This is a genomic window from Oceanospirillum multiglobuliferum, assembly GCF_900167095.1.
Lineage (GTDB): Bacteria > Pseudomonadota > Gammaproteobacteria > Pseudomonadales > Halomonadaceae > Oceanospirillum > Oceanospirillum multiglobuliferum.
The window spans coordinates 148466-206136 of the sequence record NZ_FUXG01000004.1 but is presented as its reverse complement, the minus strand read 5'-3'; the positions used below and the strand labels follow the sequence as shown (position 1 = coordinate 206136).

Below are 57671 nucleotides of genomic sequence, written 5' to 3'. Positions count from 1 at the left end.
ATTTGCCCTACATAGAGAAAACGAAGTTCGATAACCTTTGGTTAAATACAGGGCACGGTACTTTGGGTTGGACAACAAGCTGCGGCTCTAGCAAGTATCTGGCCGACTTGATCTGTAACGGTAATGTCACTGAGTTTGATCGGTTTAGCTTGGTCTAGTCTAAAGTCGCCACTCTTCTGGGGACAAATCACGGCTATCACCTGCTGCCAAGCCTGAGTCAAGCTGGATCGAACCGATTGCGACCCGATGAAGGGCCAACACTGGATTGCGGAAACGGCCAAACATTCGCTTAATCTGGTGATAGCGCCCTTCAGTGAGCACCACTTCCACTTGGTAATCGTTAATCAGTGTGAGTTGTGCGGGCCGAGTGGTGATCTCTTCAAATGGAAAATACATGCCTTCAGCAAAAGCAGAAATATAGTCTTCGGTGACAGGGTTTTCTAGGGTCACTTGATAACGCTTTTCAACCTTGTGTTCAGGGTCTGTTAAGCGACTTGACCAGCGGCCATCATTGGTGAGCAACAGTAAACCAGAAGAGTTCAGATCCAAACGCCCGACGATGTGTAATGAGTGTTTATCTGGATGGTCGAGCAGGTCAATCACGGTGCGATGCTCTGGATCTTGTGTCGCGCTCACCACCCCTTTAGGTTTATGCAGCATCACATAATGGGCTTGATTGGCTTGGAGTATTTCGCCATCTAGGCTGATCTGGCTAAAGAAATCGACAGACTGATGAATTTCGCGGGCGATCTGTCCGTCTACGGTCACTCGCCCCTGAGCCAATAATAAACGCACCGCTTTTCGGTTGAGGCCTGAAACGGTTTGGCTTAAAAATCGATCTAAACGATTGGATTGAGCCGACATAATGCGAGTGTTTCCTTCAACCAATTTCAGCGGTATCACTTTTTTTCAGTGGTATAGCGTTTTCAACGGTACAACGCAAAGAGGGCAAACAGATCGCTTGCCCTCTTTTGTTTTAAAGCCCTAAGGCGTTAACTTCCGCTACCGAGTTTACTTAACCCCTTGGGTTTTTAAGTAATCTTCATAAGTGCCGTGGAAGTCAACAATGCCAGTTGGGGTCAGCTCGATAATACGGGTTGCCAATGAGGACACAAACTCACGGTCGTGACTGACAAAGATCAACGTGCCTTCGTAGTTTTCCAGTGCCAAGTTCAAAGACTCAATCGACTCCATGTCCAAGTGGTTGGTTGGCTCATCCATCACGAGAATGTTAGGGCGTTGTAGCATCATCTTGCCAAACAACATGCGGCCCTGCTCACCGCCCGAGATCACCTTAACGGATTTATCAATCTCTTTTTGCGAGAACAGCAAGCGGCCTAAAGTGCCTCGAATGACCTGCTCATCATCGCCTTCTTTACCCCACTGTCCCATCCAGTCGAGCAGGGTCAGGGGTTGTTCAAAGTCAGCGGCGTGATCCTGCGCATAGTAACCAATGCTGGCATTTTCAGACCACTTAATGTTGCCTTTGGTGGGTGCTAAATCACCGACCAAACATTTAAGCAGAGTTGATTTACCGATACCGTTCGGGCCGATTACCGCGATGCGCTCACCTACTTCAATCATCATGTTCAAGCCTGAGAACAGTGTTTCATCAAAGCTTTTGCCCAGCTCGGTTACTTCCAGTGCTAGACGGTGTAGTTTCTTCTCTTGCTCAAAACGGATGAAAGGGTTTTGACGGCTAGACGGCTTGATATCGTCTAACTGTATTTTATCAATCTGTTTAGCTCGAGAAGTTGCTTGTTTTGACTTTGAAGCATTTGCTGAGAAGCGACTTACGAACGCTTTCAAGTCTGCAATTTGAGCTTTTTTCTTCGCGTTGTCGGCCAGTTGACGCTCGCGTGCTTGAGTCGCGGCCGTCATGTACTCGTCATAGTTGCCGTGATAGGTGCGTAACTCACCGTAGTCCAAGTCCGCCATGTGAGTGCACACGCTGTTTAAGAAGTGACGGTCGTGAGAGATGATGATCATGGTGCAGTTACGGGCGTTTAACACCTCTTCCAACCAACGAATGGTATTGATATCCAAGTTGTTGGTGGGTTCGTCCAGTAACATGATATCAGGCTCTGAGAACAGCACCTGTGCCAGCAACACACGTAATTTCCAACCCGGCGCAATTTCACTCATTGGGCCGTAATGCTGTTCGATAGGAATACCAACACCTAGCAACAGTTCGCCTGCGCGAGACTCAGCGGTATAGCCGTCCATCTCAGCAAATTCACCTTCTAGCTCACCCGCCCGAATACCATCTTCTTCGGTCATGTCAGGGTTGCTATAGATCGCATCACGTTCGGCCTTGATCTTCCAGAGCTCATCATGACCCATAATCACCGTATCAATTACGCTGTATTGCTCGTAAGCAAATTGATCCTGCTTCAATTTACCAATACGCTCATTAGGATCTTTGGAAACATTGCCAGCGGTTGGCTCTAAATCACCCCCTAAAATCTTCATAAAGGTTGATTTGCCGCAGCCGTTTGCACCGATTAAACCATAGCGGTTGCCGTCGCCAAATTTAACAGAAACGTTTTCAAACAATGGCTTAGCGCCAAATTGCATGGTGATATTTGCAGTAGTAAGCAATGTTTTTTACCGAATTGAGAGCAGATAGAAAAAGGCGTAACCCAGTGCAAATGGCTATGCCAGTTGCACTGGGTCTAAAAATAGGTGCGTATTATGCCAACATAGCCGCAGAGGCGAAAGAGTAAGAGCGGGGAAATCAATAAGACTACCCTATCTTATCCATATTGAAGTTTACTGAACAACCTAAACTTGACGCTTTAGTTTTACCAAACTGTGGTTGCTTAAAGCGAAGCCTGCTGCGCCTTAGTTCGCCAGCACAATAGGTAATAATTTGTTACTCTCTGCGGCTTGTTGCAAGCGACCATCCTTTTTAATGGCTGCAACAAACTGATCTACTCGCGCCAGCCATTCGGGTTGACCTTTTTTCACCGCGTATGCGTACTGAAACTGAGCGGTGGCTATTTTGGGTGTAAGTAACTTGGCCCAATCATAGTTGGTAATCATTTTCTGGCCATACGGATAATCGGTAATAAATAGATCAGCTCGACCAGAGCGCACCTCAATTTCGCGTTGACTAGGTTTAACTACCGTTAGCAATTTGGCTTTCTTCAGAGAGGCTTTCATGGCATTTTCCATATAAGTGCCTTTTTGTACACAAACTACAATACCCTCTTGATCCATCTCTTCCCAGCTTGATAACAGCGGATGTGCTTTACTGGTAATACCATACATACCACTACTTAAATAAGGCTGGCTAAAGTCAATTCGCTCCATACGACTTTCTGTACGCCCAACTCCAAACATGGCGACATCACATTTATCTTGCTCTAAGTCGTTCATGAAAATGCCAAAATGGGTTTGCACATACTCCACTTCTACGCCTAAGTCTTTGGCAAACTCTTTAGAAAGATCTATATCAATCCCCTCCAGTAAGCCTGATTTGGCATTACGATACGAAATAGAAAAATACTCAGGCCAGATGCAGACCTTTAACTTACCAGCCCGAGCAATATTTTGTTCTCGCTCAGATAAAGAGTCTGCGTTAGCAAAACTGCTTACAACAACCGATAACAGAAGAAAAACACTTAAAAATGAAGTAACCTTCAGTTTCATAAAGAAAACCCTCGATAATATGTGGTTTGTAACAGTTTGTATATCATGTCCCTTTCTGCCTTGGTGATAATTGATCTGTGTTAAGACTCTGGCTAATTTTTATTAAGAATGCACTTTTACATCAAAAGGCCGTTGTTTTGACAGCTCTTTTGATAGTTTTAAGTTTTTGGTTGGTCTTGGAGCATTCGCTTCAAAAAGGTTTGGCCCGGAGTCTACAAAACCAAGAAACCAGTGATGCAGTATTGCTTCATGCTCTTGAGGATACTGTTGTACGTTCTTTTCAAGCCATTAATGCCTCTTTGGCAACAATTTCAGAAAGCTTGCCTCTGCTTGGTGATGAACAAAATATCACTCGCATTTTATCCGATCAGTTGCGTACAGCTCCTCAGCTACGTGCCGTTGATTTAATCCGTCTAGATCAAACGGTTATTGCATCAGCAACAGGCTATCAATACGAAGATGGTAGCAAGGGAATACTTTGTGTTCAGCCTTTATTAGAGAACAATCTTATAGAGTTTGTGATAGGTGACCCCCAAGAGGGACGTTATCCAGGAGACCTTTTTGGTGCACGAACAGGACTACACTATGTGCCATTTTGTTTTCCTGTCCGCTCAGAGAGCGGTGAGCTTGTATCGGTGCTAGTGGCATCAATTAACCCTCAATACTTTACCAATCTTTTTCAGTCAGTGATTGATGCTAACCAGTCAAAAATTCGTTTACATCGATATGATGGTTTGACCCTGATGGGGTCAGATGCAGTCGCTGCCAGCGAAACATTGTTAGCAAGAGTTAAACAGAGGAGCTGGGGAGCCTACCGTGTTGCAGAAGGTAGCGATGATGCCGCACTATTGAGCTATCGCTCAACCTCTTTGTTGCCGCTGATTATCAGTATGGAGTCCAGTGAGGCCTTTTCATTAGACGCTTGGCGTAAAGATGAGCGCATGTTGTCTATGGTTATGATGGTGTTAATCGCGCTGGTTACAGCCATTGCACTGGTATTTGTGATTTTGTTTGAGAAGCGCGACCTAGCCCAAGGCGATATTCACCTTCTTAGTACAGCCATTAGAAGTGCAGCCAATGCCATTTTTATCACGAATAAGGCAGGTAAGATTCATTGGGTTAACGATGCTTTTTGTCGTTTAACAGGCTATGAATTTTCAGAAATCAAAGATAAAACACCAAAGTTCTTAAACTCTGGCCAGCATAGCCCTCAGTTTTTTAAAGAACTTTGGCAAACTATTCTAAATGGTGAAAGCTGGCGCGGAGAGCTACATAACCGACATAAATCAGGTGAGCGGTTAACCGTTGAACAAACCATTACGCCAATCTTGAATATAAAAGGCGATGTTGAGCACTTCGTTGCTGTACATGAAGATGTAACCGCTCGCAAACATGCCGAAGAAAAAGCGCTCTATTTAGCAGGACATGATCCTTTAACGGGACTGCCTAATCGACGACATTTCGAACAGCGGATTCATCATGTTTTTGAAGCACCTGCTCCAGAAGTGGCAGGCATTCTATTTATTGATTTAGATCGCTTTAAAGAGATCAATGACACGATGGGGCATGAGGCAGGTGATAGCTTGCTGTCACGTACCACAGAGCGACTGGTGCAGTTGCTAGGTGACCAATATTTGCTAGCTCGCTTAGGGGGAGATGAGTTTGCAATCTTAGCTTATCCCGTATTAAACGATATTGAACTGTCAAACTTAGCATCACAAGTTATTGAGACAGTTGCCACGCCTTTTGAATATGGTGAAGCGGTGTTCACCGTGACCTGTAGCGTTGGTATCGCCCAAAGCTTTGTTAATAGTGGCTGTGATGCCTCAAGCTTGTTACGTCAGGCTGATATGGCGATGTACCGTGCCAAGCATGAGGGTAAAAATACCTATCGCTTTTTCGATGAAGCGATGGATGCCTTGATGAAGCGGCGGGTGTATTTACAACAGCAACTTGATATTGCTGTTAAATCAGATCATGAGCTGAGTTTGCGCTTTCAACCACAAGTTGACAGCTTCACCGGACAGGTGTGTGGTGCAGAAAGCCTATTACGTTGGGAAACAGAAGAGGGCGAATGGATCTCTCCTGCGGAGTTTATCGGCATTGCAGAAGAAACCGGACAGATCTTAGAAGTTGGTAATTGGCTGATGGAAAGTCTATTTCGCCAGATGGCCGACTGGAACGCACGCCATGTTCCATTTGGTAAAATTGCCATGAATGTTTCTGCGGTTCAACTGGCTAGGGATACTTTAGCTGATAGGCTTTTGTCTTTAATGCGAGCTTTTGAAATCCCCCCTGAACAGCTATCAATAGAGATCACTGAAACCACGCTAATGGCGACTTCGGATCTTGTTGAATTGAACTTAAAGCAACTGAAACAGGCGGGTGTAACCTTAGCAATTGACGACTTTGGTACGGGCTACTCCTCTTTAAGTTATTTAAAATCTCTTAATGCAGACTATCTGAAAATTGATCGTAGCTTTGTAATTGGCATAGGTAAAAATCGTTCCGATGAAAGCATTATTGAGGCCACAATCGCACTAGCAAAAAGCTTAGAGTTAGCAACAGTTGCAGAAGGCGTTGATAGTGAGGAACAGTTAGTATTCTTGCAACAACGTCACTGTAATTTTATTCAAGGTTATTTATTTGCCAAACCGCTGCTGGCTGAAGAGTTTGAGGTCTTTATGAGTTCAGGTGCAAGCTTACGTACAGGGCTAGATACAACAATGGAAACAACTAAATGAAACAATTAGTTCGCTTTATCAGCATTGCAGGGGCTGCGCTTATAACCTCATTTGTACAGGCTGAAGAGATTGGCTCCGTTAGCACCGTATTTAAGATGATTGGCCCAAACCACAAAATTGTCGTTGAAGCCTTCGATGATCCTGCTGTAGAAGGTGTTAGTTGCTGGCTATCACGTCCTAAAACAGGTGGCATTTCAGGCGGTTTAGGTTTAGCTGAAGACCCATCAAATGGCAGTATTGCTTGCCGGCAAGTGGGGCCAATTAAAATCACTCAAAAGCTTAAAGAAGGTGATGAGGTTTTTAATAAACGTACCAGCTTGGTTTTTAAATCGATGCAAGTGGTTCGATTCTTTGATGAGAAGCGTAACACTTTGATATACTTAGTTTATTCTGATCGTTTGGTAGAAGGATCACCTAAAAGCTCTATTTCCGTTGTGCCTATTCAGCCGTGGAATACCAACTAATCTCATCAAAACTCGCGTGCATTTCAAGCCCTGACAAGGGCTAGTCCAATATTTCCTGATTAATCTAGCTTTAAAATGAGAGTCTTAATGTTAAGCCGTTTAACTTCATGCTCCCCCATTGTACTGGGTGCAGGTTTGATTCTACTGTCAGAACTGTTTTTGGTGCTATCAGGCATGGTGGTTAAGCAGATATCAGGCGATGTACCTACAGAGATTATTGTTTTCTTTCGTAACGCATTAGGCTTGTTGTTATTAGTCCCTTGGCTACTGCGTAACGGTTTGTCTGCGATAAAAACCCAACAATTGCGCTACCATTTCATGCGAGCTGCGGTTGGAGTCACTGCCATGACTTGTTTGTATTATTCTTGGGGGCATCTACCTTTAGCACAAGCAGCACTACTCAAACAAACAGCTCCTTTTTTTATACCCCTGATTGCTTTTTTCTGGCTAGGTGAACGCGTCGCCATAACGGCTAAAATAGCTATTTTGATTGGCTTTATCGGCACTGTATTCGTACTAAATCCTCAAACAGGCACCTTAAACATTGCGGTACTGGTCGCTTTAGTTGGCGCAATGCTAGGAGGTTTAGCGAAAGTCACCATTCGTAAGATGCGTGAAACTGAGTCAGCTCAACGTATTGTGTTCTATTTCGCTTTCTTCAGCGCGCTGCTATCAGCATTGCCAGCCTTATGGGTATGGCAAACACCCACTTTTGAGCAGTACCTATGGCTGTTATTAATGGCAGGTATGTCGACCTTAGCGCAGCTTTTTCTCAGTAAAGCCTATGGTTTAGCACCTGCAGGGCAGTTAGGCCCTTTTACCTATGGTTCTGTCGCTTTTGCAGCGCTGATGGGCTGGTGGCTATGGGCAGAAACCCTTATGTTAAATGTTTGGCTGGGCATTGCATTTATCACGATTGGTGGTGTGTTGGCGATGCGCTCCAAGCAAGTAAAAGTGCCCGTTTAGCTTGTATGGAAAAAGGGATTAGGCATGTTTGATTTTATTATCATAGGTGGCGGCATTATCGGATTATCAACGGCAATGCAGCTGTTACAGCACTTTCCTGATAGAAAAGTAATAGTCTTAGAGAAAGAATCTGCCTTAGCCCAACATCAAACCGGACACAATAGTGGTGTGATTCATGCCGGAGTTTATTACACGCCAGGCAGCTTAAAAGCTCGCTTCTGCCTAGAAGGCAATCAAGCAACTAAGGCATTTTGCCAAGCAAATAACATTCGCTTCGATCAATGTGGCAAGCTAATTGTTGCCACTAATGAACTAGAAATGTCTCGGATGCAAGCGCTCTGGCAGCGCACTGAGGCCAATGGTTTAGAGCGGGAATGGCTTAATGCTGAGCAACTTCATCAGCGTGAGCCCAATATCACAGGTTTAGGTGCCATACTTGTGCCTTCTACAGGCATTGTCAGTTACACAGAAGTGACTAACGCTATGGCAAAAGTCTTTCAAAGTTTAGGTGGTGAAATAGGCTATCAGCACGAGGTTTTGGGCATTAAAGAAACGTCTCAGTCCATCAGAGTGCAGACCTCTCAAGGAGATTTCAGTGGTCGTTATATGATCTCTTGCTCGGGATTAATGGCTGATCGTATTGTTGCAATGCTCGGTTTAAAAGCTGGCTTTAAAATTTGCCCATTCAGAGGCGAATATTACCTACTAAAGCCTCAGTATAACCAAATCGTAAACCATCTTATTTATCCTGTACCTAATCCTGAGATGCCATTTCTTGGCGTGCATCTTACCCGCATGATTGACGGTACGGTGACGGTTGGCCCTAATGCCGTATTGGCATGGAAACGTGAAGGTTACCGGAAAAACGATTTTTCCATTAGCGATACGCTGAATATGTTGGGTCATAAAGGCACTTTGAAAGTACTAAAACAGCACTTAAAGCCCGGTTTGTACGAGCTGAAGAACTCATTATTCAAAAGTAGTTACCTCAAAGAAGTACAGAAGTATTGCCCAAGCCTGAAGGAAGCTGACCTGCAATATTACCCAGCAGGAGTACGAACCCAAGCGGTATCAGATGAAGGGCATTTAGTAGATGACTTCTTGTTTGTTTCGTCCGCACGTACTTTCAATGTGTGTAATGCACCATCACCTGCGGCGACGTCAGCATTACCTATTGGTCGTCATATTGTGGAACAAGTTAGCAAACAGTGGGTGCTTTAACTGAAATTCATATTGTCACTATTTTAAAACAGAGGTTGTGATGACTATAAAAGTAGGTATCAACGGCTTTGGCCGTATGGGACGTTTAACATTTCGCGCTGCATTTGATTGGGATGAGATTGAGTTTGTACAAATTAATGATCCCGCCGGCGACGCTGGAACCCTAGCTCACTTGATCAACTTTGACTCAGTACATGGCCGTTGGCAGCATGAGGCTAATGCCAACGGTAGCAATATGGTGATCAACGGCAAATCTATTGCGGTAACACAGAATAAAGTTATTGCTGATACGGATTGGTCTGCTTGCGATATCGTGATTGAAGCCAGTGGCAAAATGAAGACCAAGGCGCTGTTACAGGCTTATCTTGATCAAGGGGTAAAACGTGTTGTCGTGACTGCGCCAGTGAAAGAAGACGGTGTACTTAACGTCGTAATGGGCGTTAACCATCAAGATTATAATAAAGCTGAGCACAGTATCATCACTGCGGCATCCTGCACTACTAACTGCTTAGCACCAGTGGTTAAAGTGATTCATGAGCATCTGGGAATTGTGCATGGCGCAATGACCACTATTCACGATATTACCAATACGCAAACTATCTTGGATGCGCCTCACAAAGACCTACGCCGCGCCCGTGCTTGTGGTATGAGTTTGATTCCAACCACAACGGGGTCTGCTACCGCCATCACCCATATATTCCCTGAGTTAAAAGGTAAGCTAAACGGTCATGCAGTGCGCGTACCTTTGGCAAATGCCTCATTGACAGATTGTGTGTTTGAAGTAAGTCGCGCCACTAATATTGAAGAGGTGAATCAGCTTCTTGAGAACGCTGCAAACAATGAACTAAAAGGTATTCTAGGTTATGAGCCACGGCCTTTAGTCTCTATTGATTATAAGACTGATCCACGCTCAGGTATTATTGATGCGCTGTCTACCATGGTGATTAATGGTACTCAGGTTAAGCTCTATGTTTGGTATGACAACGAATGGGGCTACGCCAATCGCACTGCTGAGTTAATGCGTTTGGTTGGACAGCTTGATAAGGAATAACACACCATGCCCGCCTTATCTCATAAACTGGAGCAACTATCACCGGCATTACGCCAATACCTATTGGTAACGGGTAACTATTGGGTTTTTACCTTAACCGATGGCGCACTGCGAATGCTGGTTGTATTGCATTTCCACAGTATTGGCTATCAACCCCTTGATATCGCATTACTGTTTTTGTTTTATGAAATTTTTGGCGTGGTTACTAACCTAATTGGCGGCTGGCTAGGGGCGAGGATTGGCTTAAATAAGACCATGAATATTGGTCTATTACTTCAAGTCATCGCCTTGGTCATGCTATTAGTACCGACAACGCTACTCACAGTTGCTTGGGTGATGGCTGCTCAAGCTTTGTCAGGTATCGCCAAAGATCTTAATAAGATGAGCGCGAAAAGCTCGATTAAAGCGTTAGTGCCCACTAATGCTGAAGGGCAATTATATAAGTGGGTAGCCATTTTAACGGGCTCAAAAAATGCGTTAAAAGGTGCAGGTTTCTTTCTTGGCGGTGCGCTACTGAGTTTATTGGGTTTTCAAGTCGCCGTGTTGGCGATGGCATTAGTATTGAGCCTAGTTTGGTTTTTTAGCATGATTATGCTGAAAAAAGAGTTGGGCAAAGCTAAAAGTAAACCAAAGTTCAGCGATATTTTCTCTAAAAGCCGCAATATCAATATATTGTCAGCAGCTAGGCTCTGCTTGTTTGGTGCACGAGATGTTTGGTTTGTGGTTGCATTACCTGTCTATCTTGCCGCTCAGTTGGGCTGGGATCATTGGACCGTGGGCAGTTTTCTTGCGCTTTGGGTTGTGGGGTACGGCATAGTACAGGGATTTGCGCCCAAAATAACGGGTAAGGCAAGTGGGCAGTTACCAAATGGTCGCCATGCTATTATTTGGGCCCTATTGCTCAGCTTAACTCCTGCTGCCATCGCTATATCTCTTAGCTTTCAATGGTATGCTCAGAGTATCTTGCTAATAGGGCTAATGGTTTTTGGCGCTCTTTTTGCCATCAATTCTTCGTTGCACAGCTATCTTATTGTCAGCTACGCTGATGCTGATGGTGCATCTTTAGATGTGGGTTTTTACTACATGGCCAATGCCATGGGGCGATTAATAGGCACGGTACTATCAGGGTGGCTTTTCCAAACCTATGGTTTAGAAAGCTGTCTTTGGACTTCAACTCTGTTGATAGGTTTAACCGCTATCATTTCTTTTGGGCTGCCACGAAAAGGCGCTTGTCAGGGTTGCTGAGTATCTAGGGTTTATCTATTTGGCATCTACTCAGGGTGCTCAATCAATATTGCAAGATGAGGCTGCCAGTAAATTTCCCTACCTTTCAATAATCATCTGCCATAATCAAGTCTGGATGCTTATTTATTTGGCTAAAAAGGGCTGTTGGCATGAACTTCCGTTTAATCTTATTTCAACTGATGTCAATGCTGATCTTATCCTACAGCCTGAGTCCTACACTTGAGGCTCAAATAGTCGACTCTGTACAACAGGTAGACATTATTGCTGATGATAACTATCCGCCATTCTCTTATCGTGAGGGAGAGGATGCCAAAGGGTTATATGTAGAGATATTGTTAGCGGTATTTAAGAATATGCCTGATTATCAGGTTAACATCCGACCTCTTCCGTGGCGCAGAGGCCTGACCATGATGCAGTCTGGTTCAGGCTTTGCTATTTTTCCACCTTACTACTTCCCTAACAAACGTCCCTTCTTGAGCGCTTATTCAAAGCCTGTCTTAAACGAGAAGATTAGCTTATTTTGTAGTAATAAATTTATCGCCAAATATAAAGCAAAACAGCCAGTTTGGCCTCAGGACTTTGCAGGTGCCCGTATTGGTATCAATCCTGGCTATTTATTACTTGATGATGATTTTTGGGAGCTAAATCGTAAACACTTTTATAGAGTTGAAGAGGGTATTGACACTAAAGCAAACATACAAAAATTGATCTATCAGCGCTTGGATTGCTTAATTAACTCAAGAGTAGCCATACTCTGGGGGCAAAAAGAACTGAAAGAGTCTGGTGAGACTTTTAGTGAGGGTCTCTCAGATAAACTGCAAGAGGTTGCGGTGCTTAAAGAGCAGCAAGGTTATTTAGCTTTTTCAGAAGATATACAACAACGTTATCCTTTTCGTGCTGTATTTATAAAGCAGTTCAATCAGGAGTTATCGACATTAATACAGTCAGGAGAACTTGACCGCATTGTTCATAATTTTGAGGCTCGGCTACATCTCACGCCATAGAGATTTGTCAAAATGGCAAAAGCGATTATCAGCTCTTGCCATTGGTAGCTCTAACTCGTTACAGCTACAGCAGCCTCGCCCCATTTATTTCGACCTATACTGACTGAGCACCGTGATGAAAAACAAAATAACGAGGTAGGTACTATGTTTCTGGTTCGGTTGATCTACACCAGTCAGGTGACTGGCGAATTTTCTAAGGACGACATTGAGCAGATCATCTCATCTGCAAAAGAGAATAACCGTCGGGCGGGTATCACCGGGTTATTGTGTTTCAACCGCAAATACTTTTTGCAGGTGCTAGAAGGCACACGCACCCAAGTGAATGCGTTATACCATCATATTTTGCAAGACAGTCGCCATACTCAAGTGATACTGCTCAGTTATCACGAAATCACACAGCGGGAGTTTGACCAATGGCATATGGCTTACGTACCTGAAGCAGGTTTACGCAGTGAAGTGTGTCAGCGCTACTCCGGCAGCAAAGAGTTCAACCCCCTACTGATGCTAGGGGACAGTTGCTTAAAACTACTGCTCGAACTACGGGGCGCAGTGCCACAAGCGACACTATAACGCATCGACTTTTGCTTAAGTGCCCATGCCACAGCCCTAAGCAAGACCACTGGCCGCTCCTTTGGGGAGCGGTTTAACCCGATATTGGTAAAGATTATTGCATACCCCATACAGCGGCACAGTCGCTTTGAAGCGGAAGCCTATTTTTTCGAGTAGCTGATTTGACCGCACATTATCCGGCAGCGTAACCGCAAAAACGGTCTCTAACGAGAAACTGTCCACTGTAACCTTTAGCGTCTGTTCCGCTGCCTCACGGGCATAGCCTTGGCCACAAAACGCCTCCAAAAACGCATAGCCTAAATCGGGATATTCCAGCTCGTCTCTTTTTAATACCCCACAGATACCAATAGGGATAAGGCTGCTTTTTAAACAAACCAAGTTAAGACCAAAACCATATCGCTCATAACTGGCCATCGGCCCTTGCTTAAGATAGTGCACGGCATCGTCTTGAGAGCGAACCTTTTTATCCGCGATATAGCGGATAAACGCAGGCTCGTTGAGCAACCGAACAATAAATTCGGTATCGCTCAACTCAAACTGCCTAATCATCAGCCTGTCGGTTTCACACAGGATGTTCATGTCCGCCGTTCCTGAATAAATTTGGACATTTTTTATATCTGAGAAATTAACATACTACAACGCTATAACATAAATGCTTAGATTGCACCTTCTGGAGCCATCTTTTGAGCACAGCTAATATAATATTTTATCTTTATAAATTAGTAGGTTACCTGCGTCTTTTTGCCACGCAGTTAACGCCTCAAATGCGACATTTGACCGCGTATGCCCAGCAGAACTTTCTGATAAATTTCCTGCATCCTTTATTTTGATGTGGAAGATCAGATGAATACCCTCTCCAGAATTCCGGAAACGGATAACAACGCCGGAATCGCGAAAACAAAATCCTCCTACAACCGTCTTTGGCGCTGGCACCTGCTGGCTGGCTTGTACGTGATCCCCTTCATGTTGATGCTGAGCCTTACCGGGATCATTATGATGCTTTACAAACCCGTGATTGAGCCTGTGTTCTATTCGGAGCTGGTATCGGTAGCGCCGACAGAGAATCAGACCCGAATCAGTTGGCAGCAGCAGGTCGATCTGGTTCAACAGGCGTATCCTGATGCTGTGGTCAGACAGCTTCTGTTGCCCGCCGACTCCAATGACGCTGTTCGGGTTCTGGTCAAGTCAGCCGGTGAAAACCTGCAGGTGTTTGTTGATCCCTATCGGGGTGAAATTCTCGGGGCGGTGAACAAAGATGCAACCCTTTACGCCCTTGCTGATGAGATCCACGGAACGCTTTTGTTGGGCGCTTTTGGTGATGGCATGATTGAGCTATCAGCGGCACTGACACTGATTCTGCTAGCGACAGGTCTCATGATGTGGTGGGCGCGACGTAAGCGTCAGCCGGGCTATCTGCTCAAGCCTGATGGTAAGCTGAAGGGGCGTATGTCACTGCGGGAATGGCACACCTTGTCGGGCTTTTATCTGACGATTGTGCTGGCGCTGTTTGTGCTGTCTGGTCTTTCGTGGACTGGTATTTGGGGTGCCAAAATGGTTCAGGCATGGAACAGCTTTCCTGATGGTGTTTTCTCAGATATTCCTCTGTCTGATCAGAACCATGCGTCATTAAATCCCGGTGTTGAGGAGCAGGTGCCCTGGAACCTTGAGCAAACCTTACTACCAGCTTCAGGCTCAATGGCGGGAAAACCGGGTATTCCGGAAGGCATTCCGGTGAATGCGGATAGTGTGATCCGTTTCGCTCAGGATAATGGTATGACACGTTTTCGCCTGAATCTGCCAACTTCACCGGAAGGCGTTTATACAGCTATCGCTGCAACCATGAGTGGTGATATTACTGATCCCTATGCAGATCGTGCCCTGCATATTGATCAGTACACTGGTAAGGTTCTGGGTGATCTGGGCTACAACGATTACAGCCTGTTGTCCAAGGCGATGGCTATCGGTATCCCGCTGCACATGGGGCTGTGGGGTAAGAGTAATCTGGTGATCAATATTCTGTTATGCCTCGGGATTATTTTTGTCAGCGTGGCTGGTGTAGTGATCTGGTGGCAGCGAAAACCTGCTAATAGCAAGTTTCATCTGGGAGCGCCCTCATCGACGAAAAAACGCGGTGCTTTGGTACTGATCCCCATTATTTGCGGACTTTTTATTCCCCTGCTAGGGATTACCCTGATGGTTTTCTGGTTGCTGACAAAAGTGATGCATAACGCCAAGGCAACAGCCTGATGGTCAAGCGGTAGAGCCTGAATAATCTTTGATAAACCCAAAAGCCCTGCTCCTTATCAATATCAAAAGGATCGGGGCTTTGTGTTTTTTGAGCACTGGACGCTAAGCTCCGGGAGAAATAAATCTGCTGATCGGATTGTGTTGGTAACGCCTTAGTACGGATAATGCTTTTTTAATTTCTGGCGTGGAGTTTGTTGTGAAGGAGAAGCCTGAGTACTGTGTTATACGTTAACCTTGTACTTTAAGTCTGCAACCTCATCGCCCGTCATGCCTCTAAACCCCCAACAATGAGCAGGTTGCTCTTTAATTGTGATTTCAATATCAACAGGGGAAATGCCTAACTGAGCCTCAATGTGACTGAATAGCGCCTTGATCAAGGCCTTTTTAGTGTCAACTTGGCGACCTTCCATCATATTCACCTCAATGACGGTATACGCATCAGAGCGACCGCTAGGATAGTAAAAATCGCTTTTATCGAGAGGAATAAACCGATGTGCTCGTTTATCTTCCGGCAACCCCAACGCTTGCGTCATCGACTGCTGAATCACATCCGACAGATCCGCCTTTATTGGATTCAAATGCTCTTTTATTCCGTATATAACGACCATAAGTACTCCTTAAAATATGAACAGGTGTGGAAATAAGCGCATAGGCACAAATATCAATGGCAACCATTTGATCTAATTGCGTTAAACGATCCAGAATCCACTGGCAACGATGCTCAAAAGACTGACCAGAGAATTGATTTTAGCCACATAAAAACACACGACGAACACAACGGGCAATACAGTGATAGTCAGGGGTAGTGGATGAGCCTATTTGTTCTAAGCGAGCGAGGGGCATCCTCCTTCATGAACAAACTATTCATTAGCGGTTGAGTTCACTGTAGACCCTGTTTTTTGCCATTTGAGAAGGTTATATTTTATATTTATACGTCAATGGCGTACACTAACGTTATGATATTTATTGAAACCCCAATGTTTACCAAGCGATTACGCGACCTGTTGGATGATGACAGTTATGCCGCTTTATCAACGTGAGCTAGCCACTCACCCTGAAAAAGGCGATGTGATTAAAGGCACAGGTGGTTTGCGTAAGATACGCGTTGCATCTCGCAGTTAGGGCAAACGAGGTGGCTCAAGGGTGATTTATTACCACTTTGTATCAAAATCTCACATAGCACTACTGCTGATCTACCCAAAAAATGAAAAAGATGATCTAAGCACAGATGAGCGCAAAGCCCTAAAACACCTAATCGAACGGTGGAGATAACGATGAGCACTTTTTTTGACGACCTAATGGAAAGCGTTCAGCAGATGGATGAGATTCAGCGTGGTGAGCGTGCGCCCTCTCGTGAGTTTTCTGTTGATGCTTTACAGGTAAAAGAGATTCGCAAGGCCACTGGGTTAACCCAAGCCCGTTTTGCCAACCTGATCGATGTTCAGATTGGAACGCTACGCAATTGGGAGCAAGGTCGCCGTGAACCTACAGGACCCGCTAAGTCGCTGTTACGCGCACTGCGTAATGATCCAGTGCACGTTATTAAAGCATTGAGCGAAGAGAACAGCCTTAAAGGTTAAACAAGCGGGGACACTCGATCCCCGCTACCACCTTTACCGCCTACCGAGTTGGCCGCGTTGGTTGATACACACCTGAGTTGAAGGCATCTGAGAAGTGGACACATCCGGTGCAAAACTGGAACCTGACATTGTCTCAGTTGAACATCCACTTCGAAGGCCGGATCGACCAACACGTTGATCTTTAAGAAATGGGTGACACAGAACTATGAACGCCCTCCAGTTCTCATCAAAGAATGTGCTTAAATCAACGTGGCAGCGTGATAAATTCTCAATAACTAGAACCCGTTAGGTTTTTCTACAGCCTGAACGCCCGCATTTGCGGCTGGTTTAGAGCGCAGCGGAAAACCAGTCCGACAACATGCGCTTGTTAGTTTCGTTGGCGATTCTTCTTTCTCCAACCATTATTCTTAATTCCACTCTTGTGGAGCCATTTCAAAAGCTTTTTATAGATCTCATAATCAAATACCTCATCCATGTCCTTGCCACCCGCAAAGTAGAGCTCATCTTCTTCGATTCTTGCGCATATTCTAAGCAGTTCGTCGTTGATAATTGAAATAAACTGCTTTGCATCTTTCTGTTTAATTTTCCACGGGGTTGAAACCCGACTATCTGTATCGACCTTACCTTTTGAGCGAGTCAAGCCAACGTAGATTGCATTTTGCTTTTTCTCTTCAAGCTTTCGGCTTTGGATCAGAGATATAAACTTTGGCGAATAATCATCTGTTTCTCTTGCCACAAAGTTCCACTGCTTTCTTGGATGCAAGTACAGGAGCTTTAGCCATTCTTGTTCAAACTCAGCATCAGGGTAACCCTCATTAGTTTCCGATGACCATATATAGTGATCTATCCAGTTGGCCTTTGAGAATTCCTCCAAAGCCAAGACTGAAAGCTGAAGAGCACTTGGGTATGAGCCATTTTCATAGAGCAATACAGAGTCAAAATGAAGACGGATAGTATTTCTCAAAGACTCCGTTGCAATTTTATTCAGCTTGTACTTTGAGATTCCGTCTTCTTTCTTCACTGGTACTCCGATTCAGAAACTAACATTTTTAATATCAGACATGCTCGTTTCGCCGATTTCAATATACCGACATATAAACAAAGAAGTGTTTGATTAGAAAGGAGAACTCCATCTCTTGATCCGACTGCTTCCTTGCTAAACGCACATTATCACGCTCTTTTATACTAAGAGCAGCCGTGCGCCTGTGCTTTTAAATATAAAGGCGGTCACGATTTCCATAATTCATTGATTTTGCAGCTTATCCAATTTCATCGTACTGGTAAACCGAGCATTAAGTCTGACAAAGTGAGCACGATTTTCTACAAAGCCCCAAATAGACTGTATATAAAAACAAGTAAATCCAGAGCGGGATGCCAATGCCAACCCCCATTAGTTTGGTGGTATTATTGCTCTCTTTATACTCATCGCCAAAAACGACAGGATTCCCTTTATGACCGATGAAGATATTCGCTGGCATCAGCGTTTTCGGCAGTTTAGCAATGCTTTTTCTTTGCTAGAGCAAGCCATCACTATTCAACATCCCAGTGTGGTTGAGCGTGCGGGCATCATTCAGTTTTTTGAGATGGCGTTTGAGCTTTCTTGGAAGCTGTTGAAGGACTATCAACAGTCAGAAGGTTTTGAGGTAAACAGCCCTCGCTCAGCTATCAAACAAGCGTTCCAAAATGAGCTATTGGAGTCTGGACATCTGTGGATTCAAGCGTTAGAAGATCGCAATCTGACCACACACACCTACAACGAAGCGACGGCAGTGCTTGTTGAGCAGAAGATACGTGAGGATTACTACCCACTGTTGGTCAGTCTGCGAGATAAGTTTAAGGCGATGATCGAGCCATGAATATTCAGCTACATACAGGGCTAACAACAGAGGATATTCAGTGGATTGTGCAGTCTGCAAAGCAGCAACCGGAAATTGAGCAATTGGTGCTGTTTGGCTCGCGTGCTAAGGGTTGTCACCGTAAAGGCTCCGATGTTGATCTGGCCATCAAGGGGGAAGAGGTTGCCTACGATAGCGTCACAAGACTTGCTGAGCAGTTGAATGAAGTCATACCGCTACCCTATATGTTTGATGTTTTGGATTATGGCAGTCTGGCCGAACCCGCGCTTAAGGCGCATATTGATCGGGTGGGTATCGTACTTTATTCGAGAGAGTCTCCCCGTTAACTGGTGCTCACGCTAAAACAAAAAAACCAGCTCATCACTGAGCTGGTCAAAGGTAGATAGAGGATGAAACTTTGTTACGGTCGGGTTAATCCGCGCAGCGGGCTAAACCAACTTTGGAGCGGTTCGGGCGGTTGATGCTGCTGGTGATAAACTGGCCTGTTGCGATCAGTTTATCCAGATCAATCCCCGTTTCGATGCCTAAGCCTTGCAGCATATAAAGCACGTCTTCACTGGCGACGTTACCTGCGGCACCCTTGGCGTATGGGCAACCGCCTAGGCCACCCACTGAGCTGTCGACTACGCTGATGCCTTCTTCAAGCACGGCGTAGATGTTGGCTAGGGCTTGGCCGTAGGTGTCGTGGAAGTGGGCTGCCAGCCGATCAACCGGAACATGACGACTGACAGCACGCACCATTGCTTTCGCTTTAAGAGGGGTGCCCACGCCTACGGTGTCACCCAGCGAAATTTCATAACAGCCCATGTCGTACAGGGCTTTTGCTACTTCGGCCACTTTTTCAGGGGCAACCTCACCTTCGTAAGGGCAGCCCAGTGTGCAAGAGACATAGCCACGCACGCGAATGTTGTGGGCTTTTGCCAGTTCCATCACGGGGGCGAAGCGCTCTAGGCTTTCGGCAATTGAACAGTTGATGTTCTTTTGCGAGAAAGCTTCTGAGGCGGCACCAAATACGGCAACCTCTTCTACACCGCAAGCGATGGCGCTTTCTAAGCCTTTCAGGTTGGGCGTTAAAGCGGCGTAGGTGACGCCTGCTTTACGCTGTATGCCTGTCATAACGGCTTGTGCATCGCCCATTTGTGGCACCCATTTGGGTGACACAAAGCTGGCGGCTTCGATATAAGGTACGCCCGCATCGGCTAGGCGGTGGATCAGTTCGAGTTTGATCTCGGTGCTGATCACATCGCCTGCTTCGTTTTGTAGGCCGTCACGAGGGCCAACTTCTACCATGCGAACAAATTGAGGTAGCTGCGCCATGATTAAGCCTCCGCTGCCTCAAAGGCCAGTAGGTCAGCGCCACCTGCCACAAGATCACCTGCGCGGTAGAACACTTCGGTCACGGTGCCATCGCTGGCGGCGGTGATGGTGTGTTCCATTTTCATCGCTTCCATGATCACCAGTGCGGTGCCTTTCTTCACTTGCTGACCCGCTTCAACCAATACGGCGACGATGCTGCCGTTCATTGGTGCGGTTAAGCTGCCGCCTTCTTCTTCAAAATCGTGGCTGTCGAGGTCTGGACGCAACCATTGGCATTCAAACGCGCCTTGGTCAGTGAACAGGGTGACATGGCCGTTTAGCTCTGCCACAAAGGCGTTACGGCTGTGGCCGTTCAAGCTGGCTTGCAGGCGGTCGTCGTTCAGTTTGCCGTTGGCGATCAGGATATGGCCGTCGATCTCTAAACGGTAGCCCTGTTCGATCCAGTTCACCTGTACGGTTTTCTCCTCTTCGCCCACTTTGAAGCGAATCGGTAGGTGTGGCGTTTCGTTCATGCGCCAGCCCGTGAACAGGTGCCAAGGCGAGGTGGTGTCGCGGCTGCGTTCTGCTTCTACGGCACGCTCTTGTGCTTGTTTCAGCAGGGTGTACAGCGCGGCCAGTGCTAACGGGTTTGCACCATGACTGCCCCCTTGGTTTGAGAACAGCTCCGCTTCGTGCTTTTCAATAAAGCCCGTGTCCAGTTCTGCGGCACGGAAAGCGCTGTTGTCGATCAAACGCTTCAGGAAGTGGGTGTTGGTTTTCATACCTGCGATGCGGTATTCGGTCAGCGCCTGACTCATACGCTGCATGGCACGGTCACGGTTCTCATCCCATACGATCAGTTTGGCGATCATTGGATCGTAGTAGATGCTCACTTCGTCGCCTTCACGCACACCTGTGTCAACGCGCACAAAGCGGTTCTCTTCTGGGGTGCGTAGGTATTCGAGTTTACCTGTGGCCGGTAGGAAGTCGTTCTCTGGATCTTCCGCATAGATACGCACTTCAACCGCATGGCCGTTGATCTGTACCTCATCTTGTGAAATTGGCAGCGGCTGACCTGACGCCACTTTTAGCTGCCACTCAACCAGATCTTGACCTGTGATCAATTCGGTTACTGGGTGCTCAACCTGTAGACGGGTGTTCATCTCCATAAAGTAGAATGAACCGTCTTCATCTAACAGGAACTCAACTGTGCCTGCGCCTTCATAACCGATGGCCTCTGCGGCACGTACGGCGGCTTCACCCATCGCTTTGCGCAGCTCAGGGCTCATACCCGGTGCTGGTGCTTCTTCAACCACTTTCTGGTGACGACGCTGTACCGAGCAATCACGCTCTGCTAAATAAACACTGTTGCCGTGTTGGTCGCAGAACACTTGAATTTCAACGTGACGCGGCTTGGTGAGGTATTTCTCAACCAGCATGGTGTCGTCGCCAAAGCCGTTCATCGCTTCACGTTTGGCGGCTTCTAGGGCGCTGGTGAACTCATCCGCAGACCAGACCACGCGCATCCCTTTACCACCACCACCTGCGGTGGCTTTCAGCAGAACAGGATAACCCATTGCGTCTGAGTGTTTTCTCAAAACCGCAGGGTCTTGATCTTCGCCGTGATAACCGGGCACCAAAGGTACGCCAGCGTCTTCCATAATGCGTTTGGCCGCACTTTTTGAACCCATTGCCACAATGGCAGGGGCTGGTGGGCCGATAAAGACCACGCCTGCATCTTGGCATTTCTGTACAAAGGTGGCGTTTTCAGACAGGAAGCCGTAACCGGGGTGAATCGCTTGCGCGCCCGTTTGTTTGGCCACTTCTAAAATAGTGTCCATTTTCAGGTAGCTGTCTTTGCTGGCCGCTGGGCCTACGCAGACGGCTTCATCCGCCATTGCCACGTGCATCGCTTTGGCATCAGCTTCGGAGTAAATCGCAACGCAACGAATACCCAGCAGGTGTGCTGTGCGAATAACCCGACATGCGATTTCGCCGCGGTTGGCGATCAGAATCTTGTTAAACATAGGGTTCCTCCGGTTATCGCTGCCAGCTTGGCGCGCGTTTTTCAAAAAATGCACCTAAACCTTCTTGACCCTCTTCTGAAACACGAATTTCAGCGATCAAGCGTTGGGTGTATTCGATCATCTCTTGATCAATCGGGCCTTTGGCCACACGAGCGATCAGTTCTTTGGTACGACGCACACTTTGCGGGCTGTTCGCCAGCAGCTTTTGCACCATCTCATCGGCGGCCTGATCAAGTTGATCATGCTCAACCAACTGGTGTGCTAAGCCCATCTGTACCGCTTCTGCACCATTAAACACTTCTGCGGTTAGGAAATAACGACGGGCAGCACGCTCGCCCATTGCCGCCACCACGAAGGGGCTGATTACCGCAGGAGATAAACCGATTTTCACTTCACTCAAGCAAAAGCGCGCTTTGTCAGAGGCGATACAGATGTCGCAACACGCCGCTAAGCCTACCGCGCCACCATAAGCGGCACCTTGTACTAGGGCGATGGAGGGCTTGTTCAGGTTGTTCAGCGTGTGCATCAGACGCGCCAGCTCGCCAGCATCTTTGAAGTTGTCTTCAAAGCTGTATTGCGCCATGCGCTTCATCCAGCCAAGGTCTGCACCTGCGGAGAATGATTTGCCGTTAGAACGCAGTACCACCACGCGCACCGCATCATTACGGTTCAGATCATCTAGCACCGCTAGAATGTCAGCGATCAGTTTGTCGTCAAATGCGTTATGCACTTCCGGACGATTCAAAATAACAGACGCGACACCCTGATCGGAGATTTCACACAATACTTGTTTATCAGTCATTGTTGTCTCTCCGATTACATGCGGAACACGCCAAAACGCGTGTCCTTAGCAGGGGCGTTCAGGGCAGCCGAAATGGCTAAACCTAACGCATCACGGGTTTGAGCTGGATCAATCACACCGTCATCCCACAGACGCGCACTGGCGTAGTACGGATGGCCTTGGTGCTCATATTGATCAACGATTGGCTTTTTGAAGGCTGCTTCATCTTCTGCGGCCCAAGTCTCACCTTTACGCTCCATATTGTCGCGTTTCACCTGCGCCAATACGCCAGCGGCTTGTTCGCCACCCATGACAGAGATACGGGCGTTAGGCCACATCCACATCATGGTTGGGTCATAAGCGCGACCACACATGCCGTAGTTACCCGCACCAAAACTACCGCCAATCAGTACGGTGAATTTAGGCACTTTGGCACAAGCCACGGCCATTACCATTTTGGCACCGTTTTTGGCGATCCCTTCAGATTCGTACTTACCACCGACCATAAAGCCTGTGATGTTTTGTAGGAACACCAGTGGGATGCCACGCTGGGCGCAAAGCTCAATAAAGTGTGCGCCTTTTAATGCCGCTTCAGAGAACAACACGCCGTTGTTGGCGATAATGCCGACAGGATAGCCGTGTAAACGGGCAAAACCTGTCACCAGTGTGGTGCCGTACAGTTGTTTGAATTCGTCAAACTCTGAACCATCCACCATACGGGCGATCACTTCACGCACGTCATAAGGCTTACGTAGGTCTTCGGACACAATGCCGTAAATCTCTTCAGGGTCGTATAGCGGTGGACGACTCGGTTGTACGTCTAAGGTCACTTGCTTGTGCGGGTTCAAACGCGACACACACTTACGGGCAATTTGCAGTGCGTGTTGGTCGTTCATCGCGTAGTGGTCGGCCACACCTGAAACTTTACAGTGCACATCGGCACCGCCTAGGTCTTCAGCAGAGATCACTTCACCTGTTGCGGCTTTTACCAGCGGTGGGCCAGCCAAGAAGATGGTGCCTTGCTGACGCACAATAATGGATTCGTCTGCCATCGCAGGTACATAAGCACCACCCGCCGTACAGGAGCCCATCACCACGGCGATTTGTGGAATACCTTTGGCCGACATGTTGGCTTGGTTGTAGAAGATGCGACCGAAGTGGTCACGATCTGGGAATACGTCATCTTGGTTCGGCAGGTTCGCACCGCCTGAATCCACCAGATACACACAAGGTAGGTGGTTCTTTTCAGCGATCTCTTGCGCGCGCAGGTGTTTTTTCACGGTCAGCGGGTAGTAGGTGCCGCCTTTGGTGGTGGCATCGTTGGCGATGATCATACACTCTTGGCCACTAACACGACCGATACCGGTGATGATGCCGGCTGAAGGTACGTTATCGCTGTACACATCTAAAGCCGCCAGTTGCGACAGCTCTAGGAAAGGCGCGCCTTCATCTAGCAGGGTGTTGATACGTTCGCGCGGAAGTAGTTTGCCACGGTCGAGGTGTTTCTTCTGAGCGGCTTCACCGCCGCCCAATTTAATCTGAGCCAGTTTGTCGCGTAGATCCTGAACAAGGCGCTTCATATTGCCCGTGTTGTTCAGAAACTCATCGGAGCGGGTGTTTATTTTACTTTTGATAACCGCCATGTCGTGCTCCTTGGAGGCATAAATTGGCGAGACAAACCGAAAAGGGTCGTGCAGGGGGGAGTTTTCAGTCTGCCTCGCCAAAACTGTATCGGTTAAACCGAAATCGTTTGGCGGGGTGTTTTTGGCACCCCGTTTGTCTCGCCTTGCTGAATGACAAGCAAGGTGAGACAAGGGTTAGTTGCGCTTATTTAGATTCGCTGAACAGCTCACGGCCAATCAGCATGCGACGTACTTCTGAAGTACCCGCACCAATTTCGTACAGTTTGGCATCACGCAGTAAACGACCTGCTGGGAACTCGTTGATATAGCCGTTACCGCCTAGCAGTTGAATCGCGTCCAGTGCCACTTGTGTTGCTTTCTCTGCACAGTACAGAATCACACCTGCTGCGTCTTTACGTGAAGTTTCACCACGGTCGCAAGCTTTCGCTACGTTGTATAGGTAAGACTTACAAGCGTTCATCGTGGTGTACATGTCGGCCACTTTGCCTTGTACCAGTTGGAACTCACCAATGGATTGACCGAACTGCTCACGGTCGTGGATATAAGGTACAACCAGATCCATCGCCGCTTGCATGATACCCGTTGGACCACCTGTTAATACGGTACGCTCGTAGTCTAGGCCGCTCATCAGTACGCGAACGCCTTTGCCCACTTCGCCCAGCACGTTTTCTTCTGGTACTTCACAGTCTACAAACACCAACTCACAGGTGTTTGAACCGCGCATACCCAGCTTGTCTAGCTTCTGGTGACGGCTGAAGCCTGGGAAGTCGCGCTCAACGATAAAGGCGGTGATACCTTTAGAACCCGCAGCCACGTCAGTTTTGGCGTAGATCACGTAGGTGTTGGCGTCTGGACCGTTGGTGATCCACATTTTGTTACCGTTCAGGATATAACGGTCACCTTTTTTGTCCGCACGCAGTTTCATGCTAACAACATCAGAACCTGCACCCGGCTCAGACATTGCCAGTGCGCCAATGTGCTCACCTGAAACCAGTTTTGGCAGATATTTTTCTTTCTGCGCTTGATTACCGTTTAATTTGATCTGGTTCACACACAGGTTAGAGTGGGCACCATAAGACAGACCTACAGAAGCAGAAGCGCGGGAGATCTCTTCCATTGCGATAACGTGGGCCAGATAACCCATGTCAGAACCGCCAAACTCTTCAGGAACCGTGATACCTAACAAGCCCATATCACCAAACTTACGCCACATATCGGCAGGGAATTCATTGTCGATATCAATCTGTGCAGCGCGTGGCGCAATCTCATCAGCAGCAAAACGGTTAACTTGCTCACGTAGCATGTCGTAGGTTTCGCCGAGGTCAAAATTGAACTCTTTATAGATGGATTTCATGGCTAGGCCTCTTATCTGTGTGGTATTTGAATTTTGTTATTTTTAGCCAATAAAACGGCTTGGTTGTTATGCTGAAACCAAATTTAATCCAAGTTGACGTTAACGTAAAGGGAAATTTTAAAGAATTGCCCTTTACGTTAAAAAACCGAATAAACTAAAAGCAGATAAACAGATGCTGTTCATCTGACGTTCTTACTGCAAAAAAGCTTCTGTAATCGCATGAAACTCAGATGAGGCCTCGATTAATGAGCTGGCAGTAAGGGCAGGCACCCCATAAACCTGCGCTTCAACACCATATTTATGCTGAATTTTGTTGAGCAACAGATCAAAATCACCATCACCGGAAAGCAGTATAATGCAGTCAACCTGCGATGCTGTTTCTAGTACATCTATGGTAATACCTACATCCCAGTCCCCTTTAGCAGAGCCATCGCTGCGCTGGATAAAGGGCTTCAATTTAACGTTAAAACCGATGTGTTTAAGGGCTGATTGAAACTTAAGCTGTTGGTCATCGCCTTTATGAATTGCATAAGCATTGGCAATAACAATTTCGCCTTGTGCACTGATCTTCTGCCAGAATTTGCGGTAATTAAACTGACGGCCATAAGCCTGACGGGTGGTGTAGTAGATGTTTTGCACATCAACAAATATTGCGATTTTTTTCAAAAGAATACCTTTGCTCATAGATGGAGTGATCAACAGAATAACACCTGCCGGGACAAGTGTTATTCAAGACTACACAATAGAGTGGCAAAGCATAGATGCCAGACAATAGGGGGATAGGTTTTGTAGGTGATAAGCTAACTATGTCCAGTATTGCAGATCTTGGCAGATCTGCTGAACATAGTTTTGGGTTTCTTTTGGTGCTTGCTTTAACCAGTCTCGACCATGTTTAGCTTGTGCCTTTGCTACATTACCCTGCCCCCAATTGTAAGCCGCCAGAGCCGTAGGCCAATCACCAAAACGTTTTTGTAGCTGAGCAAGGTACTGCCCTGCATATTGAATACTGGCATGGGGATCTAGCGGATTGACGTCAGGGTGCCACCTTGGCACGATTTGCGCGATACCCACGGCACCTGCGCTACTAATCACGTCGCCTTTGATAATATCAGGGCGAAACCGACACTCTTGCCATAACAATCGCGCTAAAAGCTGTGCTGGCATCCGGTGCTGCTGCTCAACGCGATCAATCAAGGCCAAATAGGATTGTGCACTGGCTGGTGGTTGCCAGCTTTTACCTGTGTAAGTTCTGGACTGTTGCGACTGTTCTGCTTTTTTATCCTGCTTTTTCTGCTTCTGTTTTTCATACTGCTGCTGTGCTGTTTTAAACAACCAACGTTTCAGTTTCTCTTTTAGGCCCTGCGCCGCTTTACTCAGCAGCCAAGCCCCCAAAAATTTCACTAGCTTTTTCAGCAGATAAACTTTGATCGGCACCATAACTCACTCGTAAACAAAAAAGCCCAATCTCATAATAGATCGGGCTTTTAGACTACGAATCAGAGAAAAAGTCCCTTTTTACTCCAATCTATTTTGTTTCAGGGTGATTAGGCTAATCGAACAGCTCACCCAATACTTTGTTGGAGTCTGCAAGACGCTCAGCCAATAGCATTACCACAAAACGGTGTAAACGCACCGCCATCAGTTGGTTATGTGCTTCCATATCATTAAGTGATTTTGCACTTAATTTCATTAAGTCTGTATCCACCAAGGCTACCGCTGAGGCGGTACGAATAGAGCTGGTATACACACCCACTTCACCAATAATAGTACCGGGCATCATCGTTTTTAGACGTCGATGGGTTCCTTCCTCTATCTCTAGTTGAATTTCAACACGACCTTTAGTGATTAAGTATAAGGTATCGGCTTTGTCGCCTTGTTGAATAAACTTCTCACCCGCCTTCACCGAAACCGGCTCAAAGTAGCGCACTAGATGAACCACTTCGTAGGGCATAAGGTCCATGCGCTCTTTAAGCACCGACTCTAAGGTGAACTCACCTGACTCGGTGGTAGGCAGGCGGCTTAGTAGCTCGTTCTCACACCATTCTAGGGCACGATCCCAGTCTGGAAATAACCCCGCAGTTTGCATTAGTGTCTTGGGCGCAAGCTGGGCGCCTTCGTCAGTGCTGTCTATCAGATTCATGCCAGACGCTGCCAAAATGCGCTTCAATTCGAAAGGCGTGCCAGTTAGTAACAATATTACCTTACGCTGCTGGCATGACTGATGTAGGCGTAGCAAGGCGTTCGCGGTTGAGGAGTCAGTACCTGTGACGCGAGAAAAATCCAAAATCAGAAACACGCAAGGTGGCTGTAAGCAAGACTTTAGCTCCTCTAATAAGCCATAAGCTGTACCAAAAAACAGAAAACCTTTTAAACGCACGATACGCACACGATCGCCGTATTTAACCAGTGCTTTTTGGTGGCGCAGTGGGCGCTCAACTCGGCTACGTAACGTACTGCCATCTGTATTCAAATGAATGACACGTAAACGGCTATATTGACGCACAAACATTAAAATGGTGATCAATGTACCCAGCAATACCGCTGTTAAGAAACCATTTAGAATAATTACCGCAAAGATCAGTGCGATAATCTGATAGTCCATCATGCTGAAACGGCTGCGTGAGCGAATCAGCCACTGATCCATAAAGACCAAGCCCTGATATACCAAAATCACGCCCACCGCAGGTAAAGGCAAGACTTGCCAGATGAAACTCCCCGCCAGACAGAAGAGTAAAATTACAACTGCAGCAACAACGAAAGGCGCCTTACCCTCTCCACCTAGTTCACGATTCAGACTGGTTTGACTTAAGGACAGCGAAGCTACCGCACCCCCTAGCAAACCTGATAATAGGTTTGCACCAGAGGCAACTTTAAGCTCACGATCTAAGTCCAGCTCTTCACCTAATGACAACTCTAAAGAGGTGGCTTGGAGCAGCATAGAAAATACACTGATCAGTGCTAGGGTTAAAATTCCACCCCAAGGTAGATCTGTTAGCGTATCCACTTGAACTGCCGAGTAATTAGGCAGCCACTGCACTGACCAAAAAGAGATATTACGCCCAGAGAAAAACCAATTCTGCGACCATTCAGGCATACCTGCGCCCAGCAAGTTAAACAGAAAAACCAGTAGTAAAAAGCCCGTTGGCAATACCAAAGAGCCGCCTAGTTTTTTCTGTGCAAAAAACAGAGCCACACCAAAAGCCAGTACTAGCCAAACTGAAGGGTTTAAAAACAGATCAACCGACAGCAACTGCGGCTGAATCAGTTTGATGCCACCAATCAGGAAGAGCCAGCCCACTCCCGCAAGAAAGCCTGCTAAAACGGGAAGCGGGAGGTATCGAATAGCCCTACCCAATCTAGCCTGGCCAATACCCAGCATTACGGCAGCTGTCAGTAAGGTTGCACTAACCATCATAATGCGAATATCTTGCTGTGCGATTGACTGCTCTGCAATCAATGCCGCCATCATCGCCACAGCACTCGGCAAAGGAATAGCTGCAATGTTAGGATGGGAGCTGAACCAGCCAATCGCTAAGGTAGCAATCACTGCGGTGATCAGCATTACAGTGATACCCGATTGGAATGCGCCGTAACCTCCTGAGCCGAATAAAAGTGATGCGAACGAGAGAGAGAGTACAGTGCTAATCAGACCAAGCATCACGCCTGATGAGAGATTTCGAAGGGCAGTTGTGAACATGGATTCCCTAACTTATTCAATCCAGATAAATAAAGAGTATGCAGAGTTTTCCAACGCTGGCATCTTATTGCAAGCAGATTACTTGAAAATATACTGATTCCAAGTATTTTTAGAGAACAGCAACCAAGGATACGCGGTTATGCAGCCAGATCAAACTGATGATCAAAAAAACGCACCGATGCTTTCCCAGCAGGAAAGCAGTTCTCTACAAAACTACCTTTTAAGTCATCACACCACAGTTTTGACGGTGATGTTTACCGACATTAAAGGCTATACGGAGCTTTCTGAACAACAAGCAGAAGACTATGTCACAGCCTTGCGCAAAGCTCACGATCAACTGTTGATCAATATTATCGAGACAGACAAAGCGGGCTTAGTGGTTAAACATATCGGTGACTCTGTGATGGCAGTGTTTGCTGAGCCTAGCGTAGCGGTAGAGCGGGCAATTAATATTCAGCGGGGCATTATTGAGTTTAATCAACAAAATAAGCAATGGCAGGATATTGAGGTGCGTATCGGCCTGCATATGGGGCAAGTCACCGTTGAGGGGCAGGTTACACAAGATATCTTTGGTCGCCACGTTAACCGAGCAGCTCGAATTGAAAGCTTGGCCGATGGCGGGCAGATTTATCTTAGTTACACTGTATTTGATAGCGCTAAAGGTTGGCTAAGTCATCAACAGCATTATGGCTGGCATTCTCATGGTTACTATCGGTTAAAAGGCATTGATGAACCCATTGAGATTTTCGAGGTTTGGGACAAATCTCAGCGTGACCCTATCCCCCCCTTGAATAGCAAACCTATTAAAAGTACACCACGCACCATCTTTCTTGCAGTTGCCTTACTTGCAGGTGTCGCTATTGCACTAGTGGCTATGCAGTTCAAAAAAGTGGATGCTTGGTTAGCGCAGCCCTACCCTAACAACTTGATGATTAATGCATTTGATCAGGTGCAGCTTGATGGTGGAGTAGAAGACAAAACTCGACGCCTAGCAAATGAGCTAGACGCAGGTGTCCATACACTTTTTTACCCTACCGCACCCAATACAATAGGTTATGCAGAAGTTGAAATTAGCCGAGGTGAAAACATACTACAGCCGAAGTTTAGGTCTATTAGCTTGCCCAAAGCTAGCCTGAGCTTAAGTGCTGAAAATGGCAAAAGTGCCAGCCTTTCTAAGACGTTAGATTGGCAATATCAAAGCCTGAATAGCAGAGGAGAGCTAACCGAGCAGAAAATGCAACTCGCGCTGACGCTCTCAAGTAAAATAGACAATGGCGACAGTAGCTTCGCGCAGCATAATCTTAGCTGGACATTTTCCGCTCCAGACTTAGAGTCAAAAAGTGGAGAGCCTCTCGAAGGGGAGCAGCAGTTCAAACATCAAGTGCAAGGTGCAAAAGCAGTACACAAGGAACAGGTGCTGCTCAGTCTTGAGCAACACCATTTTATTTTGAAAACAGCCTTAATCAATCAGTCGATCCGAATGCAAGTACTGGGTGTCTTCGATTACAAAACACAAAAGAAATAGTTTGATAAAGGCTACTTTTGATAACAGTGCTTGATCTGTTGATCGAGTTTGTTCAGTAGATTATGTAAGTCTCTGTACTCTTGCGCTGACAGTGTACCCACAAAGTTGCCCTCCCATTCAAGGGCCTTAGGCACTATAGCGTTATACAACTCCACACCAGAGTCGGTCAGGCTTAAATGACTGACTCTATGATCTTGAATGTCTTTCTCTCTTAGTAGATAGCCCAGCTTTTCTAAGCGCTGCACTGCACGAGATACTTTGGCCTTGTCCATCTTCGTGCGTTGGCTTATATCCGTTGAGATCATGGTAGGCTGCTGACCCAGCATCGCCAAAATGCGCCATTCCGAAATAGAGATACCAAACTCTGAAGAGTAGATCGTAGACAAAGAGCAGCTGATACGCTCAGCCAACTGGTTGAATCGATATGGTAAAAACTGCTCTAGTTTTAAAGAGGCATTCACTCGTTCATTCATCGTTTTGCACTTATCCAGGCAGTCTAATAGCAGATTACGCAAAAGTACCCTATATCACAGCCTTAATACAAGCAGTTTAGTTTTATTTAAAACTATTAACTCTTGTCATATTTAGAGGGCGAACCATGCATCGAGAGTTCACTAACAGCTAAAAAAACATTCAAAAAGCTTTAAAATAAACCTGAAATTATGCCGTTATAGCTTTTAAATCAGCGGGTAACTGCACGTGATTTCGACTAAAGCATATAGACACTCAAAAATAGACTTGCGTCTTCTGACAAGAGTTTCTATGATAATTTCAAATGAAACCATATTTGCCAATACTGTTTTTTGGTAACAACCTCTCAGTTCCGATGCGGAAATTCAGAATAGGATAGAATTTAAGATGAAACTCGCTACGTTAAAGCAAGGTCGTGACGGCCAATTGGTTGTTGTTTCTCGTGATTTGTCCCAAGCAGTCGTTGTTTCAGATATTGCTGTGACGCTGCAAGCTGCTTTAGATCAGTGGGCTGAGATTGCACCTAAACTACAAGTGGTTTATGACCAGCTCAACAACGGCGAATTAAGCAATACGATTCCTTTTGATCAGAAGGCAGTTAGTTCTCCTTTGCCTCGTGCTTATCAGTGGGCTGATGGCAGTGCTTATGTTAATCACGTTGAGTTAGTGCGCCGTGCCCGTAATGCTGAAATGCCACCCAGTTTCTGGACTGACCCGCTAATCTATCAAGGTGGTTCTGATACATTCCTAGCGCCTCAAGACAATATTCGTATGGCAGATGAAGCTTGGGGGATCGACTTTGAAGGTGAAGTTGCTGTTATTACTGATGATGTGCCAATGGGCGCAACACCTGAACAAGCAGCAGACAAAATTCGCCTGATTATGTTAGTTAATGATGTTTCTTTACGTGGACTAATTCCCGCTGAGCTAGCCAAAGGTTTTGGCTTCTTTCAGTCTAAGCCTTCTAGCGCATTTTCTCCTGTTGCCGTTACACCGGATGAGCTGGGTGATAAGTGGCAAGACGGCAAGGTACACTTGCCTTTGTTAGTGACTTTAAACGACGAGTTGTTTGGCAAAGCCAATGCAGGCGTGGATATGACCTTCAACTTTCCGCAGTTGGTGTCTCATGTGGCTAAAACACGGGCGATGGGCGCAGGGGCTATTATTGGTTCTGGTACAGTGTCAAATAAACAAAACACTGATTTTGGCTCTGCCATTCAAGATGGTGGCTTAGGTTACTCTTGCCTAGCTGAAGTTCGTATGATCGAAACCATTAACACAGGCAAGCCTAGCACGCCGTTTATGAAGTTTGGTGACAAGATTCGTATCGAAATGAATGATGACAATGGCCAAAGCATATTTGGTGTTATTGAGCAAACAGTTGAGCAATACAGCCCTGTTGTTTAATTTCGTCATTTAATGTAGCTGTTTAACTCAAAAGTGTCCCCAGCACTTTTAGCCCATCTTGCTGGTTACAAAAAACTGTTTTCTGGTCACTGACCGGAAAACAGTTTTTTCGGACATATACGGAAACTGTGTGATGCAACTATTTGATTACTTTCGCTCATCCGCATCTTATCGAGTGCGGATCGCTTTAAGGTTAAAAGGTTTAGACTGTGAGCAAGTCGGCGTTAATTTATTAAAAAGCGAGCATAAAGCCGAGCCTCATCTTGCTCGCAACCCCCAAGGCTTTGTACCAGCCTTAGCACTAGATTCAGGGGAGATATTAACGCAGTCCTTAGCAATCATTGAATACTTGGATGAAGTTTATCCGCAAACCCCTTTACTGCCAAAAGACGCTGTAGGCCGTGCCCGTGTGCGAGCTTTAGCGCAGATAATTGCCTGCGATATTCATCCCGTAGACAATCTACGTGTTTTGAAATACATCACCTCAGAGTTTGGGGTGAGCGAAGCGCAGAAAACAACTTGGTATCAGCACTGGATAGAGGAGGGTTTTGCCGCCTTTGAGACCCGCTTAGCAGAAAAGTCCACGGGGGCATTCTGTCATGGTGATAACCCAAGCCTTGCTGATCTTTGCTTGGTGCCTCAAGTGTTCAACGCACAACGCTTTAATGTTGACCTATCTCCTTTTCCACGCCTTATGGCAATCTATCAGCGCTGCGAAATGTTAGACACTTTCAAGTTGGCTCGTCCAGAGCATCAGCCTGACGCAATATAATCCTCTCTTTTTTTCACTGACACAGTAACTTCATTGCGGTGTCAGTGAGTACCCGCTATGTTTCTAACCAAAAGTTAACTGAGCCATCATGCAAACTCTGGTATGCTCCTGTCCTGAGTTAAAATTCAATGATCAAGGAACTGCACAGGAGCTTATTGTGTCTGCTATCAAACAAAACCTGCCACGCCTTAAGGGTGTTACCGCTTCTGGTGAGGTAATTGATCTACCCGAACTGTCAGAAATTTTATTAGAATGGGATGAAGGTCTACCAGCTACGCTGTTATTATCCCCTGAGCATCTTGATGGCCCTGCACTGACTTTAGAAGTTGGTAGTGCAGAAGATGAAGATGACGCCTTAACAGAGTACGGCATAATTGTTTTGCGCCCTGGGGCTAGCAACATGGTAGATATCAGTATTGAGACTCATGTGGTTGAAGATGAAAACTGTGGTGAAGACTGCAATTGTCATGATTAACGCCCTTTAAAAACGCATTCGGCGAGATCTTGATTAAGTTCAGTCTCGCCAGCTTCATTTTTTTTTAAATTTTTAGGTTAAAGTACAGCAGCTAACGGATTAACCGTTATGATTGAAAGTGTTCTGTTTTATTAGATTGATGAGAGTATGTGTGAATAGAAAAACAATAAAATCGTTTGATGATAACCACTTAAACCTCTCTCTGTGGCAGCAACTTATTTTTTTATTTGAGTCTGTACGTGGTTACGAGCTGTTTGGGTTAAAGCAGCACCCTTCAGATTTTAACTTAGTACGTGCTGAGTACATTAACTCTAGAGTGCGTTTATTAGCGCTCTTATTTGCGGTATTAACCCCCTTATGGATTCCGGTAGACTACCTTATTCTGCCTTGGGAACATTTCCAGCAGATGGTAGTAGCACGTATAGTGTTCTCTTTGGTGCTATTGTGGCTTTGGGTTAGAACCTCTTACATTCACTCTCTAGATAAAGCCAGAACTCGGCTTGTTGTCTTGATGGTAACCCCCGCACTATTTCATCTATCAACACAGTTTATTTTAGGGGAGTACTTACTAGATGAGCGTTTGGCATCCTATACTTTTTTACCTTTTTTAATTATTGCTATTCATTGCGTATTTCCTTTAACCCTTAAAGAAGGAATACTTTTAGCATCGTTTACCATCATCACATTGTCGACAGACGAGCTCATTCAACAGCGTATCTTAACCTTAGCATCGCTCAATAACCTGTGGTTGCTGGGGGTGATAATGGGTATTGCGATTTGGGCCCAACTGTCACAACTGCATATGCAGCTGAAATTATTTGAGCAAGCGACAACAGATTCTTTAACACGTCTGTTGAATCGTCGCTCTTTTATGTCGCTGGTTGAAAATGAGCTCAGCCGTGCCGAGCGCTACCATAGGCCATTAACTATGGCGCTATTTGATCTTGATTTCTTCAAAAAAGTAAACGATACCTACGGCCATCAAGCTGGCGACAAGGTGTTAATACGCTTTGCTGAGCTATTAAAAGAAGAGCTAAGAACCACTGATATTATAGGCCGTTTTGGTGGAGAGGAGTTTATCGTCGCCCTACCTGAAACCTCCGTTACAGAGGCTTATAAAGTGATTGAACGCATCTTAACCAACTGCCGCCAACAGGTAGTGGAAGTTGATGAGCATCGCATTCAATTTACGGCGAGTGCGGGCTTAGGTGAAGTGTTAGTAGATGTCTTGTCGTCAATTAATCATGTTGATGAAGCGCTATATAGTGCAAAAGAGAACGGCAGAGACCAAGTAGCACTTGTTAAAGCCAGCCGTTCACTTGCAGAGTAACAGTCCCAATCTCTCTGAGGCAGAGTTTTAAAACCCTTGCCTCAAGAGTGATTCCGTTATCATTCAATAAGCACTTAGCCGCAGTTTATATGCAAATTTTCTAGTAGTTAAAAACTGCGTTGGGCTTTTATCAACCTCGCATTTTTTTACTGCGCTTGGCTGCGTACATCGCTTGGTCGGCTTGACGTAGTAGCTCTTCTGTACTGATAGCATCATTAGGGTAAAGCGCATAACCAATACTGCTTTCCAAGAAGCGCTTAGTATTACCTAGATCTGCTATTTGACTCGCCAGTGCCATTTCAATATTGCGTTTAACTGCTAAAACACCTGCCAGATCAGTATGCGTTAAGATGATCACAAACTCATCGCCACCCAAACGAATCACTAAGTCTCCACCACGGACTTGCTGCTGCAAAACACGGGAAAAGTGGATAAGTGCAAGATCACCTGCATCATGACCATAGTCGTCATTGATGATTTTAAAACGATCGAGGTCTAGCAGTAGAACGGCACAGCTTTGCTCTGTACTTTTAGCCTTCTTCAGTATATTTGGTAGCTGTTCATTAAAGTAACGGCGGTTATACAGCCCTGTCATTGAGTCTAAATAGGAGCTTTCACGCAGCTGCTCATGGTAGTCTTCTAACTCATCTGCCAATAAATTAAAGCTGTGAGCTAATGTATAGGGCTCTCGCAGATGGTAACGCTCTGGATCTAAGCGAATCACACTAAGATCATCTTGTACAGCTTCTCGAATCTGCTTAGACAACTCTCGTATAGGGTGTATCACACGTATACGGACAATGATGAATAAAGCAGAGAACAGCAGCAGCATCATGGTAATAGTGGAGAAAATATAAAAATTCATAGTGTGGTTAAGAGAGTCTCTTAACTTACGATCAGGAAATTGAATATCTAAAACACCATGCACTTTACCTACTGCTGAGTTGGTATGGCACTGCAAGCAGTTTTGTTCGGCGGTTATGGGGTATAAATAGCGCACATAGCCTTCATCATCTTGAATATAAGTACGTCCAGAGGCCATAACTTGCTGTATCAAGCGATCATCTGCAATCCGCTTTTGTGAGGGTAAATGAGCGCCAAATAGTTCATCAACCACAGGCCCTCGAATTAATTGCACTTTGCTATCACTATTATTCAGCTCAAGAGAGTGGATAAAGTTATTCATTTCCTCCCTAGACCAGCCTTTTAACATGCCATGCCAAATAGTGCGAAATACAATCTCAGCTTGCTCTCGGGCATTTTCTTCTGCTAGCTCTTGCACTGTTTGTTTTTTAAATGACTGAGAGAAGAAAAATGTTGTTACCAGACCTACGCTCATCACCATAATAAAGGTGTAAAGCAGGGTCTTATAAGTTGAGGGGCGCAACGTCTGTGGGGTATTAGGCATAGGTGCTAAATCTCGTGTGCTGGCAAAGCCGCCAGTCCTTTTTATTATACTTTCCTTCATTTAACGCCTATATCAGATCTGATCAAAGGCATAAATTGCTATTTTTTTATAGCTTTTAGAACTATAGGGTTCAGAGCATTTTTACCCTATAAAAGCAGGGTGTATAGGATACTGATAGAAAATATCGAGTCAATGACAGTGGCGGCAATGTAGCCACTGTCAACTTTAGGGGTTAGTCAAGGTGCTGCTGATTCCACTGAATACAGTCTGCTAGAGTGATGCCTTTACCGCCAAAAATATCCAGTGCACTGCCTATTGTGAGATCAACTTTGCCATTAGACAGCTCATGTACTAGTGCTAAGTCAGCCAAGGCTCTTGCGCCACCTGCATAAGTAACAGGAATAGGGCAAGACTGCCCTAGTAATCGAACTAGATCTTCATCAATACCCGCTTGCAAGCCTTCGACATCAGCGGCATGAATTAGAAACTCTGCACAATGCTGACTCAGAGCTTGCAACGTCTCATTGTTAACCGCTAACGAGGTTACTGTTTGCCAGCGGTCAGTTGCAATGTGCCAGCCTGCTGCTGTTTTACGGCAGCTTAAATCTAAAACTAGGCGTTCTATCCCTGTTTCTTGCTTGATCTTTTCTAGACGCTCCCAACTGAATTCGCCGTTTTCAAACAAGTAAGAGGTTACAATGACATGAGATGCACCTGCTTCTAAATAACTAGCTGCATTTTCATTATTAACACCACCACCAAACTGCAATCCGTTAGGCCAAGCAGACAAAGCGCTCAGTGCCTGCTCTTGGTTACCTGCGCCAAGGGCAATAACATGCCCGCCAGTAAGCTGATGCTTTTGATAAAGCTTAGAGTAATAAGCTGCGTCATAACTACTGACAAAGTTAGTACTCGCACCTTGATCAGTTAGACTACCGCCAACAATCTGCTTAACCTGCCCTTGGTGCAGGTCGATACATGGACGAAATTGAGTCAAAGTCCATCTCCAAGTGAGTGACAATATAGGGGCATAAAGTAATGGTCGCGAATTGTAGCAGATTTTTCTGCCAATGGGCTTAGCCAGTAGAGGCTAGAGTATCTCGCTCTACTGGAGGTATAGCCAAAAAAAATAGCGGATAAAAGAGAGACTTACTCTCCCACCACCTCGGCAGTTTGCATGATCGTTACTGGTGGAAAGCGATTTAGCTGCTTAGCTGCGGCAATATTGACGATAAAGCTGAAGCGTTTAAGCGTTTCCACGGGCACTTGTGCCACCGTTTTACCGTCAAATAGTATTTGTTCTGCTTTGTAGGCCGCAAATTGCCCCACATTATAGTAACGACTCACTACACCCATATAAGCACCAGCAGAACGGATAGGTTCTTCTGTAGCTGAAAACACTGGAATACCTTGATCATGAACCGCTTTGACAAGTGTTTTAGCATGGGATATTAAATAAGAATCTGAGGGCATATAGACAATATCTACCCCCTGTTGTTTAAGTTGTTGCGCCAGAGTGGCAAAGCTTTCTGCGGCATTAGCATCGGCAGTATTATTTAAAGGGTATTCGACAAGCTTCAGTTTAGCAGCCTCTATTGCAGCTTTTAGGCTATCCACTTGTAATAAAGAGTTTTTCTCTTTGGAGTTGTAGATTACGGCAACTGTTTCAACTCCTTCTATTTCTTGCATAGCCGCTACTTGGGTTGCCATAGGTACTAAGTGTGAGGTGCCTGTGACATTAAAGGCGGGTGCTCGATAGTTAGAAACAAGCCCTGCGCCCATTGGGTCTGCAACTATATTAAAGATTAAAGGGATATCGGTAATATGTAGGCCTTTTTGACGCCCTTGTTCTGTGCCAGCCAAAACAGTTGTGACCGTTGTTCCAAAGCTGTAAACCAAATCGGGTTGTTGGCGCAAAATATCAGCGCGTATTGTAGAGAGATTAGCTTTATTCTTGTTAGCGTTACGAATGATCAATTCAACCGATGGGTTGTGGCTAAGCATTGAATCAATAAAGCCTCGCTCTGCATCGGTCATACCACGCCATAACACCATATAAACACGTTTTGCCGCAGGCTCAGCCGATAGATTAGCTGAGGAGTTTGCATCGGTTTGAGCCCAGCTAAAGTTGCTGAGCATTAACAATAAACTGAATACAATGGCTTTGACTTTCATTAACGAGTCCTTTTTGCTATTGAGCCATCACAGGAACAGGCTTATCTAAGGTTTTGAACAACAAATAAAGCACAACCAAGAGCATCAAGCTGGCTGCTACACCGCTGGCTAGCCAAAGAAATGCATACTGAAAGCCTAAAAAACTAATCAGAGTTGCAGCTACAATAGGTCCTGCAATATTACCAATCCGCTCTGTGAGCCGGAAGATACCAATTGTTTTTCCAAGAGTTAGGCCTTCTCTCATTCTGACCTTTTCAGTTAATAGTGCCAGCTGAGGTGAAACACCAACGGCATGGGCTATGCCTAATAGCAAGACTCCGCCAAACATACCTACAATGCCATCGACTAGGTACACAAATAGAATAGCCACCGCAGACAATGCCCCTCCGAAGATGATGAAAGCTGTTTTCTTCTTTAACTTATCACCCAGCCATGCACTTAGGGGTGAGATTAAAACAATTGCTAAACCGTAAGCCATTAATATCCGCCCAACAGCGGATTGATTAGCTCCCAATTGACTAAGATAAACAGGGCCAGAGTAATATAGAAAACCCGTGAGCAGTAATTTGGCAGGAACAGCAGATAAGAAGGTAATCAGTAGAAAATATTTGTCGCTGAAGAGCAATGCAAAATCGCGCCACGACAACTGCGTTGCTGGGTTTGCCGTTTGTGCGGCAACTTTCTTTTTCGCCTCAAAAAACTGTACAACAAATAGGGCAGACATAAGCGAAAGCCCCGCAGAAAGTATAAAGGTCCATTGAAAGCCAATTCGGTCAGACAATATGCCACCAATTGCTGCACCACAAAGAGAGCCTGAGAAAAAGCCTGATAAGAACATTGCCATGCCGCGGGTTCTATTGGCCATAGTGGTGTTGTCAGTGACATAACCTTGGGCGGTAATAAACACAATACCGTAGCCAATTGCAGTAATGGAGCGCACCACCAATAGCTGCCAAAGGTCAGTACAAAGTGCAGTTAACAATAAGCCTATAGCGGTTAACCCTGCACCAACCATAAATGCTGTTCGTCGCCCTACTCGGTCAGACCACTGCCCTGCGAAAGGCAGGGATAATGCCCATATCAGCATGAATAATGAGATAGGCAGACCTATCACCATGCTCGTTGATAGCCCCTCAATAGGCTTATATACCGACATTACATAGGCGGGGAAAAACGAGAGCGACATCGACTCAGAAAAAATTACCAAGAATAGAGGGGGTCTTACAAATGAGAGTTTGGTCAGTGCAACTTGCTCAGGTTTCTGTTCTGGCAGTTGGTACTGACCCTTAGGATTTTGTACGCTCAGCCATTGGCTAACCTGAGTTATGGCCTCTGAAACCTGATTGCCTAAACGCGATAACTCATCTTTACCTGGAAAGTGGATCACCTGACGATAGTCCCCTTGCGCGGTTTGCCCCAACATCTGTGTTAGGCCTGAAAGGGGAGTGCGAATATGATAGGTGGTAATGAACATCAATAGTTCCATTGCCAGTAGCAACGAGACAACCAAAATAGTTGCGATGTCATAGCCAATCTCTTCAAACACCTGTTGCATAAAATTAAGATCAAAGCCGATCCATATCTGCCCCAAATTTTGACCGTTGTAGCTTAAGTCATAGGAATAAAGTACAAACAGTGCTTGTGCATCTTGAATGTGTTGAAGCCTCCCCTCTAGGGCTGTGGAGACAGTTTGATCTGCATTTTTCCCTATATTGTTATGAGCTTGATAGAGAATAGTGCCATCCGTTTTCGTGATGGCTAAAAAGCGTAAGTCATGATGTCCCTGTAAGCGGCTTTCCAACACCTCATCCAGCTTGCCCATCTGCTGAAAAGGGATGCCATAGCCCATCATTTTATTAATCAGTCGCTCTGTTGATAGTGCCAGTACAGAAGCTTTTTCTTGCTCGGCAGGTTGCAAAGAAGTTTTAATTTGCTGCAAAGCAAACCAAGCACTCAGTGCGGTGCAAAGCACTATAATAACCACCGCAATGCCTACCACTTTATTTGCTATAGAGGATTGTTTCATTGCTTCTTCTCCTCTGGTATCGGCCTACTCACAGGACTCAAGTCACGAATTTTCTGATGAAGCGGTTGGTATTGATACTCTAAATGGTCACTATTTTCATCTAGAGCATAGTCTTGCCCTCGGCCAGAAAGGTTCTGTTTTAGTGCCAGATTCAAGCGTTGAATCATCTTGTTCATGCGGCGCATCAATAGCATTAGCAGTAATAAGCCAACTACACCACCAGCCAAAATGCTCAACAAGGTTTGATAGTTCAATGCGGTTAGTAACTGTTGGTTTTTTTGGATATAAGCCTGCTTGTCGTAAGCTAAAATAAGCAAACCAGTCTGTCGGTCAAAATTATTAAGAATAGGCTCAGCAACCAACAAGTAGGACTCAATTTCTAAGGCATGACTGCTCTGGTTATCGGCATGAGCCTGATACCACTGCGCGGGAATATGTGCCGTAACTTGCTCAACATCTCCCACGCTGAACAAGGCCGATTGTGCCATGTTCATCACTGCAGCAATATGGATAGAGGTATCTGTAAGCGTCAGGTTATGCAAATGATTAGAAATCTCTGTTTGAGATTCCAAAGGAAGACCAAGGGAAGTACCTTGGTCGATAGCAACGCGCACCTCATCCAGCATCACTTGCAAGCGTGAACTCACAAGTTGCTGGTGCTTTTTCTCAAAGTTAAAGTAGCTAAGCAGTGCACTTAAACCCACACTGAACATCAATACAAAAACCAGTGTGATACCTAAGCGCTTTGCTAAAGAGGACTGCGGCTTGACGGACTTTTCCGACATCGCTTACTCCGATAAACTGGCTCGTGTCGCTTCAACCTCCTTTTTCGCGACCTCCGTAAGTTGCATTGCAGAGAGTCTCCACTCGATCTGCCTCATAACATCTGCACACTGTTGAATCGTACTTAGGAAGAGCACTGACTCTGCCAGTTCAGATCCTTGTACCAAGCTGACGGCTTGCTGCTTCAAGCGCATCACCTCAACTAAATACTGCTTTAATAAACGCCAATCTCGCGCCTCTTTCTGTGCCCCTTCTATCTCAATTGTTTTGCTAAATAGAGACTCTAGTTCTGCGGCCATATTCACTCTTACTTGCTCTTTACGACGGCGGCGAATCTGTCCAAGCTGCATGATTACCACGGCACCGATAATCAGCATTTCTATAATAAGAATTTTGTGTTCTGCTATTTGCCCCAGTAGGCGTGAAAAGTTATCCAAGCCAACGAATGGGTTATAATAACGCGTACTAACAGGGTGTAGTGGTAGATAGCGTAAAACATTATCTTGAGTTGGGTTAATGTCGAGCATCACAGGCGCATCACGTCGCATCTCATCAGTATTCAGCTGATCCAACACTGCTTGTACCATTTTTTCGGGTAAACCCGTTCTGGATGCCATTACTGCATATGTTGCAATGGTCTGAACAGGCACCGCAGGTACTGGGCCATTTACGGCACTGTATACACCTGCGGGAATCTGTGCAGTTGTCAGTTGAGAGTGGTTAAGCGCATAACCTTCAGCACCTTCTAATGGGATAAGGCGAAATAAACCGCTAGACATGACCTGCCGTAGGTCTGGGTTTAATAAGCCTGTTGTTACAATTGCACCTTCTAGCGCTGTATCGCTGAGTAGTTTTGTAAAGTAAAGATCATTCATACCAAATTGATCGGCATCTAAAGCAAAGTGCTCTAGAACTTTCATCGACTGGGCACGATAGCCTGAACCTTGTGTACCTAAAGCGACATTATGCCCCGCTAACTCAGTCATTGAGTTGATTTTACTGCCCTTACGTACAACCAAGTGCATATAGTCTTGCCATAATGGTGCGACAATAAACAAGTTCTGCATTGAAACTGAATTCGTACCGACTATGGCAAAATCAGCTTCATTTGATAGGAGCTTACCTCGGTTATCGACAGAACCTCTGGTGACCAATAGCTGAACTTCATAATCTGTTTTCTTCTCAATTTGTCGCTTCAATAGCATGCCATACTCATAGTAATAGCCGCCTTTTGAAGCTGTTGCGATACGAATGACTTTTGACTCAGTGCTTTTTTGGTAACCCCACACCAGAATCAAGATCCCTGCAATCGCTAGAAGCAACCAGCTGATCATATTTTTTACGCGATAGCTCATAACATTCTCCAACTTAATCCAGTGCGATGCGGGCTTGTAATTGATAGGCGTGATGATTGCCCGGTGAAAAATTGGGTTGAATCAACCATGCATTGCGTCCTAACTGGCCCCAACCTTGAGAAGCCGTTTGTGTATTGTCCTGTTCATTACATTGCAACTGAAATACCAGCTCGCATTGCAAGGGCTGGCGTAGATATAGTCGAATCAGCTGGCGCAACGTTTGCCACTGCTGATGGTTTTTCAGTAATTGATCAAACTTGTTAAATGACAAAGGGCCTATCACTAAAGTAAAAGCACCATTACGCTCTTGTAATTGATGTCCTAATAGAGTGCCTGTACCCAACGCTTTTTTCTGTTGGCCTAACTCTAGCTGAGCCGACTTAGGTAGATGGACATTCCGAATAGAGCATTGCTCATCTTGTACAGGTATTTGATCTAAATAGTCGCTGACCAGCGCTGCCAAGCCTGCCGCAGAACGGAATGGACTGGCAAATAACTTGAAATAGCGTAATCGATTTTGCTGTAATTGAGGGTCTGAAAACTCAATGCCACCTAAACCAGATATAGCTAATAATTGTTCAAAGTAAGCCATTCTCGGGTTGGATTCTGAGTCTTTTGATGCCTCAATCACCAATAGTGAACGCTGTAGTATTTCAAGTTGAAGCTCATAGATACGTTGGTTAATTAGATCTAAAAAAAGCCGTGCCTGCGGACTCTCTTGCTGCTCTGCTTGTAAGAGATATTCACTGATATAAGCCGGTAAAACGCTATTGCGGCCATATAAGTTAAGTATATTTAGCTCAATACAAAAATGCTGATCAGCAACCTGAACAATGCGCTCGATTACACTACGCGCACTGTCCATCCGCAAAGAAGGCCGCATATCTATGCGTACAGGCTGAGCTAAAGCAGTCGGGTCATCAGATATAGCACCTGCCATCATCAGTAACTGATAGGCCTGTAGAAGCTGATATTGATGCCCGTTGGTCAACATATCCTGTATTACAGGAGCAACTGTTTGCCGAGCATTGGCTGCCATTGCATCGTTTCCCCTGTTTGTTGATCAGTTACAACCAGCTCACAAAAATAGTTCACTGGCACCAAGTTGATAAAGAATTGCTGTAAGAGGTGTAGAAACACTTTCATTTCACCCCCCGAGGTAAAATGATCTCCAGAAAGCGTTAATTTAATCTGATAACCTCGTAATGAGTGTGCCGCAACCAAACGCTCGGTAATACAGATTTCAACAGCTTTGATAGAGTCAATTTTACGCAAACTGACTTGATAGCGGGCTTGATCAGGACTACCCAATGCCGCAAGCTGCCTTAAACTATTGTGCAAGGCGTTTAAATTTAACCCTCCTAGTAGATTACCGCAGAGCTGTTGTATAGATTGACGCTGTTTTTTCTCTGAAGGTAGTGCGTCACGGTAAGGCGTTGGGGTGAGTAAGTTATAGAAATCTGCCAGCTCAGGTGAACCTGATGTGTGCTCACTCAATGCACCCGGAGCTAGGCTTACAGTATCTGCACCATTGCTGCATAATAGCGCCGCCCGAATCATCTCTTGCTCTTGTGATAGCTCATGTCCGCTCAAAACTACGGAAAGCTGCAAGCTATTATCAACAGGATGTGTACTTAGACGTTCTTGATAAAGCCCAGAATCGGAAAGCCCCTGCTGCCAAAACGGACGGTATTCATGCGCCTCTACACGACTTCTAAACTGTCCAAATATTTGCTTAATGCTATATACAGACAGCTGCTCATCACTTCTGGCTCTGGGGGCTAATAAAGTTTCAGTTTGGCGTAATACTCGAACCTGAGGTGGAGCTTCTCGTTGAAACAGATTAATCGCGGGTACCACAAAAAGCTGAAATACTTGAGCTAAATCCACTGAAGGCCATTGTGTATTTTGGTCAAAGTACCAGTTCAAGGTTAAGCGTCTAGCGTCGCAATTTTGAGGAATAAAGTCAGTCTCAACCCTTAAACCTTGAGCCAATTCCGGTAGCATAAAGTAGCGCTGAAGAATGCGTTGTGCCGGCAGTTCTGGCGCTTCATCTTGTACCATAGGCCACTGCATTAGGGCAGTGTCCTGATAAAAATCATCTAGGCTTAAAGACTGTTGTTGCTCGCCAAACTGGGCATCAAACGCCACGTTATGATGCAGGAAGTTGCCCATAATCTGGGTTATTTGTTGACTATTACCTTGTAGGTATAAAGGCAACGTCTGTCCTCTTAGCTGTTCTATACCCCCTTGATGGCAGTCTAAAGTTAAGCTCAGTTTGTATTTGCCAGGTTCTAAACTTTTACTACTTTGAAGCTGTACCGCACTGATCTCAATGGGACATAAACGCACTGACTGTAATGTTCGAAACTCACAGCGACGACCATTGGCATTGAGACCTGAAACAGGGGTTCCTATTTTTAGTATCTGTTCTGTTTTAAGAGCCTGCTTTGGCGTAAAACGTATCAAAGTAATCGAGGGTAATGGCCGTAACAGTTCTGGAGCCGCCACTTGCAGTAAATTGTTTAACAGCTGACCTTGATCTTGCTCTAGTTCAGCTCGTAAACCTGCGGTTAAAAATGCAACCCCTTCTAAAATACGCTCAACATCAGGATCAGTACCCGAGCTAACTAAGCGCCCTGCTTGCGAAGGATTATGGCGCGCATACTCTGCCGCCAGATTCTGTAGCCGGAATAATTCATCTTGATAAAGGCGATCAATTTTTGCCATTAGAATTTCACCGTCATAGTTTTACCATCAGCCCTGTATCATTGCTGCTACGTTGTCCTGTTGACTGACTTGCCTCTAGCGACACTTTAAAAATCCCGTCGCCATCAATATTGATTCGGTAGCTTAATAACCAAGTCTCTTGTGCCGTGAGCGCATAAGCGCTTAGTCGATAACGAATCTGTTGAGCATTGGTATCATTGATTGGGTTCACTATTTCTATTTTGGCCTGTGTCAAGCGAGGCTCAAACCGCTCAATTTGCCCTTGAATGACCTGGCAAAGCTGTCTCGCTTGCGGATTATCGCCTTGCAATGACAACGGCGAAACCAAAGGCAACCCAAGGCTAGGCTGAGAGGCACAAGCACCATGACGTGTATTCAAGAGTTGCTGTAAGTGACGCTCAATAGACTGCCATAAAACTATTAGCGCTTGTTTGTGAGCATCATGAGTACGGCTTATTGAAGCTGATTTTTGATTCAAACGCTCAAGGAGACTGGGTTTCATAGTTTGCCCACCTCTGCTTTAGTCTGGTACTCAGATTCTGCGCTAGGCCCATAACGCCAATTAATTGTCTCGTAAATCAAGCCTACTTTTTCAAGGTAAGGTAGAGCATCATGTTCGCCAAAGCGTAAGTCTGGCATTTCAGGGCTTAAGCTGATTACCCTTGCCTGCCGCAGCTCTATTTCATAGAGCAACTCGATTTGGCCTTGTGTACTAAACTGCGTCCAAAAAAATAGAACACTACTCAAACGCTCGCGCTCACACAGCGCTTGATAGAGTTGTGGCGACACTGCATCAATGGGTTTTACAAACACTACAGGGCGGTGCATGGGTTGGCCACCAAAAACCCCTGTATCTGTTGAAAGCGGCATTTCCACATTATGAGAAAAAGCCAGCACTTGGGACAAGCCTGAACGGCCTATCTGGCTTTCTGGTCCAGAGAGTAAGCCTTGAATACTGCTGGTAAGCGCTACGAAGCCTGGTCTAGCCATTGTCTGACTCCTTCAACATAAGCTCTAATGACAAGCTAAACTGTTGATTCAAATAGCGCAGATGTGGCACGAATTGGATACTAAGCGCCATCTCGCGTAGCTGACCTGCATATACTAATGGCCCTGCATCTATCTTTTGCATTGGGCTTTGCTGCGATATTTCTTCAAAGCTGACATGTACCGCCCTAAACGGCTTTTTCATCATCACTTCTTGAGCGGGGGCTTCTAAATCGACAACAAATGCTTTTAACCAGCGCTCTAGCTTTTGTTTTAATGCTTGAGGGTCATCCAGAGAGCCTATTTGCTCTCGAACACGCATTTTCAGCATATGAGCAATACGGCTGAGTGTAAGCAAGTATGGTAATTGATTATCAGGCGATACATCTTTGCTATCAGCCAAAGTGTGTAGACTATTTAACTGGGCAAAAAAGTGACTTTTTTGCTCACTCAAGGGCGACAGTACCGTTATACCTTGATCTGCCAAGTCTGCGATAAGAGAAACAGGAAAATCAATTTCCAGAGGTGCAATTTTAATGTCATCAATGGGGTCAATATAAGGCTGGCAAAGACGTTCTTGTCCCCACTCACTCCCTGTTAGAAGTGTAAACGCCTTCTGTTGTTCAAAGGCGTTCAATATATTGGCCGCAAGCGAGTATATTGCATAGCCCCATAGTAGGTGATGACCTGATGTATCAGTTTTCTCTTGATAGTTTAAATGCTGATAAAGCCCTTTATAAGGTGAGCGCAGCACCATTCTGGGCATCAACATAAACAAATAGCGGCTGCTGCTGTGTTGACAGAGGTTGCGTAGTTTCAACAATCTCGGGCTGGTAAACCATTCAGATATATTTTCATTTAGCAGCTGATCATAACGTTCAACAGCCAAAAAATGAGGTTGTACAGGTACGCCGATAGGTAAATGAGCTGCTTGCCCTAACAATGCAAGTTTTGCTAATAAATCTAGGTCTTGCTCGCTACGTGTTAATGCAAAGTCGCAGGCAATATAGGTATAAGGTTGGCCACCATACTGACCTAACTCATGACTATAGACGTGGTCAAATAAATTGCTGTCCTGTAAATTGCCATGCCCTAGCAGCTCGTCCTCCAATAAGGATCTGTCGCAGTCCAGAATCACAACGGTTGATGCTTTATGATGCCTAGATGATGCCGCAAGCGCATAGAGCTGTCGCCAGCAAGCCTCTAACTGCTGTAATGGAGGATAATGCAGAACTTGATCCAGCAAATTGCAAAGTAGCTGCTCTAAGTCAGCGAATAGAAACTCTTGATAGGTTCCAACTGACTCCGGATCATCTACATTCTCAAGTTCATGTTGGTAGTTGAGTAGGTACTGTGCGACCTTCTCAGATATTTCTGATCTTCTCAGTTCATCACAAAACAGCCAATCATCTCTCAGTTGAATACCTTGAGCCAAGGCTGGAATATTTATCAATAGCCGATCTGGATTAAAATCTTCTAAGCACTGAATGGTGTAAGGCTGTTGCCAATCAGGGAAGAGAGGTGAAAAGTCAATTTCTATTGCAAGAGAGGCCAAAGTTCTTTCTGGCATTGCACAATCTAAAGTCAAAGGCTGTAACGCTGTCACTTTTCGACCAGAGTAATGACCAAGGCAAAGTATCTTGCAGGGTAAGTCAGCTTCATTTTCGCTGGGATTGATCATCAGTGCTGACAATAGCTCTGGTGCAAGACTCATATTGAAGGACTCCAGCACTGAGCAATATAACGAGGAGGCTCTAACTCTGAGGCTGCTAAGGTCGCAATTACAGGACGGTGGCCTCTAAGCTGGTAGCGTACATCAATATATTTCACTTTGTACTCGACTAAACGATCTTCAAGTATTGGAAAGTCCGCAGGTACAAAACGGCGTAAACCACTTTGAAAATCTTTCAGGAATAAGGCAAAACCTTGTGCACCAGGGTAGCGTTTTTCCAGAGTATAGCGACCAATGTTGATCAGCAACGTCGTATCATTGCAACTTTTATCCCAGATGAAGGCTTTATCTTTAGCAAAGTTCAAGTTTTCTAATTGCATTACACCAGCATCACACTGTAATTCTAATAGAGTGCGTTGAGGTAAATAGCTGGCTTCGGCATTGGCAGATGTCGGCTGCGCTTTCACCAATACGGTATATTGACTTTGTTGTTGCTTACGGAAATCATCACCTCGACTTAAATACTCCATCAGCTCTGTTTTTAGAGGAAATGGTTGTCCCGCTGCTCGGGTTGCAACATAGCCCGCACCAAACTTAGATTTTACAAACTGACTTAACTCAGCATCACGAAAGCCCCAAAGCTGCCCTCCTTCACCATAAAGAAAATCTGTTTTTTTATAGGCTGGAACACCTTGAATCGCTGCTAGGTAACGGTTTTCCCAGCGATCTTGTAACTCGCATGCAGCCTCTTCGGTCATATAGTCACGAAACAGTTGAGTTGGGCCTGAGAAGACCGCCCAGAATGCTTCGTTCTGTCGATTACGTTTACCCAGTAAGCCATGCAAGCTTCTAATTTTGCCATAAGCACCAGCTAATGCCGTTTCACCCGCTGCGGGGTCATCAGGGTGGGCATAAATTGTTGAGATGCTGGTAAAAGAGGTTGAGCGCACAGCAGAGTTAAACACAACAGACTCTATCAGTTGTATGTACTCACTTAACAGTAAGCCCGATTGTTCTAGAGCTGCTAAACGCTCTTCATCTGATGGGCCGCCCCCTTTACTTCCTTTACCCAATTTTTTTTGGGTTTTCATGGCCGACTTACCCGCGCTGGCTACCGCCTTTCCCGCAGCGCCTGCTTTACCAACAATTTTCAATGCCAGCTTGGCCAAAGGACCATTGTTGCTGCCACCTCCATCACTAGGTGAATAAGTAAGCATCTGCTGGTAATAGTTCACCATGAACAACCAGTCTGGCATCTCTTCCATATCAGAAAAAGGTGCAAGCTCTTCTGCCATTTTATTTAATAAGTTGAAAAATGGGTTCTTGCTGGTGGCTTGGCTATCAATAGCACTTTGCCAATCTAGAGGGCCTGATAGCGTTGCACTACCCTTATAAAAATTTAAGGCAAACTGCTGCCAAGCGTCTAGGTATCGCTTTTGATAGCTCTCTTTAAATCCAGGAATCAAAGCGTTGATCTGCTCGACTCCTTGTTCTGAAGCGAGGATTTGCTGGATAAAGTCATCAATCTTTTCTTTGCCCGCCAGAGTAAAAGCAGGGGCAACCCGAATAGAACGGTCAAGGGGCAGACTTCCTTGCCAAAAGTCTGCTAGCCTGACCTCATCGGACTTTCCCGCGGTATTCCCCCAGTTAATCAGCCAATCTAAATTATCAGGATGATCCGCTAAAATACGCTTCAATAACCTTTGTTTACGCTGCAAGGTCGCATCAAAGTTATCGGTACTAGATGCCCAAACTAGCATCTGCAAATATACCTGATTGAGTAAGTCTAGCTCTGATTCTGCAAGCTCCTCATGCAACATACGGTCTTCAGCTTGATAGAGTGGTGGCAGTTCACTTAAAGACTGCAAATCTTTGCCTGCTAGAAAGCCTTGGAGGATATTAATCTCCCGTACCAGTATGCCCACATAACGGGCAATCTCTTGAGCTGCGGCCTCAGGTGATAATTGCTGTCCAAATAAAGCTTTGTTTAAAGCGCGCTCAATACGTCGGTCGATCGGCATGACGACATCATTCCAAGCACGATCAACATATATTGCTTTCAGTTTGCTGATAAAAACAGGTTCTTCTGAGCTATCATCAAGCCAAGGGAAAAAATGATGTTCATCAAGCTGGGTAATCAAGGACGACAACTGATCAGCATTATTGATGTTGCCGGCTAAGTCACTGCGCTGAACAATTTGCCCTGCAAATTCAACTTTTAGCCTATCAATAAAGCTCTTATCTTCCACATAGGCATACACCAGTGCTAACCAAACCATAGCGGAAACGCCCAGAAAGCCAGCAACCCAAAGGTTTTTAATCCAACGTTCAGCTCGAACGGCTGCTGGAATTTTTTCTGTTAAGCCTCGGTCATTGGGTAGAACTTGCATGAAAAAATCTTGTACAAACAAGCCGTCAGAAACTTCAGCATCCTCATCTGTTGCCTCAACCCCCATCCAGTAGACGCCACGCAAGACGGGAGAAGCTTGAAATACGCTGTTTTGGAAAACGCCACTGATCAGTGAACGGATATTACCTTTTAAACCGTTTAGCGCATTAGGTAATAAAAACATTTCATTTTCTATTACGCCTCGCCCCATCAGCTCTAGGTTCAGCTGTTTTAGCTGCTCCGTCACTTTATCCAAAGCACCTAAAACTTTAAGCTCTGTTTCTACCTCAAGGTCGGTTGTAAAATGCTGGCCAAGCGCTTGTTTCTTCAAGTTCTCTGGTAGATGTTGTAATAATGCTTTTCCGCCTTGCAGTTGATCCAGCTCCGTGAAAACCAGATAAACAGGCGCATTGACTTTTAAGGTTTGAATCAGCTGATCAAGACGCTCTCGTAACACAAGCCCTTTCTGGTATAGGCTATCTTCACTACCAGAAATCAGTTCAAGCAACGATACATTTACAACTACATGAGTAATGGGTTCAGCAGGCCGTTTAGATGATAACAGCTCTAATAAACGCCCCCACTCAGGATGGATACTACCACTAGAGGCTGTAACAGCAACAGGCGCTTGTACTATTACTCCGCCATTATGCAACCACCAGTTGGTTTGACACTCATTCCCCGTAAAGATCTCTTTGTGACCAGAAGGTAATACTAAGCGCCCTCCTTGAACTAAAGTATCAGTTTCTTGCTCTTTACCGCTTAATACCAGAGACCAAGGCAGTTGGTATAGAGGGTCAGAGGCATGAGTTAATGGGCTACGCTTTAAAAAACGTAACACATGGGTAAAACGACGCTCTAGACCCGAAGTGTCCGCCTTTACAGCCGATTCAGCCTCTTCTGCTCGACCTAAACGGATCAGCTGCTTAATGCGGCCTTTTGCATGCAAACGTATTAAAAGACGTTTAATTAGTCGATATAAAACCCAAGCTGCAAAAAGGCCTACACCTGCTAAGGCACCTTGTTCTGGGCTAAAACCTAAAAATAATCCGACGCCAATTACGATTACAAAAATCAGAAACCAGATCAGAATGTAAAACAATACTCGAAGAAATGTTTTCACGGCCCGTCTTCTTATTGTTAACTGTTAAAAATTGCCTGTTGATGCTCTATTTGACGTTTCAAATTAACGAAACCAAATGATTAGCCAGACCCACAATATCAAGTTTCATTGCTACGTAAGCGATGATTAACACAAGAATAGACCCACCATAAATAAAAGGTGTGCGCTGAATCCTTCTAGATTTTAAAGTTTGTGATGTGACAGGAGGGTATCCCGATGGCATTAACAGTGTTGAATTTTCTTGTAGTTGATGAGGTTGCCCAGCCATTAGTAGCTGAAAAGTATCTTGTTTAATACGCTCGAGTTGTTGCTTTTGCGAGCTATCAAAATAGCGTCCTGTAAAGCCCATTGATAAGCAATAATAATAAACCTCTCGAACATCTCTGTGTGCTGGATCTATCATATTAAGACTGGCTAAACGATCAAAAAACTCCACACCAGCATTAGCTGTACTGTAATAGCTCTTTTGCAGTAAGTCTCCAGACCATTCTCGGCTATGTTGCCAACCTGAACCCAAGATGCTTTCATCTATAAATGCAACGACTGCGAAGCGCGCTTGATCGTAATGCTCCTCTTGATAGCCTCCCTCAATATAAAGAGACGCCTTTTCAGCTAAGTACTTTTCAATATTTAGTCGAGTACTTTCAAATTCAATGTGTTGCTTTTGTTTGATAAGCTCTACTTGCTGGCGGACAAACACTAAAGCATCAATGAAACAGTCTATTAAGTGCATCCGTTATCCCCTTAAGAAAACCAGTTCAACTCGTAGGTCGTCTGGTGCATTTGGCCAAATTAAGGTTAATGCACGGTCGGATTCGACGCTTTGCCATAAGCCTGAAGCAACATCAATGCTGAAGTAGTGCGAGTTTGGTCTATTGGGCAAACCTTCAGGTCTGCTTGTTAGCAGTTTTTTACCTAGACCCGGCAAGGCCCTAGCCTCATATAGCTCAACTTGAGAACTAGCACCCAATTTCGAATATAAACGGAAACTTTCTAGCCAAGCATCTTGTGATAACTCTGTGCGCACGATAAGGAAACATAAACCTTTCCGCTCAAGCATTGCATTAGGTAGCTCGCCGCTGAATGTAGAGGAACTAGTTTTATCAAACTTAACGAGCGTTTCTGCGGCAACAGTAATCTCATTTAATAAGCGGTGAATCAAGGTTTGCGCAGTTGTGAAGCAAAGACCTAAATTCAGATGATTGTAGCTAGGGAGCTGAATGCCTTCTGCAGCAATTTCCCCCGTGACTGAACTTAAAGGCGTAAAGACAGACAGCTCTGCTATAAGCTCTCGCATACAGCTATAGGCACGCTCAGGCGTAAGGTCTGGAATCTCTAATAAATGACTTAAAGACTGAACATAACGAGACAAGACTTGAAGCGCTAAACGGTAGCGCATCTGTCTTGGGTTAAATTCTGATACCGTATAAGTAGTTGCAGGCTGTTTATAATCTTCTAACTGGCGGGTTCTTGACAGAACTTCTTCGCGTACACCACGCAGTAAATCTACTAAAGCGGTTGCCCCCCGTAATGTAATACAAGGCGGAATAAAGCTAGGGTCAACTTTGATCTGATCGCCCTCTTGTAATAAGCGCATAACAGGCATCAAGTCGTAAGCTGTTGCTTGAGCTAACTCAGTCTCAAACCAAAGCTTGCCGACAAGTGAAAGTACTCGTGCATCAACACTGTCAGACTGCTCATAACGATTACTTAAGCTGGCATTTTGGGCATCGACAATAAAGCGACTATTGGTGTTAGTCGTGCCATTCACTAAACTTTCTATTTGCACCAACGGCTCTTCATTTCTTTTTCTCAGACCTAAATAAATTAATATAGGCTTATTCCGATCAGGCCAAACGCTATTGTCGAGCAAACGACCTTCTAAACGCGCATTTTCAGGAAATGAAAACAATACCCCGTCAGGCAGCAAAGCTCTCAATGTGTCAAAACTGACCAACCCAGACTCAAGGCCAGAGCTATCAAGTTTTAGCCCCGCCACTCCCCAAGCCATAGGTGCAACTGTGCGGCGAATAACAGACTGGATAAACTCGTTATATGAATCTTGGTACTGGAAATGATTCGGTTGTAAAAACAAACCTTGATGCCAATACAATGGTTTATTTGTATTCAACGTTGACCCTGCCTATATCCGCTGTTTCATTATCATCATTATTGTTGTCTGTTTCCAAATTCACTCTTTTATTGAGCCGTAACAGACAATCCACCAATTGCACTAGCATCTAGAGTAAGCCACATTTTCAAACGCGCAGGAACATCGTCAGGTGTTGGTGGCGGTGGATCTCCAAATGGCCAAGGCGCACTATCATAACAAGGTAATATTCTAGGTTTTACAGAGGGTATTGCCATTACACGCACGCTGTTTTTTGCATCTGAGTCAAAATAGCCTGCAACAAGTGCAATATAACGAGCGCCTTGCTCTCTATCTATAAGAGTGCTTACAGCCTGATCTGGACCGATAGTAATACGCGTCTCTTTTAAAATTGAAGGCGATAATGTAGTTGCCTTCTCTGACATCAGGTCAGATAGGCCAAAAGCACTTCCTTTAAACTCTGAAATGGCTGCAACATCTGTCAGTTGCAGAACTTTAATCATAATAGTGTGCGGTTGGCCTAAGTAGCTATTCAATAACTCATCAGACTGTAATCGGACCACTATTGACTTCGGCTCATAAACCCATTGCGCTGCTGGTGCATGTGGCGTCTCACGGCCAGTGTATAGCCACTTTTCTGCATCATCCTGCCAAATCCAAGCATCAAACAAATCATTGTTTGATGTATTTGAATTAGAAGTATGTTGCTCACTACCATTCAAAGCTTGCTCTGACTTTTCTTCCTTCTTCTCTGAGAGTTTTTCCCAAAGACTCTTTTCTTTTGGTGCAGATACTGGTTGAGTTGGTTTGTCGGCAATATCTGTACTCCATAAATCATTAGATGGGGGGCAGACTGTGCAACCTGTCAACACAAAGAGCACAAAGAGCATGGTCAGACGAGCTGACCACACGCTTTGTTTAACAACCTTTGACCAAAAAAATAGCATAAACCGATTATTCCGCGCCGGCCCAGTTATCAATAGCAGTACTCGAGGCAATTTCATGGCTCCAAGTAATGCTGTTGTAGGTAAAGCGCACCTCTTCAAATGCTGGAAAGCCATCATTGCTTGGGTCTAACATATTAGGCGAGCAAGTCCGAATCGAAACGATCTTCGCACCTTCCAATTCAATGGTGTAATAGTGAACAGGTTGTCCGTCACTACCAGTATCAGCTGGACGGAAGAAGTTAAGCGTACAGACCAACGCTTTAGGCTCTGCAATCGCCTGGAAAAGCAGTGGTGAGCTTTTATCAATCAACTTACGAATTTCTAAATATTCGTGCTTACGATTGCCCATTACCTGACCTGTTAAGCGATCAGTTGGAATCACAACTTTGTGATCAAAAGCGGTGACAAAAATTTCGTCTTCGTGAGCTGTCTTGAAAAAGGCACCAATGCTATCAGTAGAGGATGCGCCTTCTGTTAAAGACTCGCCGTCTTCGGTCTCGATAGTGAGATAAATTTCGCTAGGCATGATTCAATTCCTTAAAAAAGAGTATTCAACGGTTAGCGTTTAAACACGATCTAACAAACCAGTTAAAGACAAGGTAAAATTAGTACCCATAAACTTGAAGTGTGGTGTTACTTCTAAGCCCACTTGATACCATCCTAAATCACCATCTACTTCGGTCACTAAAATCTGCGCCTTGCGTAATGGCCGCTGACTGCGTGTTGCAGGTGACGGGCTTTCTTGGTCTGCCACATACTGACGAATCCAACGATTAAGCTCTGACTCAAGATCCGAGCGGCTCTTCCAACTGCCCAAGTTCTCGCGTTGTAGCACTTTGATATAATGCGCTAAACGGTTAACAATAAACAAATAAGGCAGCTGAGTACCAAGGCGATAATTCAACTCAGCCTGACGTTCTTCTGGTTCGGCTCCAAACTGTCTTGGCTTTTGCACAGAGTTAGAAGAGAAAAAGGTCGCGTTATCTGCATTTTTGCGCTGTGTTAGAGGGATAAAGCCAAGCTCTGATAGCTCATACTCTTTACGGTCAGAGACACATATTTCAACAGGTCCAATCAGTTCTGAGGCCGCATCACTTGTAATAACATGAATAGGTAAATCAGTAACCGCACCACCTGATTGAGGGCCAATGATGTTAGGGCACCAGCGATATTTAGAAAAACTTTCCACCAAGCGAGTAGCATAGGCAAAAGAGGCATTAGCCCACAGATAATGTTCCTTATCTGTAACCTGCTCTACATAGTTAAAGCTGCGAACAGGCTTGTTATCGCCATAAGTCATACGGGACATAAAGCGAGGCAAGGTTAAGCCAATATTACGTGAGTCGTCAGAGTCACGCAGACCCCGCCATTTCAGATATTGAGGGCCATCAAATAATGAATCTAGCTCTTTCAGGTCTGGTAGCTCAGCATACGAGTTCAAGCCAAAAAAGCTTGGGCTGGCGGCAGAGATAAAGGGTGCGTGGGTTACAGCTGCCAATCCAGACATATAATCAAGTAGCTTGATGTCTTGTGCCGCTGGAGATAATTCATAGTTACCAATCATCACGCCATAAGGTTCGCCACCAAACTGACCATACTCTTCGGTATAGACCTTTTGGAACATTGCGCTTTGATTCAGTTCTGGCGCATCTTCAAAGTCTTCCAGCAGCTCATCAGCATTTACATTTAACAATTCAATACGGATGTTTTCATTGAAGTCTGTGCGGTTTACTAAAAACGACATACCGCGCCAAGCGGACTCAAGACTTTGAAACTCTTTGTTATGTAATATCTCGTCGAGCTGTTCACCCAGTCGGCGATCTAGCTCTTCAATCATTTGGTCTACTAATGATTTGTCGACACGTTGTGCTGGCTCATCTTTGCTCAGCAACTCTGTCAACATCGCTTCAACGCCCTGTTTTGCCAGCAGATAACCTTCATCTTCTGATGTCAAACGCGTAAATTCTAAAATCTCACCAACCAATGGTGACTCTTGTTTGTCCTGAACCTGAATCTCTTCGCTCATTGCCTGCCCTACCCTGAATTATTTTAAGCCAAGCTCAGCCATTAACTGTTTGCGACTTTTATCATCTGCTAGTAGCAGCTGAATTGTCTTACGCATTTTTGGCGTATTACCCAAAGGCCCTTTCAATGCTTTTAGTGCTTCCCTTAGCTGAAGCACTTGCTGTAGCTCGGGCACTTTCTGCACAATATTGTCAGGTTCAAAATCTTTTAAAGATTTTGGGGCGATGGAAATGGAAATGTCTTCGCCGCCTTCTTGCAGGCGATTTGATGCAGTAAAATCCAGCTTAAGATTCATACTGGCCATCACATCGTCAAAGTTTGTTTTATTGATATTACGGGGTGATCGGGACTCAAGAGGAGACTCATCTGCATCTGGAGTAAACTGCCCCAGAACCAAAACCTTAAACGGTAATTCTACCCGCTCTTTAGCGCCCCCGGTTGCAGGCCTATAGGAAATATTTACCCTTTCCTTCGGTGCAACTGACCCAGTGTTTTTGTTAGCCATCCGATTGATCTCCGGCAGTTAAGTCGCTCGTTGAGTTTATGCAGTCGACTGCAAAA

Annotated in this window: 51 protein-coding genes and 1 pseudogene (1 of these 52 cut by a window edge); 19 read left to right on the top strand and 33 right to left on the bottom strand. The window is 45.3% G+C overall.

The annotated features are described in order from the left end of the window. Nucleotides 1-158, top strand: the 3' end of a protein-coding gene (locus B5D26_RS04760; protein ID WP_327196248.1) for an FAD-dependent oxidoreductase. Its footprint begins 1012 nt before the window's first position; only the last 158 of its 1170 coding nucleotides appear in the window; its start codon lies beyond the left edge, outside the window; it ends in the stop codon at nucleotides 156-158. A gap of 1 nt (nucleotide 159) precedes the next feature. On the opposite strand, the gene B5D26_RS04755 is transcribed toward B5D26_RS04760, so the two are convergent. The 3 genes from B5D26_RS04755 to B5D26_RS04745 all read right to left on the bottom strand — a co-directional run bounded on the left by B5D26_RS04755 (nucleotide 160) and on the right by B5D26_RS04745 (nucleotide 3654). Continuing rightward, nucleotides 160-864, bottom strand: a complete 705-nt coding sequence (locus tag B5D26_RS04755; RefSeq protein WP_078744558.1) for a pseudouridine synthase — start codon at nucleotides 862-864, stop codon at nucleotides 160-162. A 147-nt stretch (nucleotides 865-1011) separates the two neighbouring features. After that, nucleotides 1012-2601 (bottom strand): ABC-F family ATPase, encoded by a 1590-nt coding sequence (locus B5D26_RS04750; RefSeq protein WP_078744555.1) that lies wholly within the window; start codon nucleotides 2599-2601, stop codon nucleotides 1012-1014. Between the two features lie 243 nt (nucleotides 2602-2844). Beyond that, the gene (locus tag B5D26_RS04745; protein ID WP_078744554.1) at nucleotides 2845-3654 is read right to left on the bottom strand and encodes an ABC transporter substrate-binding protein; all 810 of its coding nucleotides are present in this window, start codon (nucleotides 3652-3654) and stop codon (nucleotides 2845-2847) included. A 200-nt stretch (nucleotides 3655-3854) separates the two neighbouring features. Between B5D26_RS04745 and B5D26_RS04740 the strand changes: the two genes are divergently transcribed. From B5D26_RS04740 to B5D26_RS04705, 8 genes are all read left to right on the top strand, one after another. Beyond that, nucleotides 3855-6398: a bifunctional diguanylate cyclase/phosphodiesterase gene (locus tag B5D26_RS04740; RefSeq protein WP_139776556.1), complete on the top strand. Its 2544-nt coding sequence runs from the start codon at nucleotides 3855-3857 to the stop codon at nucleotides 6396-6398. After that, nucleotides 6395-6862, top strand: coding sequence for a CreA family protein (locus tag B5D26_RS04735; protein ID WP_078744551.1), 468 nt, complete (start codon nucleotides 6395-6397; stop codon nucleotides 6860-6862). Before B5D26_RS04740 ends, B5D26_RS04735 begins: the two co-directional genes overlap by 4 nt. A gap of 87 nt (nucleotides 6863-6949) precedes the next feature. Continuing rightward, nucleotides 6950-7828, top strand: coding sequence for a DMT family transporter (locus B5D26_RS04730; protein WP_139776557.1), 879 nt, complete (start codon nucleotides 6950-6952; stop codon nucleotides 7826-7828). Nucleotides 7829-7852: 24 nt separating this feature from the next. Continuing rightward, nucleotides 7853-9049 carry an L-2-hydroxyglutarate oxidase gene (gene lhgO / locus B5D26_RS04725; protein WP_078744547.1) on the top strand — a complete coding sequence of 399 codons (1197 nt, stop codon included), beginning with the start codon at nucleotides 7853-7855 and terminating at the stop codon, nucleotides 9047-9049. Nucleotides 9050-9089: 40 nt separating this feature from the next. Continuing rightward, nucleotides 9090-10100 carry an ArsJ-associated glyceraldehyde-3-phosphate dehydrogenase gene (locus tag B5D26_RS04720; RefSeq protein WP_078744545.1) on the top strand — a complete coding sequence of 337 codons (1011 nt, stop codon included), beginning with the start codon at nucleotides 9090-9092 and terminating at the stop codon, nucleotides 10098-10100. Nucleotides 10101-10106: 6 nt separating this feature from the next. Next, nucleotides 10107-11345, top strand: coding sequence for an organoarsenical effux MFS transporter ArsJ (gene arsJ, locus B5D26_RS04715; protein ID WP_078744543.1), 1239 nt, complete (start codon nucleotides 10107-10109; stop codon nucleotides 11343-11345). 149 nt (nucleotides 11346-11494) lie between these two features. Further along, nucleotides 11495-12349 (top strand): substrate-binding periplasmic protein, encoded by an 855-nt coding sequence (locus B5D26_RS04710; protein WP_078744542.1) that lies wholly within the window; start codon nucleotides 11495-11497, stop codon nucleotides 12347-12349. A gap of 144 nt (nucleotides 12350-12493) precedes the next feature. Then, a complete protein-coding gene (locus B5D26_RS04705) occupies nucleotides 12494-12919 on the top strand; it encodes a BLUF domain-containing protein (protein WP_078744541.1) in 426 nt (141 codons plus the stop codon). Between the two features lie 36 nt (nucleotides 12920-12955). Here the strand turns inward: B5D26_RS04705 and B5D26_RS04700 are convergent, their stop codons facing one another. Further along, a complete protein-coding gene (locus B5D26_RS04700; protein WP_078744540.1) occupies nucleotides 12956-13498 on the bottom strand; it encodes a GNAT family N-acetyltransferase in 543 nt (180 codons plus the stop codon). Nucleotides 13499-13762: 264 nt separating this feature from the next. On the opposite strand from B5D26_RS04700, the gene B5D26_RS04695 reads away from it, so the two are divergent. Then, on the top strand, nucleotides 13763-15166 hold the full coding sequence (locus tag B5D26_RS04695) for a PepSY-associated TM helix domain-containing protein (RefSeq protein ID WP_078744539.1): 1404 nt from the start codon (nucleotides 13763-13765) through the stop codon (nucleotides 15164-15166). A 221-nt stretch (nucleotides 15167-15387) separates the two neighbouring features. Here the strand turns inward: B5D26_RS04695 and B5D26_RS04690 are convergent, their stop codons facing one another. Continuing rightward, nucleotides 15388-15774 carry a tautomerase family protein gene (locus B5D26_RS04690; RefSeq protein ID WP_078744538.1) on the bottom strand — a complete coding sequence of 129 codons (387 nt, stop codon included), beginning with the start codon at nucleotides 15772-15774 and terminating at the stop codon, nucleotides 15388-15390. A gap of 666 nt (nucleotides 15775-16440) precedes the next feature. Between B5D26_RS04690 and nadS the strand changes: the two genes are divergently transcribed. Together nadS and B5D26_RS16675 are read left to right on the top strand one after the other, a co-directional pair. Further along, nucleotides 16441-16746, top strand: a complete 306-nt coding sequence (gene nadS / locus B5D26_RS04675; protein ID WP_078744537.1) for a NadS family protein — start codon at nucleotides 16441-16443, stop codon at nucleotides 16744-16746. A 65-nt stretch (nucleotides 16747-16811) separates the two neighbouring features. Beyond that, nucleotides 16812-16931 (top strand): annotated as a pseudogene (locus B5D26_RS16675) (IS256 family transposase); the annotation flags it as partial. A 182-nt stretch (nucleotides 16932-17113) separates the two neighbouring features. Here B5D26_RS16675 and B5D26_RS04670 read toward each other — a convergent pair. Further along, nucleotides 17114-17767, bottom strand: a complete 654-nt coding sequence (locus B5D26_RS04670; protein WP_078744536.1) for an AbiV family abortive infection protein — start codon at nucleotides 17765-17767, stop codon at nucleotides 17114-17116. Between the two features lie 430 nt (nucleotides 17768-18197). Here B5D26_RS04670 and B5D26_RS04665 point away from each other — a divergent pair, with 430 nt between their 5' ends. Both B5D26_RS04665 and B5D26_RS04660 read left to right on the top strand, forming a co-directional pair. Beyond that, the gene (locus tag B5D26_RS04665) at nucleotides 18198-18602 is read left to right on the top strand and encodes a nucleotidyltransferase substrate binding protein (protein WP_078744535.1); all 405 of its coding nucleotides are present in this window, start codon (nucleotides 18198-18200) and stop codon (nucleotides 18600-18602) included. Continuing rightward, complete coding sequence (locus tag B5D26_RS04660) at nucleotides 18599-18928, top strand: nucleotidyltransferase domain-containing protein (RefSeq protein ID WP_078744534.1); 330 nt, start codon at nucleotides 18599-18601, stop codon at nucleotides 18926-18928. The genes B5D26_RS04665 and B5D26_RS04660 overlap by 4 nt, the downstream gene beginning before the upstream one ends. Before the next feature lie 85 nt (nucleotides 18929-19013). On the opposite strand, the gene B5D26_RS04655 is transcribed toward B5D26_RS04660, so the two are convergent. From B5D26_RS04655 to B5D26_RS04620, 8 genes are all read right to left on the bottom strand, one after another. Continuing rightward, the gene (locus B5D26_RS04655) at nucleotides 19014-19919 is read right to left on the bottom strand and encodes a hydroxymethylglutaryl-CoA lyase (protein WP_078744533.1); all 906 of its coding nucleotides are present in this window, start codon (nucleotides 19917-19919) and stop codon (nucleotides 19014-19016) included. A gap of 2 nt (nucleotides 19920-19921) precedes the next feature. Further along, nucleotides 19922-21925 carry an acetyl/propionyl/methylcrotonyl-CoA carboxylase subunit alpha gene (locus tag B5D26_RS04650; RefSeq protein ID WP_078744532.1) on the bottom strand — a complete coding sequence of 668 codons (2004 nt, stop codon included), beginning with the start codon at nucleotides 21923-21925 and terminating at the stop codon, nucleotides 19922-19924. A gap of 13 nt (nucleotides 21926-21938) precedes the next feature. Next, nucleotides 21939-22727, bottom strand: coding sequence for an enoyl-CoA hydratase/isomerase family protein (locus B5D26_RS04645; RefSeq protein ID WP_078744531.1), 789 nt, complete (start codon nucleotides 22725-22727; stop codon nucleotides 21939-21941). Nucleotides 22728-22741: 14 nt separating this feature from the next. Beyond that, nucleotides 22742-24349 carry a carboxyl transferase domain-containing protein gene (locus B5D26_RS04640; protein WP_078744530.1) on the bottom strand — a complete coding sequence of 536 codons (1608 nt, stop codon included), beginning with the start codon at nucleotides 24347-24349 and terminating at the stop codon, nucleotides 22742-22744. A gap of 184 nt (nucleotides 24350-24533) precedes the next feature. After that, nucleotides 24534-25703 (bottom strand): isovaleryl-CoA dehydrogenase, encoded by a 1170-nt coding sequence (locus tag B5D26_RS04635; RefSeq protein WP_078744529.1) that lies wholly within the window; start codon nucleotides 25701-25703, stop codon nucleotides 24534-24536. A gap of 192 nt (nucleotides 25704-25895) precedes the next feature. Next, the gene (locus B5D26_RS04630) at nucleotides 25896-26369 is read right to left on the bottom strand and encodes a LabA-like NYN domain-containing protein (RefSeq protein ID WP_200810616.1); all 474 of its coding nucleotides are present in this window, start codon (nucleotides 26367-26369) and stop codon (nucleotides 25896-25898) included. A 138-nt stretch (nucleotides 26370-26507) separates the two neighbouring features. Then, the gene (locus tag B5D26_RS04625) at nucleotides 26508-27140 is read right to left on the bottom strand and encodes a lytic transglycosylase domain-containing protein (RefSeq protein ID WP_078744527.1); all 633 of its coding nucleotides are present in this window, start codon (nucleotides 27138-27140) and stop codon (nucleotides 26508-26510) included. 112 nt (nucleotides 27141-27252) lie between these two features. After that, the gene (locus B5D26_RS04620; RefSeq protein WP_078744526.1) at nucleotides 27253-29400 is read right to left on the bottom strand and encodes an SLC26A/SulP transporter family protein; all 2148 of its coding nucleotides are present in this window, start codon (nucleotides 29398-29400) and stop codon (nucleotides 27253-27255) included. 139 nt (nucleotides 29401-29539) lie between these two features. Between B5D26_RS04620 and B5D26_RS04615 the strand changes: the two genes are divergently transcribed. Continuing rightward, entirely contained in the window at nucleotides 29540-30925 is a 1386-nt protein-coding gene (locus B5D26_RS04615) for an adenylate/guanylate cyclase domain-containing protein (protein ID WP_078744525.1), read from the top strand. A gap of 11 nt (nucleotides 30926-30936) precedes the next feature. On the opposite strand, the gene B5D26_RS04610 is transcribed toward B5D26_RS04615, so the two are convergent. Continuing rightward, the gene (locus tag B5D26_RS04610) at nucleotides 30937-31398 is read right to left on the bottom strand and encodes a MarR family winged helix-turn-helix transcriptional regulator (protein WP_078744524.1); all 462 of its coding nucleotides are present in this window, start codon (nucleotides 31396-31398) and stop codon (nucleotides 30937-30939) included. Between the two features lie 385 nt (nucleotides 31399-31783). On the opposite strand from B5D26_RS04610, the gene B5D26_RS04605 reads away from it, so the two are divergent. The 4 genes from B5D26_RS04605 (at nucleotide 31784) to B5D26_RS04590 (ending at nucleotide 35380) form a co-directional block, all read left to right on the top strand. Further along, nucleotides 31784-32803 (top strand): fumarylacetoacetate hydrolase family protein, encoded by a 1020-nt coding sequence (locus tag B5D26_RS04605; RefSeq protein WP_078744523.1) that lies wholly within the window; start codon nucleotides 31784-31786, stop codon nucleotides 32801-32803. A 133-nt stretch (nucleotides 32804-32936) separates the two neighbouring features. After that, entirely contained in the window at nucleotides 32937-33575 is a 639-nt protein-coding gene (maiA, locus tag B5D26_RS04600) for a maleylacetoacetate isomerase (protein ID WP_078744522.1), read from the top strand. Between the two features lie 157 nt (nucleotides 33576-33732). Beyond that, nucleotides 33733-34050, top strand: a complete 318-nt coding sequence (locus B5D26_RS04595; RefSeq protein WP_139776559.1) for a hypothetical protein — start codon at nucleotides 33733-33735, stop codon at nucleotides 34048-34050. Between the two features lie 151 nt (nucleotides 34051-34201). Beyond that, nucleotides 34202-35380, top strand: coding sequence for a GGDEF domain-containing protein (locus tag B5D26_RS04590; protein ID WP_159445592.1), 1179 nt, complete (start codon nucleotides 34202-34204; stop codon nucleotides 35378-35380). Between the two features lie 130 nt (nucleotides 35381-35510). On the opposite strand, the gene B5D26_RS04585 is transcribed toward B5D26_RS04590, so the two are convergent. The 18 genes from B5D26_RS04585 to tssB form a co-directional block, all read right to left on the bottom strand. Next, nucleotides 35511-36848, bottom strand: coding sequence for a diguanylate cyclase (locus B5D26_RS04585; RefSeq protein ID WP_078744519.1), 1338 nt, complete (start codon nucleotides 36846-36848; stop codon nucleotides 35511-35513). Nucleotides 36849-37020: 172 nt separating this feature from the next. Further along, nucleotides 37021-37785 (bottom strand): phosphoribosylformimino-5-aminoimidazole carboxamide ribotide isomerase, encoded by a 765-nt coding sequence (gene hisA, locus B5D26_RS04580; RefSeq protein ID WP_078744518.1) that lies wholly within the window; start codon nucleotides 37783-37785, stop codon nucleotides 37021-37023. Between the two features lie 152 nt (nucleotides 37786-37937). Further along, nucleotides 37938-38963 (bottom strand): ABC transporter substrate-binding protein, encoded by a 1026-nt coding sequence (locus tag B5D26_RS04575; protein WP_078744517.1) that lies wholly within the window; start codon nucleotides 38961-38963, stop codon nucleotides 37938-37940. 16 nt (nucleotides 38964-38979) lie between these two features. Next, nucleotides 38980-40989 carry an MFS transporter gene (locus tag B5D26_RS04570; RefSeq protein ID WP_078744516.1) on the bottom strand — a complete coding sequence of 670 codons (2010 nt, stop codon included), beginning with the start codon at nucleotides 40987-40989 and terminating at the stop codon, nucleotides 38980-38982. Continuing rightward, nucleotides 40986-41774 (bottom strand): hypothetical protein, encoded by a 789-nt coding sequence (locus B5D26_RS04565; RefSeq protein ID WP_078744515.1) that lies wholly within the window; start codon nucleotides 41772-41774, stop codon nucleotides 40986-40988. Before B5D26_RS04565 ends, B5D26_RS04570 begins: the two co-directional genes overlap by 4 nt. A 3-nt stretch (nucleotides 41775-41777) precedes the next feature. Continuing rightward, a complete protein-coding gene (locus tag B5D26_RS04560; protein WP_078744514.1) occupies nucleotides 41778-43127 on the bottom strand; it encodes a TAXI family TRAP transporter solute-binding subunit in 1350 nt (449 codons plus the stop codon). 13 nt (nucleotides 43128-43140) lie between these two features. Then, complete coding sequence (gene tssG, locus B5D26_RS04555; RefSeq protein ID WP_078744513.1) at nucleotides 43141-44166, bottom strand: type VI secretion system baseplate subunit TssG; 1026 nt, start codon at nucleotides 44164-44166, stop codon at nucleotides 43141-43143. Beyond that, on the bottom strand, nucleotides 44130-45857 hold the full coding sequence (tssF, locus tag B5D26_RS04550) for a type VI secretion system baseplate subunit TssF (RefSeq protein WP_078744512.1): 1728 nt from the start codon (nucleotides 45855-45857) through the stop codon (nucleotides 44130-44132). Before tssF ends, tssG begins: the two co-directional genes overlap by 37 nt. A 13-nt stretch (nucleotides 45858-45870) precedes the next feature. Then, nucleotides 45871-46359: a type VI secretion system baseplate subunit TssE gene (gene tssE, locus B5D26_RS04545; protein WP_078744511.1), complete on the bottom strand. Its 489-nt coding sequence runs from the start codon at nucleotides 46357-46359 to the stop codon at nucleotides 45871-45873. Then, entirely contained in the window at nucleotides 46356-46847 is a 492-nt protein-coding gene (gene tssD / locus B5D26_RS04540; RefSeq protein WP_078744510.1) for a type VI secretion system tube protein TssD, read from the bottom strand. Before tssD (B5D26_RS04540) ends, tssE begins: the two co-directional genes overlap by 4 nt. Next, nucleotides 46840-48558 (bottom strand): type VI secretion system contractile sheath domain-containing protein, encoded by a 1719-nt coding sequence (locus B5D26_RS04535; protein WP_078744509.1) that lies wholly within the window; start codon nucleotides 48556-48558, stop codon nucleotides 46840-46842. Before B5D26_RS04535 ends, tssD (B5D26_RS04540) begins: the two co-directional genes overlap by 8 nt. Beyond that, complete coding sequence (locus tag B5D26_RS04530) at nucleotides 48555-52028, bottom strand: type VI secretion protein IcmF/TssM N-terminal domain-containing protein (protein WP_159445591.1); 3474 nt, start codon at nucleotides 52026-52028, stop codon at nucleotides 48555-48557. The genes B5D26_RS04535 and B5D26_RS04530 overlap by 4 nt, the downstream gene beginning before the upstream one ends. 58 nt (nucleotides 52029-52086) lie before the next feature. After that, nucleotides 52087-52761, bottom strand: a complete 675-nt coding sequence (gene icmH / locus B5D26_RS04525; protein WP_078744507.1) for a type IVB secretion system protein IcmH/DotU — start codon at nucleotides 52759-52761, stop codon at nucleotides 52087-52089. Nucleotides 52762-52764: 3 nt separating this feature from the next. After that, nucleotides 52765-54159: a type VI secretion system baseplate subunit TssK gene (gene tssK, locus B5D26_RS04520; RefSeq protein WP_078744506.1), complete on the bottom strand. Its 1395-nt coding sequence runs from the start codon at nucleotides 54157-54159 to the stop codon at nucleotides 52765-52767. Nucleotides 54160-54227: 68 nt separating this feature from the next. Next, a complete protein-coding gene (locus B5D26_RS04515; RefSeq protein ID WP_234985183.1) occupies nucleotides 54228-55049 on the bottom strand; it encodes a type VI secretion lipoprotein TssJ in 822 nt (273 codons plus the stop codon). A gap of 43 nt (nucleotides 55050-55092) precedes the next feature. Further along, complete coding sequence (tssD, locus tag B5D26_RS04510) at nucleotides 55093-55611, bottom strand: type VI secretion system tube protein TssD (RefSeq protein ID WP_078744504.1); 519 nt, start codon at nucleotides 55609-55611, stop codon at nucleotides 55093-55095. Nucleotides 55612-55650: 39 nt separating this feature from the next. Further along, nucleotides 55651-57111: a type VI secretion system contractile sheath large subunit gene (gene tssC / locus B5D26_RS04505; RefSeq protein WP_078744503.1), complete on the bottom strand. Its 1461-nt coding sequence runs from the start codon at nucleotides 57109-57111 to the stop codon at nucleotides 55651-55653. Between the two features lie 18 nt (nucleotides 57112-57129). Further along, the gene (tssB, locus tag B5D26_RS04500) at nucleotides 57130-57615 is read right to left on the bottom strand and encodes a type VI secretion system contractile sheath small subunit (RefSeq protein ID WP_078744502.1); all 486 of its coding nucleotides are present in this window, start codon (nucleotides 57613-57615) and stop codon (nucleotides 57130-57132) included. Nucleotides 57616-57671: the final 56 nt, after the last annotated feature.

Excerpts from the sequence above, each read along its gene's own strand:
- B5D26_RS04755 (WP_078744558.1), bottom strand. The coding sequence starts at position 864 with ATGTCGGCTCAATCCAATCGTTTAGATCGATTTTTAAGCCAAACCGTT.
- B5D26_RS04745 (WP_078744554.1), bottom strand. The coding sequence starts at position 3,654 with ATGAAACTGAAGGTTACTTCATTTTTAAGTGTTTTTCTTCTGTTATCG.
- B5D26_RS04735 (WP_078744551.1), top strand. The coding sequence starts at position 6,395 with ATGAAACAATTAGTTCGCTTTATCAGCATTGCAGGGGCTGCGCTTATA.
- B5D26_RS04730 (WP_139776557.1), top strand. The coding sequence starts at position 6,950 with ATGTTAAGCCGTTTAACTTCATGCTCCCCCATTGTACTGGGTGCAGGT.
- lhgO (WP_078744547.1), top strand. The coding sequence starts at position 7,853 with ATGTTTGATTTTATTATCATAGGTGGCGGCATTATCGGATTATCAACG.
- B5D26_RS04720 (WP_078744545.1), top strand. The coding sequence starts at position 9,090 with ATGACTATAAAAGTAGGTATCAACGGCTTTGGCCGTATGGGACGTTTA.
- arsJ (WP_078744543.1), top strand. The coding sequence starts at position 10,107 with ATGCCCGCCTTATCTCATAAACTGGAGCAACTATCACCGGCATTACGC.
- B5D26_RS04710 (WP_078744542.1), top strand. The coding sequence starts at position 11,495 with ATGAACTTCCGTTTAATCTTATTTCAACTGATGTCAATGCTGATCTTA.
- B5D26_RS04705 (WP_078744541.1), top strand. The coding sequence starts at position 12,494 with ATGTTTCTGGTTCGGTTGATCTACACCAGTCAGGTGACTGGCGAATTT.
- B5D26_RS04700 (WP_078744540.1), bottom strand. The coding sequence starts at position 13,498 with ATGAACATCCTGTGTGAAACCGACAGGCTGATGATTAGGCAGTTTGAG.
- B5D26_RS04695 (WP_078744539.1), top strand. The coding sequence starts at position 13,763 with ATGAATACCCTCTCCAGAATTCCGGAAACGGATAACAACGCCGGAATC.
- B5D26_RS04690 (WP_078744538.1), bottom strand. The coding sequence starts at position 15,774 with ATGGTCGTTATATACGGAATAAAAGAGCATTTGAATCCAATAAAGGCG.
- nadS (WP_078744537.1), top strand. The coding sequence starts at position 16,441 with ATGAGCACTTTTTTTGACGACCTAATGGAAAGCGTTCAGCAGATGGAT.
- B5D26_RS04665 (WP_078744535.1), top strand. The coding sequence starts at position 18,198 with ATGACCGATGAAGATATTCGCTGGCATCAGCGTTTTCGGCAGTTTAGC.
- B5D26_RS04660 (WP_078744534.1), top strand. The coding sequence starts at position 18,599 with ATGAATATTCAGCTACATACAGGGCTAACAACAGAGGATATTCAGTGG.
- B5D26_RS04655 (WP_078744533.1), bottom strand. The coding sequence starts at position 19,919 with ATGGCGCAGCTACCTCAATTTGTTCGCATGGTAGAAGTTGGCCCTCGT.
- B5D26_RS04650 (WP_078744532.1), bottom strand. The coding sequence starts at position 21,925 with ATGTTTAACAAGATTCTGATCGCCAACCGCGGCGAAATCGCATGTCGG.
- B5D26_RS04645 (WP_078744531.1), bottom strand. The coding sequence starts at position 22,727 with ATGACTGATAAACAAGTATTGTGTGAAATCTCCGATCAGGGTGTCGCG.
- B5D26_RS04640 (WP_078744530.1), bottom strand. The coding sequence starts at position 24,349 with ATGGCGGTTATCAAAAGTAAAATAAACACCCGCTCCGATGAGTTTCTG.
- B5D26_RS04635 (WP_078744529.1), bottom strand. The coding sequence starts at position 25,703 with ATGAAATCCATCTATAAAGAGTTCAATTTTGACCTCGGCGAAACCTAC.
- B5D26_RS04625 (WP_078744527.1), bottom strand. The coding sequence starts at position 27,140 with ATGGTGCCGATCAAAGTTTATCTGCTGAAAAAGCTAGTGAAATTTTTG.
- B5D26_RS04620 (WP_078744526.1), bottom strand. The coding sequence starts at position 29,400 with ATGTTCACAACTGCCCTTCGAAATCTCTCATCAGGCGTGATGCTTGGT.
- B5D26_RS04615 (WP_078744525.1), top strand. The coding sequence starts at position 29,540 with ATGCAGCCAGATCAAACTGATGATCAAAAAAACGCACCGATGCTTTCC.
- B5D26_RS04610 (WP_078744524.1), bottom strand. The coding sequence starts at position 31,398 with ATGAATGAACGAGTGAATGCCTCTTTAAAACTAGAGCAGTTTTTACCA.
- B5D26_RS04605 (WP_078744523.1), top strand. The coding sequence starts at position 31,784 with ATGAAACTCGCTACGTTAAAGCAAGGTCGTGACGGCCAATTGGTTGTT.
- maiA (WP_078744522.1), top strand. The coding sequence starts at position 32,937 with ATGCAACTATTTGATTACTTTCGCTCATCCGCATCTTATCGAGTGCGG.
- B5D26_RS04585 (WP_078744519.1), bottom strand. The coding sequence starts at position 36,848 with ATGAAGGAAAGTATAATAAAAAGGACTGGCGGCTTTGCCAGCACACGA.
- B5D26_RS04575 (WP_078744517.1), bottom strand. The coding sequence starts at position 38,963 with ATGAAAGTCAAAGCCATTGTATTCAGTTTATTGTTAATGCTCAGCAAC.
- B5D26_RS04570 (WP_078744516.1), bottom strand. The coding sequence starts at position 40,989 with ATGAAACAATCCTCTATAGCAAATAAAGTGGTAGGCATTGCGGTGGTT.
- B5D26_RS04565 (WP_078744515.1), bottom strand. The coding sequence starts at position 41,774 with ATGTCGGAAAAGTCCGTCAAGCCGCAGTCCTCTTTAGCAAAGCGCTTA.
- B5D26_RS04560 (WP_078744514.1), bottom strand. The coding sequence starts at position 43,127 with ATGAGCTATCGCGTAAAAAATATGATCAGCTGGTTGCTTCTAGCGATT.
- tssG (WP_078744513.1), bottom strand. The coding sequence starts at position 44,166 with ATGGCAGCCAATGCTCGGCAAACAGTTGCTCCTGTAATACAGGATATG.
- tssF (WP_078744512.1), bottom strand. The coding sequence starts at position 45,857 with ATGGCAAAAATTGATCGCCTTTATCAAGATGAATTATTCCGGCTACAG.
- tssE (WP_078744511.1), bottom strand. The coding sequence starts at position 46,359 with ATGAAACCCAGTCTCCTTGAGCGTTTGAATCAAAAATCAGCTTCAATA.
- tssD (WP_078744510.1), bottom strand. The coding sequence starts at position 46,847 with ATGGCTAGACCAGGCTTCGTAGCGCTTACCAGCAGTATTCAAGGCTTA.
- B5D26_RS04535 (WP_078744509.1), bottom strand. The coding sequence starts at position 48,558 with ATGAGTCTTGCACCAGAGCTATTGTCAGCACTGATGATCAATCCCAGC.
- icmH (WP_078744507.1), bottom strand. The coding sequence starts at position 52,761 with ATGCACTTAATAGACTGTTTCATTGATGCTTTAGTGTTTGTCCGCCAG.
- tssD (WP_078744504.1), bottom strand. The coding sequence starts at position 55,611 with ATGCCTAGCGAAATTTATCTCACTATCGAGACCGAAGACGGCGAGTCT.
- tssC (WP_078744503.1), bottom strand. The coding sequence starts at position 57,111 with ATGAGCGAAGAGATTCAGGTTCAGGACAAACAAGAGTCACCATTGGTT.
- tssB (WP_078744502.1), bottom strand. The coding sequence starts at position 57,615 with ATGGCTAACAAAAACACTGGGTCAGTTGCACCGAAGGAAAGGGTAAAT.